General features: G+C 72.1%; 51 protein-coding genes and 2 pseudogenes (1 of these 53 cut by a window edge). 29 read left to right on the top strand and 24 right to left on the bottom strand.

What is annotated here, in order from left to right; translation table 11 throughout:
• Window positions 1-626 precede the first annotated feature (626 nt).
• The 3 genes from ACZ6RT_RS04945 to ACZ6RT_RS04935 all read left to right on the top strand — a co-directional run bounded on the left by ACZ6RT_RS04945 (window position 627) and on the right by ACZ6RT_RS04935 (window position 3,280).
• Window positions 627-1,034 carry a hypothetical protein gene (locus ACZ6RT_RS04945; protein ID WP_399185177.1) on the top strand — a complete coding sequence of 136 codons (408 nt, stop codon included), beginning with the start codon at window positions 627-629 and terminating at the stop codon, window positions 1,032-1,034.
• Window positions 1,035-1,165: 131 nt separating this feature from the next.
• Window positions 1,166-2,350, top strand: coding sequence for an acyltransferase family protein (locus ACZ6RT_RS04940; RefSeq protein ID WP_470152265.1), 1,185 nt, complete (start codon window positions 1,166-1,168; stop codon window positions 2,348-2,350).
• A gap of 108 nt (window positions 2,351-2,458) precedes the next feature.
• Window positions 2,459-3,280, top strand: a complete 822-nt coding sequence (locus tag ACZ6RT_RS04935) for an alpha/beta fold hydrolase (protein WP_470152264.1) — start codon at window positions 2,459-2,461, stop codon at window positions 3,278-3,280.
• On the opposite strand, the gene ACZ6RT_RS04930 is transcribed toward ACZ6RT_RS04935, so the two are convergent.
• Window positions 3,232-5,628 (bottom strand): DEAD/DEAH box helicase, encoded by a 2,397-nt coding sequence (locus ACZ6RT_RS04930; RefSeq protein WP_470152263.1) that lies wholly within the window; start codon window positions 5,626-5,628, stop codon window positions 3,232-3,234. The two genes, ACZ6RT_RS04935 and ACZ6RT_RS04930, sit on opposite strands and share 49 nt — an antisense overlap.
• A 216-nt stretch (window positions 5,629-5,844) precedes the next feature.
• On the opposite strand from ACZ6RT_RS04930, the gene ACZ6RT_RS04925 reads away from it, so the two are divergent.
• Both ACZ6RT_RS04925 and ACZ6RT_RS04920 read left to right on the top strand, forming a co-directional pair.
• Window positions 5,845-6,372, top strand: a complete 528-nt coding sequence (locus ACZ6RT_RS04925; RefSeq protein ID WP_399185181.1) for a GNAT family N-acetyltransferase — start codon at window positions 5,845-5,847, stop codon at window positions 6,370-6,372.
• A 158-nt stretch (window positions 6,373-6,530) separates the two neighbouring features.
• A complete protein-coding gene (locus ACZ6RT_RS04920; protein ID WP_470152262.1) occupies window positions 6,531-7,004 on the top strand; it encodes a hypothetical protein in 474 nt (157 codons plus the stop codon).
• Between the two features lie 174 nt (window positions 7,005-7,178).
• On the opposite strand, the gene ACZ6RT_RS04915 is transcribed toward ACZ6RT_RS04920, so the two are convergent.
• The gene (locus ACZ6RT_RS04915; protein ID WP_470152296.1) at window positions 7,179-8,132 is read right to left on the bottom strand and encodes an NAD(P)-dependent oxidoreductase; all 954 of its coding nucleotides are present in this window, start codon (window positions 8,130-8,132) and stop codon (window positions 7,179-7,181) included.
• Between the two features lie 160 nt (window positions 8,133-8,292).
• Here ACZ6RT_RS04915 and ACZ6RT_RS04910 point away from each other — a divergent pair, with 160 nt between their 5' ends.
• Window positions 8,293-8,646 carry a winged helix-turn-helix transcriptional regulator gene (locus ACZ6RT_RS04910; protein ID WP_470152261.1) on the top strand — a complete coding sequence of 118 codons (354 nt, stop codon included), beginning with the start codon at window positions 8,293-8,295 and terminating at the stop codon, window positions 8,644-8,646.
• A 10-nt stretch (window positions 8,647-8,656) separates the two neighbouring features.
• Here ACZ6RT_RS04910 and ACZ6RT_RS04905 read toward each other — a convergent pair whose 3' ends face one another.
• The gene (locus ACZ6RT_RS04905; protein WP_470152260.1) at window positions 8,657-11,995 is read right to left on the bottom strand and encodes an AfsR/SARP family transcriptional regulator; all 3,339 of its coding nucleotides are present in this window, start codon (window positions 11,993-11,995) and stop codon (window positions 8,657-8,659) included.
• Window positions 11,996-12,135: 140 nt separating this feature from the next.
• On the opposite strand from ACZ6RT_RS04905, the gene ACZ6RT_RS04900 reads away from it, so the two are divergent.
• Together ACZ6RT_RS04900 and ACZ6RT_RS04895 are read left to right on the top strand one after the other, a co-directional pair.
• On the top strand, window positions 12,136-12,732 hold the full coding sequence (locus ACZ6RT_RS04900) for an NADPH-dependent FMN reductase (protein ID WP_470152259.1): 597 nt from the start codon (window positions 12,136-12,138) through the stop codon (window positions 12,730-12,732).
• A 152-nt stretch (window positions 12,733-12,884) separates the two neighbouring features.
• A complete protein-coding gene (locus tag ACZ6RT_RS04895; protein WP_399185187.1) occupies window positions 12,885-13,460 on the top strand; it encodes a dihydrofolate reductase family protein in 576 nt (191 codons plus the stop codon).
• Between the two features lie 134 nt (window positions 13,461-13,594).
• On the opposite strand, the gene ACZ6RT_RS04890 is transcribed toward ACZ6RT_RS04895, so the two are convergent.
• Window positions 13,595-15,079: an MFS transporter gene (locus tag ACZ6RT_RS04890; RefSeq protein WP_399185188.1), complete on the bottom strand. Its 1,485-nt coding sequence runs from the start codon at window positions 15,077-15,079 to the stop codon at window positions 13,595-13,597.
• A gap of 106 nt (window positions 15,080-15,185) precedes the next feature.
• On the opposite strand from ACZ6RT_RS04890, the gene ACZ6RT_RS04885 reads away from it, so the two are divergent.
• Together ACZ6RT_RS04885 and ACZ6RT_RS04880 are read left to right on the top strand one after the other, a co-directional pair.
• Window positions 15,186-15,995 carry a winged helix-turn-helix transcriptional regulator gene (locus ACZ6RT_RS04885; RefSeq protein WP_470152258.1) on the top strand — a complete coding sequence of 270 codons (810 nt, stop codon included), beginning with the start codon at window positions 15,186-15,188 and terminating at the stop codon, window positions 15,993-15,995.
• Between the two features lie 197 nt (window positions 15,996-16,192).
• On the top strand, window positions 16,193-16,702 hold the full coding sequence (locus ACZ6RT_RS04880) for a hypothetical protein (protein WP_399185190.1): 510 nt from the start codon (window positions 16,193-16,195) through the stop codon (window positions 16,700-16,702).
• A 216-nt stretch (window positions 16,703-16,918) separates the two neighbouring features.
• On the opposite strand, the gene ACZ6RT_RS04875 is transcribed toward ACZ6RT_RS04880, so the two are convergent.
• The 6 genes and pseudogenes from ACZ6RT_RS04875 to ACZ6RT_RS04850 all read right to left on the bottom strand — a co-directional run bounded on the left by ACZ6RT_RS04875 (window position 16,919) and on the right by ACZ6RT_RS04850 (window position 23,063).
• Window positions 16,919-17,947 carry a LacI family DNA-binding transcriptional regulator gene (locus ACZ6RT_RS04875; RefSeq protein ID WP_470152295.1) on the bottom strand — a complete coding sequence of 343 codons (1,029 nt, stop codon included), beginning with the start codon at window positions 17,945-17,947 and terminating at the stop codon, window positions 16,919-16,921.
• A pseudogene (locus ACZ6RT_RS04870) lies at window positions 17,927-19,330 on the bottom strand (GH1 family beta-glucosidase); the annotation flags it as partial. The pseudogene ACZ6RT_RS04870 and the gene ACZ6RT_RS04875, both read right to left, overlap by 21 nt.
• A 358-nt stretch (window positions 19,331-19,688) precedes the next feature.
• The gene (locus ACZ6RT_RS04865; protein ID WP_470152257.1) at window positions 19,689-20,318 is read right to left on the bottom strand and encodes a TetR/AcrR family transcriptional regulator; all 630 of its coding nucleotides are present in this window, start codon (window positions 20,316-20,318) and stop codon (window positions 19,689-19,691) included.
• Between the two features lie 88 nt (window positions 20,319-20,406).
• Complete coding sequence (locus ACZ6RT_RS04860) at window positions 20,407-21,186, bottom strand: DUF4097 family beta strand repeat-containing protein (protein ID WP_470152256.1); 780 nt, start codon at window positions 21,184-21,186, stop codon at window positions 20,407-20,409.
• A 6-nt stretch (window positions 21,187-21,192) separates the two neighbouring features.
• Complete coding sequence (locus ACZ6RT_RS04855; RefSeq protein WP_399185193.1) at window positions 21,193-21,834, bottom strand: response regulator; 642 nt, start codon at window positions 21,832-21,834, stop codon at window positions 21,193-21,195.
• Window positions 21,825-23,063 (bottom strand): sensor histidine kinase, encoded by a 1,239-nt coding sequence (locus ACZ6RT_RS04850; protein WP_399185194.1) that lies wholly within the window; start codon window positions 23,061-23,063, stop codon window positions 21,825-21,827. The genes ACZ6RT_RS04855 and ACZ6RT_RS04850 overlap by 10 nt, the downstream gene beginning before the upstream one ends.
• Before the next feature lie 285 nt (window positions 23,064-23,348).
• Between ACZ6RT_RS04850 and ACZ6RT_RS04845 the strand changes: the two genes are divergently transcribed.
• On the top strand, window positions 23,349-24,314 hold the full coding sequence (locus ACZ6RT_RS04845; RefSeq protein WP_470152255.1) for a hypothetical protein: 966 nt from the start codon (window positions 23,349-23,351) through the stop codon (window positions 24,312-24,314).
• A gap of 139 nt (window positions 24,315-24,453) precedes the next feature.
• Window positions 24,454-25,425, top strand: a complete 972-nt coding sequence (locus tag ACZ6RT_RS04840; protein WP_470152254.1) for an asparaginase — start codon at window positions 24,454-24,456, stop codon at window positions 25,423-25,425.
• A gap of 156 nt (window positions 25,426-25,581) precedes the next feature.
• Here the strand turns inward: ACZ6RT_RS04840 and ACZ6RT_RS04835 are convergent, their stop codons facing one another.
• Window positions 25,582-26,091, bottom strand: coding sequence for a VOC family protein (locus tag ACZ6RT_RS04835; protein ID WP_470152253.1), 510 nt, complete (start codon window positions 26,089-26,091; stop codon window positions 25,582-25,584).
• 70 nt (window positions 26,092-26,161) lie between these two features.
• On the opposite strand from ACZ6RT_RS04835, the gene ACZ6RT_RS04830 reads away from it, so the two are divergent.
• Window positions 26,162-26,674 carry a MarR family winged helix-turn-helix transcriptional regulator gene (locus tag ACZ6RT_RS04830; protein ID WP_470152252.1) on the top strand — a complete coding sequence of 171 codons (513 nt, stop codon included), beginning with the start codon at window positions 26,162-26,164 and terminating at the stop codon, window positions 26,672-26,674.
• Window positions 26,675-26,734: 60 nt separating this feature from the next.
• Window positions 26,735-27,235, top strand: coding sequence for a GNAT family N-acetyltransferase (locus tag ACZ6RT_RS04825; protein WP_399186075.1), 501 nt, complete (start codon window positions 26,735-26,737; stop codon window positions 27,233-27,235).
• A gap of 144 nt (window positions 27,236-27,379) precedes the next feature.
• Here the strand turns inward: ACZ6RT_RS04825 and ACZ6RT_RS04820 are convergent, their stop codons facing one another.
• Entirely contained in the window at window positions 27,380-28,606 is a 1,227-nt protein-coding gene (locus ACZ6RT_RS04820) for an ROK family protein (RefSeq protein ID WP_470152251.1), read from the bottom strand.
• Window positions 28,607-28,685: 79 nt separating this feature from the next.
• Here ACZ6RT_RS04820 and xylA point away from each other — a divergent pair, with 79 nt between their 5' ends.
• The 6 genes from xylA (at window position 28,686) to ACZ6RT_RS04790 (ending at window position 35,654) form a co-directional block, all read left to right on the top strand.
• Window positions 28,686-29,837 (top strand): xylose isomerase, encoded by a 1,152-nt coding sequence (gene xylA / locus ACZ6RT_RS04815; protein ID WP_399185200.1) that lies wholly within the window; start codon window positions 28,686-28,688, stop codon window positions 29,835-29,837.
• Window positions 29,834-31,216, top strand: coding sequence for a xylulokinase (gene xylB, locus ACZ6RT_RS04810; protein ID WP_470152250.1), 1,383 nt, complete (start codon window positions 29,834-29,836; stop codon window positions 31,214-31,216). The genes xylA and xylB overlap by 4 nt, the downstream gene beginning before the upstream one ends.
• A gap of 395 nt (window positions 31,217-31,611) precedes the next feature.
• Entirely contained in the window at window positions 31,612-32,262 is a 651-nt protein-coding gene (locus ACZ6RT_RS04805) for a DUF998 domain-containing protein (RefSeq protein WP_470152249.1), read from the top strand.
• 141 nt (window positions 32,263-32,403) lie between these two features.
• Window positions 32,404-34,788 carry a sensor histidine kinase gene (locus ACZ6RT_RS04800; RefSeq protein ID WP_470152248.1) on the top strand — a complete coding sequence of 795 codons (2,385 nt, stop codon included), beginning with the start codon at window positions 32,404-32,406 and terminating at the stop codon, window positions 34,786-34,788.
• Between the two features lie 108 nt (window positions 34,789-34,896).
• Window positions 34,897-35,286: a roadblock/LC7 domain-containing protein gene (locus ACZ6RT_RS04795; protein WP_344891574.1), complete on the top strand. Its 390-nt coding sequence runs from the start codon at window positions 34,897-34,899 to the stop codon at window positions 35,284-35,286.
• Window positions 35,283-35,654, top strand: a complete 372-nt coding sequence (locus ACZ6RT_RS04790) for a DUF742 domain-containing protein (protein WP_470152247.1) — start codon at window positions 35,283-35,285, stop codon at window positions 35,652-35,654. Before ACZ6RT_RS04795 ends, ACZ6RT_RS04790 begins: the two co-directional genes overlap by 4 nt.
• A 129-nt stretch (window positions 35,655-35,783) precedes the next feature.
• On the opposite strand, the gene ACZ6RT_RS04785 is transcribed toward ACZ6RT_RS04790, so the two are convergent.
• From ACZ6RT_RS04785 to ACZ6RT_RS04770, 4 genes are all read right to left on the bottom strand, one after another.
• Window positions 35,784-36,359, bottom strand: a complete 576-nt coding sequence (locus ACZ6RT_RS04785) for a GTP-binding protein (protein WP_344891567.1) — start codon at window positions 36,357-36,359, stop codon at window positions 35,784-35,786.
• Window positions 36,340-36,687: a DUF742 domain-containing protein gene (locus tag ACZ6RT_RS04780; RefSeq protein WP_399185205.1), complete on the bottom strand. Its 348-nt coding sequence runs from the start codon at window positions 36,685-36,687 to the stop codon at window positions 36,340-36,342. Before ACZ6RT_RS04780 ends, ACZ6RT_RS04785 begins: the two co-directional genes overlap by 20 nt.
• 67 nt (window positions 36,688-36,754) lie before the next feature.
• Window positions 36,755-37,150 carry a roadblock/LC7 domain-containing protein gene (locus tag ACZ6RT_RS04775; protein WP_344891561.1) on the bottom strand — a complete coding sequence of 132 codons (396 nt, stop codon included), beginning with the start codon at window positions 37,148-37,150 and terminating at the stop codon, window positions 36,755-36,757.
• Window positions 37,147-39,855: a sensor histidine kinase gene (locus tag ACZ6RT_RS04770; protein ID WP_470152246.1), complete on the bottom strand. Its 2,709-nt coding sequence runs from the start codon at window positions 39,853-39,855 to the stop codon at window positions 37,147-37,149. Before ACZ6RT_RS04770 ends, ACZ6RT_RS04775 begins: the two co-directional genes overlap by 4 nt.
• 120 nt (window positions 39,856-39,975) lie before the next feature.
• Between ACZ6RT_RS04770 and ACZ6RT_RS04765 the strand changes: the two genes are divergently transcribed.
• The 5 genes from ACZ6RT_RS04765 (at window position 39,976) to ACZ6RT_RS04745 (ending at window position 44,264) form a co-directional block, all read left to right on the top strand.
• Complete coding sequence (locus ACZ6RT_RS04765; RefSeq protein ID WP_470152245.1) at window positions 39,976-40,782, top strand: SDR family NAD(P)-dependent oxidoreductase; 807 nt, start codon at window positions 39,976-39,978, stop codon at window positions 40,780-40,782.
• A gap of 276 nt (window positions 40,783-41,058) precedes the next feature.
• Entirely contained in the window at window positions 41,059-42,087 is a 1,029-nt protein-coding gene (locus ACZ6RT_RS04760) for an acyltransferase family protein (protein WP_470152244.1), read from the top strand.
• 48 nt (window positions 42,088-42,135) lie between these two features.
• On the top strand, window positions 42,136-42,405 hold the full coding sequence (locus ACZ6RT_RS04755; protein WP_470152243.1) for a hypothetical protein: 270 nt from the start codon (window positions 42,136-42,138) through the stop codon (window positions 42,403-42,405).
• Window positions 42,406-42,573: 168 nt separating this feature from the next.
• The gene (locus tag ACZ6RT_RS04750; RefSeq protein WP_399185211.1) at window positions 42,574-43,185 is read left to right on the top strand and encodes a SigE family RNA polymerase sigma factor; all 612 of its coding nucleotides are present in this window, start codon (window positions 42,574-42,576) and stop codon (window positions 43,183-43,185) included.
• Window positions 43,182-44,264 carry a hypothetical protein gene (locus ACZ6RT_RS04745; protein WP_470152242.1) on the top strand — a complete coding sequence of 361 codons (1,083 nt, stop codon included), beginning with the start codon at window positions 43,182-43,184 and terminating at the stop codon, window positions 44,262-44,264. Before ACZ6RT_RS04750 ends, ACZ6RT_RS04745 begins: the two co-directional genes overlap by 4 nt.
• Before the next feature lie 238 nt (window positions 44,265-44,502).
• Here ACZ6RT_RS04745 and ACZ6RT_RS04740 read toward each other — a convergent pair whose 3' ends face one another.
• The gene (locus ACZ6RT_RS04740) at window positions 44,503-46,467 is read right to left on the bottom strand and encodes an NAD(P)-binding protein (RefSeq protein WP_470152241.1); all 1,965 of its coding nucleotides are present in this window, start codon (window positions 46,465-46,467) and stop codon (window positions 44,503-44,505) included.
• Between the two features lie 442 nt (window positions 46,468-46,909).
• Between ACZ6RT_RS04740 and ACZ6RT_RS04735 the strand changes: the two genes are divergently transcribed.
• A complete protein-coding gene (locus ACZ6RT_RS04735; protein ID WP_399185214.1) occupies window positions 46,910-47,185 on the top strand; it encodes a GlsB/YeaQ/YmgE family stress response membrane protein in 276 nt (91 codons plus the stop codon).
• Between the two features lie 234 nt (window positions 47,186-47,419).
• On the opposite strand, the gene ACZ6RT_RS04730 is transcribed toward ACZ6RT_RS04735, so the two are convergent.
• From ACZ6RT_RS04730 to ACZ6RT_RS04705, 6 genes and pseudogenes are all read right to left on the bottom strand, one after another.
• The gene (locus ACZ6RT_RS04730) at window positions 47,420-48,112 is read right to left on the bottom strand and encodes a hypothetical protein (protein WP_470152240.1); all 693 of its coding nucleotides are present in this window, start codon (window positions 48,110-48,112) and stop codon (window positions 47,420-47,422) included.
• Window positions 48,109-48,783: an RNA polymerase sigma factor gene (locus ACZ6RT_RS04725; RefSeq protein ID WP_470152239.1), complete on the bottom strand. Its 675-nt coding sequence runs from the start codon at window positions 48,781-48,783 to the stop codon at window positions 48,109-48,111. The genes ACZ6RT_RS04730 and ACZ6RT_RS04725 overlap by 4 nt, the downstream gene beginning before the upstream one ends.
• 328 nt (window positions 48,784-49,111) lie before the next feature.
• Entirely contained in the window at window positions 49,112-50,614 is a 1,503-nt protein-coding gene (locus ACZ6RT_RS04720) for a hypothetical protein (protein WP_470152238.1), read from the bottom strand.
• A 157-nt stretch (window positions 50,615-50,771) separates the two neighbouring features.
• Window positions 50,772-51,440, bottom strand: a complete 669-nt coding sequence (locus tag ACZ6RT_RS04715; protein WP_470152237.1) for an O-methyltransferase — start codon at window positions 51,438-51,440, stop codon at window positions 50,772-50,774.
• An 88-nt stretch (window positions 51,441-51,528) separates the two neighbouring features.
• The gene (locus ACZ6RT_RS04710) at window positions 51,529-51,765 is read right to left on the bottom strand and encodes a DUF397 domain-containing protein (protein ID WP_470152236.1); all 237 of its coding nucleotides are present in this window, start codon (window positions 51,763-51,765) and stop codon (window positions 51,529-51,531) included.
• Between the two features lie 28 nt (window positions 51,766-51,793).
• Window positions 51,794-52,575 (bottom strand): annotated as a pseudogene (locus ACZ6RT_RS04705) (helix-turn-helix domain-containing protein).
• A gap of 869 nt (window positions 52,576-53,444) precedes the next feature.
• On the opposite strand from ACZ6RT_RS04705, the gene ACZ6RT_RS04700 reads away from it, so the two are divergent.
• The 3 genes from ACZ6RT_RS04700 to ACZ6RT_RS04690 all read left to right on the top strand — a co-directional run bounded on the left by ACZ6RT_RS04700 (window position 53,445) and on the right by ACZ6RT_RS04690 (window position 55,095).
• On the top strand, window positions 53,445-53,756 hold the full coding sequence (locus ACZ6RT_RS04700) for a type II toxin-antitoxin system HicB family antitoxin (RefSeq protein ID WP_399185221.1): 312 nt from the start codon (window positions 53,445-53,447) through the stop codon (window positions 53,754-53,756).
• A gap of 21 nt (window positions 53,757-53,777) precedes the next feature.
• On the top strand, window positions 53,778-54,212 hold the full coding sequence (locus ACZ6RT_RS04695) for a DUF6941 family protein (protein ID WP_470152235.1): 435 nt from the start codon (window positions 53,778-53,780) through the stop codon (window positions 54,210-54,212).
• A gap of 565 nt (window positions 54,213-54,777) precedes the next feature.
• A complete protein-coding gene (locus tag ACZ6RT_RS04690; RefSeq protein WP_399185223.1) occupies window positions 54,778-55,095 on the top strand; it encodes a helix-turn-helix domain-containing protein in 318 nt (105 codons plus the stop codon).
• Window positions 55,096-55,197: 102 nt separating this feature from the next.
• Here ACZ6RT_RS04690 and ACZ6RT_RS04685 read toward each other — a convergent pair whose 3' ends face one another.
• Window positions 55,198-55,444 carry the 3' portion of a glycosyltransferase family protein gene (locus ACZ6RT_RS04685; RefSeq protein WP_399185224.1) on the bottom strand. The gene runs 1,811 nt beyond the window's last position, so the window shows 247 of its 2,058 coding nt (coding positions 1,812-2,058); its start codon lies beyond the right edge, outside the window; its stop codon occupies window positions 55,198-55,200.

Here is a 55,444-nt window from a genome sequence, read left to right as displayed (position 1 = left end):
ACGGCTCACACCGGGACGGCCCGCGCGACGACGGCCCGCACCGGGACGGCCCGCGCGGGGGCGGCCCGCACGAGGAGGGTCTCCGCGGGGGCGGGTCCGTCTCCTCGCCGGGGACGGGTCCCGGTGACCGGCCCCGGAAAAGACGGGGAACCCGGGCCGTCGTCCTGACGACCCGGGTTCCCCTGCCCGCTCCGCGCGTCCGGGCATGCCCGGTTCCCCGTACGGCGCGGGTGTGACCCCCGGCGACGGATCCGCCCCGGACGCGGCCCCTGCGGCCGTCCCGATCGGAGATCGGGAACCACCGCGAGCGACGCTCCCCGGGCGACCCGTCATCGGCCTGTCAGCCTCCCATATGGACGGGGCGCGGTCCGGGGAAGGGCGGCCGCGGTGCCGGATAGGGCGGTCGCGGACCCGGACCCGGAGGGATCGGCGCCGCGTACGGAGGACGCCACCCCGGGTACGGCGGGCGCGGAGCCGGGTACGGCGGACGCCACGACGGGTACGGCGGGCGCCAGCCCGGGTACGGCGGACGCCACTGGGTCGGGTACGGCGGACGCCACGACGGGTAGGGCGGACGCCAGCCCGGGTACGGCGGGCGCCATCCCGGATAGGAGGGCCAGTAGCCCGTGTTCGGTATCGACGGGATCGGCACGCAGTCGTACTGCGGGCAGGGCGTGGTGAAGCAGTGCTTGGGCGAGGGCACGCAGATGCGTCCCGGACCGCAGTTGACCAGCGCGCAGGGCGATCCGGGGCTGCACGTGCCGGTCGACCGCCCGTCCGACACGGCGGCCGTCCGCACCTCCGCGGCGGTCCTCGTGCTCTCCCCCCACGCCGCGGTCACGGTGGCCGGTGACCCGGCGGCCGCAACCACGACCAGGGCCGGGATCAGTTTTCGGAGCATTTTTCCCCCAGTTATCATGATCGGTTCTAGCTCTCCGGCGATGCTCGCACCGGCCGTTCCTGCTAACGGCAAAACGACTCTCAGCAGGGAGGATGGCTTACCGAAAAGGCCGCGGGACGGTGCCGCCGATTAACGGAGAGAAGGCGAAATATCCCTTCATCGACCAGGGATGCCGCCTGCCGCGTCGCACGGCCCGGTGGTGCGGGCGACGGCCGGACGGGGGTTCACGCCCGGATGTCCGCGGGATCCCCTAAAGTCGGGCGAATGGCTCCGACCCCCTCGCGGCTGGCCTGGCTGGACGCGCTGCGCGGACCCGCCGCGCTGGCCGTCGCGCTGCACCACTCCGGCTGGACCTTCGTCCCGGGCCTGTGGGCCGAGGTGGACCGCAGGATCGACGTCGGGACCTGGGGCGTCTTCGTGTTCTTCCTGGTCAGCGGGTACATCATCCCCGCCTCCCTGGAACGGCGCGGTGACCTGCGGGCCTTCTGGATCGGCCGGGCCTTCAGGCTGCTGCCGCTGCTGCTGGCCGCGCTCGGCCTGGCGCTCCTGCTCGCCCGGGCCGGTGCTTTCGCGTTGCATCCCGGTACGGCGACGCGTCCGCTGCCGCTCGTCGCGCTGGGGAACCTGACGATGCTGCAGGAACTGCTCGGCGTGCCCGCCGTCATCGACGTGATGTGGACGCTCTCGTACGAGATGGCGTTCTACCTGATGGCGGTCGGGTTGTTCGCGACGGGGCGGGCGCACCGGTCGGCCGCCGTCGCGGCCGTGCTGGCGGTGGTGGCCGTACCGCTCGGGCTGCTGCTGCCGGGCCCGCTCATCCGCGGTCGTGCCGACCTGACCGCCGCGCTCCTCGCCGTCGCGGTCGTCGCGGTCGTCGTCGTGTCGGCGTGGGCGCGCGGCACGGCGCGCACGGCCGCCGCGGTGACCGGTGGCGTCCTCGGCCTGGCCCTGGTGATCCTGGGCAGCCGGATCGGGGCGTGGCAGGGGCTGACGATCCTGGCCCTGATGTTCGCGGGCACCGCCGTGTACCGGGCGGAGCAGGGCACGATCCGGTGGCGTACCGCCGTCGCCGCCGTGCTGACGGTGACGGCCTGCGGGCTCCTCGCCAAGGACGACCCCGGCTGGGCACCGGCGATCGTGCTGGCCGTGGGGTTCTTCGGGGGAGCGTTCGCGCTGCGGCACCGGCGGTTCCCCCGGCCGCTCGCCCACCTCGGGGTGATCAGCTTCTCCCTCTACCTGCTCCACCCGCTGCTGCTGCGGGTGAGCCCGAACCTGTGGACGTTCCTGCTCGTCCTGGTGCCGCTCTGTCACCTGACCCACCGCCTGGTCGAGGACCCGGGCCGGCGTCTCGGGAGGCGTCTCGTCCGGAGCCCGGCCGGGCGTCCCTCCGGGGACGGATCCGTGGAGGAGGACCCTCGCAAAGCGCCGGCCCGGGTCAAGAGCGGTTAAGTATGTGATCGGATTTCCGGTGATGGGGCCTTCCGGCCGATTGGGAGGGCTTCCGGCTGCCTACCGTCGAAGCATGTCCGGTTCGCCCAGCGCTTCGAGGTAGGCACCATGAGCTTCATCACCACCGACGACGGCACCCAGATCTTCTACAAGGACTGGGGCGCGGGCAGGCCGGTCGTCTTCAGCCACGGCTGGCCGCTCAACGCCGACACCTGGGACGACCAGATGATGCTGGTCGCGGAGCACGGCTTCCGCGCCGTCGCCCACGACCGCCGCGGGCACGGCCGCTCCGGGCAGCCCTGGCACGGCAACGACATGGACACCTACGCCGACGACCTCGCCAAGCTCGTCGAGACCCTCGACCTGCGGGACGCGATCCTGGTCGGCCACTCCACCGGCGGCGGCGAGGTGGCCCGCTACATCGGCCGGCACGGCACCTCCCGCGTGTCCAAGGCGGTCCTGCTGGGCGCGGTCCCGCCGATCATGGTCAGGACGGACGCCAACCCCGACGGCCTGCCGATCGACGTGTTCAACGGCATCCGCGCGGGTGTCGCGGCCGACCGCTCGCAGTTCTACCGGGACCTCAGCATGTCCTTCTTCGGATTCAACAGGCCCGGTGCACAGGTGTCGCAGGGCGCGCGCGACGCGTTCTGGATGTGGGGCATGCAGGTGGGCCTCAAGGGCGCGTACGACTGCGTCAAGCAGTTCTCCGAGACCGACTTCACCGAGGACCTCAAGCGCTTCGACGTCCCGACGCTGGTCGCGCACGGTGACGACGACCAGATCGTGCCCATCGGCGCCGCCGGCCTGAAGTCGGCGAAACTCATCAAGGACGCCACCCTGAAGGTCTACCCCGGCCGTCCGCACGGCCTGGTCGGCGCCTACAAGGACGAGTTCGGCACCGACCTGCTGGCCTTCGTCACGTCCTGAACGGCTCCCGCACCGCCGGCGGGACCCAGCGCGAGCCGCCGCTGCTCCTCCTCGACGATGTGGCGGGCCAGCGCCTGCTCGGAGATGTCGATCGCGTCGGGGGTGGACTCGGCCAGGGCGCTGCGGCGGGCGTACACGTCGAAGAGGCCGGCCTTGCCACGGAGGATGTCGAGCATGCGCTGGTCGACGCTGTCGGCCGTGAGCAGGCGGTGCACCTGGACCTTGCGGACCTGGCCCATGCGGTGCGCCCTGGCCACGGCCTGGCTCTCCATGGTCGGCTTGACCTGGGGCTCGCAGATGATCACGACGGACGCGGCCTGCAGGTTGACGCCGATCCCGCCCGCCTGGATCTGGCTGAGCAGCACGGCGTGGCCGGGGGCGGAGGTGAACGCGTCCACGATCCGCTGGCGCTCGACGGCGCCGACGTCCCCGGAGATCGGGCCGTGCGCGCGGTCGCCCAGGGCGTCGTGGACGGCGGCGATGACGTCGCGGAAGTAGGAGAAGACCACGACCTTGAGGTCGTTGCCCGCGGCCTCGTCCACCAGTTCCAGCAGCCGGTGCAGCTTGGCCGAGGTCCGCGGCACGGCGTAGGCGGCGCGGCGCATCGCCATGAAGTTCCCCTTCGCCACCGCCCTGCGGTAGGCGGCCAGGTCCGCCGCGCTGAACTCCTCCCACTCGTCCACGTGGACGAGGTCGGGCAGCTCGGTCAGCACGTCCTCCTGGTTGCGGCGCAGGTAGACCGGGGCCACGGCCCTGCGGAAGGCCCGCGCGCCCGCAGCCGCGTCACTGCCCCTGATGGAGGCGACCAGGTCGGGCCGCAGCAGGCCGACCAGGTTGCGGAACTCCTCGACGCGGTTCTCCATCGGGGTGCCGGTCAGGAAGAGCACCCGCTCGCTGCGGCCGCACCACGAGGCCACGGCCTTGGACCGGCGGGTCTCGGGGTTCTTGACGTAGTGCGCCTCGTCGACCACGAGCATCCCGAGCCTGAGGTCGGCGGGGATCTCCAGGCGGTGCAGCGTGTCCAGCGTGGTCACCGCGACGTCGCCCGCGCCGATCCAGCCGGTCAGCGCGGCGGCCCGGCCGGGGCCGTGCAGCGGGTGGGCGGCGAGCGTGCTGCGGGCCTCGATCTCGCGCACCCAGTTGAGCAGGACGCTGGCCGGGCAGGCCACCAGGAAGTGCCGCTCGCCCTCCGCCTTGAGGTGCGCGAACGCGGCGATGGCCTCGATGGTCTTGCCCAGGCCCATCTCGTCCCCCAGGATCACCCGGCGCTGGGCGAGGGCGAACCGGGCGCCGAACGACTGGTAGCCGCGCAGCGAGACCCGCCGGTGGGTGTCGTCGAGGTCCTGGGCCTTGACCCGCGCCGAGACGTCGTCGGGCAGGAAGCCCTCGGAGGCGACGCGGTCGGGCTTGAGGGCGGCCAGCTCGGCGAGCAGGTTGTAGTACTCGGACGCGCGGAGCTCGAAGTCGACCCACGCCTCGATGTCGGAGACCGGCGGGCGGAGCAGGTCCACCGACGCCTGGTCGAACAGCAGCGACGTGTCGGACGCGTTCGCCGTGTCGAGCACCTCCGCGATCCGCGCGACGGCCTCGCGGGCCCGCTCACGGCCCCTGCGGCCCGCGAGCAGCATCCGCAGCCGCCCGCCGGCCGGCTGCGCGGCGGGCAGCAGCGAGGACAGGCTCCGGTCGATCCCGGTGGCGGCGGCGCGGGCGCGCGGCAGGTCGGGCCCGGCGGTCACCAGCCGGTTCAGCGCGACCAGCAGGGCCGTGGTCTCGGCGTCCTGGGAGTCGACGTCGATCCGCAGGGTCACCGTCTCCTCCGCGGCCCGGGCGATCTGCCCGGCGGCGGCGTGCACCTGCCCCGCCGTCCGCGCGCCCACCCCGGGCAGCAGCTGGAGCGCGTACGGCGTGCTGTCCAGGACGTCGAGGACCGTCGCGTACCCGGCCTGCTCGAAGGTGCCGAGCCGCAGCCGTCCCCCGGTGACGTCCTTCAGCCGCGTCAGCGGGATCGAGGCCAGCTCGGCGCGGGCCAGGCGGGTACGGAGCGAGGAGAGCGCGTGCTGGACGTCGGCGTGGGCCCGCGCGTCGTCGGCGAGCAGCGCGCGTGCGTGGGCCAGCAGGCGGCCGGCCCGCTGGAACAGGGCTCTGGCCTGGCGGGGGGAGGGCGTCTCCCGGGACCCGGGCGCCGGTGCGGGCCCGGGCGTCCGCGGGGGCGGCTGCTCGGACGTAACCGTCCTGGCCGGCCAGGACGTCCCCTCCTCCGAGGGCGTCCTGCGGGACGCGGACGGTCTCCGGGGCGCCGGTGTCCTCCGGGGCGCGGGTGCCGCGCCCTTACGCCCGCTCTCGCCCACGCTCACCATCCCCTCCCGTCGCGGCCGGATCGCAGGCTTCACCGTTGCCAACGGCCGGGCGGGTTGTCAACGACCGGACCGCCGGGGACGGAGGCGCCGCCACAGCATTTGCCCATCGACGGACCATTTATAGGTATTTCGTCCGCCCGACTGTCGGTGGCCCCTGGCAGACTCGGCGCACTCGCGCAGGCGAACGGTCCACGGTGAGGGGAAGACATGCCGGAGCGGACGAACACCCCGGGGGTGCGGCTCGACCCGTGGTCGGAGGACGACCTCGACCTGTTGCGCCGGATCAACGCGCCGGAGATGACCGAACACCTGGGCGGCCCGGAGACCGAGGAGAAGCTCCTGGCGCGGCACCGGCGGTACGTCGAGATCACCGGGAAGGGGGCCGGCCGGATGTTCGCCGTCGTCCTGCTCCCGGAGCTGCGGAAGGCCGGCAGCATCGGCTACTGGGAACGCGTCTGGGGCGAGGAGGTCGTGTACGAGACCGGCTGGGGCGTCCTGCCGGAGTTCCAGGGCCGGGGCGTCGCGGCCGCAGCGGCCCGGGCCGTCGCCGTGGAGGCCGCCGCGGAGCGCAGGCACCGCCACCTCCACGCGTTCCCCTCCGTCGACCACCCCGCCTCGAACGCGGTCTGCCGCAAGGCCGGGTTCGTCCTCGTGGCGGAGTGCGACTTCGAGTATCCGCCGGGAACCGTCATGCGCTGCAACGACTGGCGTCTGGACCTCACCGGAGTGGTCTGAGGCGCCGTCCCGGCGCTCCGCTGCCGGGGCCCCGGAATGGGTAATAGGGCACGCTCGGGCAGATGTGTGCATTCCTGCGCAGAAGGATTCTTCGGATCTTCCTAGTGTTCGAGGTGTCCGAACGGCAAGACACCCGAACACCGCACAGGAGCAAGACGATGAGCACGATGCGCACCCTTCTCGCCGGAGCCGCCCTCGCCGGTTCGCTGGTCGCCGGTGTGGCCGCCGCCCCCGCGGCGACCGCCTCGACCGCCGGTACGGCGGCCACCGCCGCGAGCACGCAGCAGGCGTCGGGCAAGCACTTCTTCGGCCCCTACCACTCCGGCTTCGGCCGGGGCGAGAGCTTCGGCAAGCGCTCCTACTTCAAGGGCTACTGGACCAAGGACGGCGGCCGCTACTGGTTCTACGGCGACCTGTTCGACCGTGACCGCGACCGCGACCGCAGCTACGTGTGGTTCAAGTGGCACGACCGCTTCGGCTCGCACACCAAGGTCTTCAAGACCTCCGGCCGCTCGCACTTCCACAGGTTCGGCGGCTTCAAGAAGAGCAACGGCTTCGACGACTTCAAGATCCGGGTCTGCGAGGGCGACGACAAGTTCGACGACTGCGGCCGCTGGGGCGACGCCTTCTGAGCCGGGACGACGCCTTCTGAGAAGGCGACCGCCGACGACCGTCACCGATCGGCGCCCACCGGCTCCGCCGCGGTCCACGAGGCCGGCTCTCCCCCGAGGGAGCCGGCCTCGTGCCGTTGGGTCAGGGGCGGCGACCCGCGTGGCGGCCACCGGCAGGGGCGTGCCGGCAGGCGGTCATCGGGTCCGCGCGTCCCCGGCGGGACCGGTCCGCAGCAGGTCGACCACGGCGGAGACGTCACCGGCGCCCAGGCCGGCCGCGACCCCCCGGTCGAGGAGCGCCCCCATGGGCTCCAGCAGCCCGGTGTCGACCCCCTGGTCCCTGCTGGTGTCCAGCAGGTTGACGAAGCTGACCGCCTGCATCCGCAGGTTCGAGCCGGTGGAGGGGTGGTCGCCGGAGTCGATCGCCTCCGCCATCCCGGGAAAGGCGGTCGCCATGGCGTTGAGCCACGAGACCACCAGCGGGGTGAACTCCGTCGCCGGGACCCCCTCCGACCCGGCCAGGGCGACGGCGTGGAAGAACCCGCCGAACATCCCGTACATCGCGCTCAGCAACGCGATGTCGTACAGCGCGGCACGGCCGGGCTCGACGCCCAGGTACATCGCGCCGCCCAGCACCTCGAAGGTGCGCTCGTGGGCGCGGAAGGACTCCTGCGACCCGCTGTAGAGGACGAGCGACCCGGGGGTGCCGATCATCGGGGGCACCGCCATGATGCCGCCGTCCAGGTACTCGGCACCGTGCCCGGCCACCCACCGGGCCGTCTCGCGCGCCTGGGCGGGCGTGCCGTTGGTGAGGTTGACCAGCGTCCGGCCGGCCAGGACGCCGGTCCCGGAACCGGAGGCGCCCGGGGTGTCGAGGAGGTCCGTGCCGCCGAGGGCGGCGTCCAGGACGTTCCGTACGGAGGCGTGGTCGAGCACGCAGATCACCACGAGCGGGCTCGCGGCGATCGCCTCGGCGACGGTGGCGGCGGCGGTCGCGCCCCGCGCGGCGAGCTCCTCGCTCCTGGCGGCCGTGCGGTTCCACACGGTCGTGGGGTGACCGTTGTCCAGAAAGGCCTCGGCCAGCGCCCTTCCCATGGCGCCCAGGCCGATGACCGTCACGGGCGGACGGCTGTCGGTGGTCAATGTGATCCCCGGTTCGTTCGATGTCGGCAGGTGAGCACCCGGACCCGGGCCCGTCTCTCATGGCCCGGCCGGTGTGTTCACGATGCTGGTGCCATGCTTGAATTTCCTCAAGTACCTACTATTTTGTTGGGTACTTACCTTTTGGTATGTTGGGAAGGCGGGCGGGATGAAGAAGCGGACGTACTCGTGCGGGCTCGACGCCGCGGTCGACGTGGTCGGCGGCAAGTGGAAGGCGCTGGTGCTGTGGGCGCTCCACCACGGGCCCATGCGGTTCGGGGAGCTCAGGCGGTCGGTCTCGGGCATCAGCGAGAAGATGCTGATCCAGCAGCTGCGCGAGATGGAGGCCTACGGCCTGGTGCACCGCGAGGTGTACCACCAGGTCCCGCCGAAGGTGGAGTACTCGCTGACCGGGTTCGGCCGCTCGCTCAACGAGGCCCTGATCCCGCTCGGCGACTGGGGCGAGCGGCACATGGAGACCATCGAGGCCCTTCCCCGCGCCGAGAGCCCCGCCAAGGTCTGACCGGGCGGGGTCAGGCGACGACCGGCATGCCGGCGAGGGACTCGGCCTCGCCGGGGGTGAGGCCGCCACCGTGTTCGAGTCCGGCCGCCAGACCGTCCTCGCCCAGCGCGTCACGCACCCGCCCGGTGATCCGGTCCACGTCGTCCTGCTCGGCGGGTGCCGGTGGCATGCCCGTGGACCGGCGGGCCGTGGCGGCCGCCCCGAGCAGCATGGCGGCCCGGTCGTGACACCCGGCCAGGGAGAGCGCGCCGGCCAGGCCCTCCAGGGCCCGCGTCACGTCCCGGGAGGCGTCGAGCTCGCGCGCCACGACGAGGCCCTCCAGGTGCAGGGCGCGCGCGGCCTCGGCGTCGCCGAGCAGTTCGGCCGCGAACCCCAGCTCGGTCAGGACCATCGGCTCGTACACGGCGCGGTCCGTCCCGCCGTTCTGCCTCGGGGTCCACGCCAGCACGGCGCGCAGATGCGTCGTCGCGGCGTCGAACCTGCCCTCCCTGCGGGCGGTGTACCCGAGCACCATCCCGGCGAAGATCTGCATGCTCCGGTGGCACTGCTCGGCGGCCAGCCGCGCCGCCCGCTCGCCGTAGGCGCGGGCACGGGCGTGGTCGCCGCGCTGCAGGGCGATCCAGCCGAGCCAGCCCAGCCGGCCGGCCACCTCGGGCCAGAGCTCCAGCTCCTCGGCCATGCGCAGCCCCTCGCGGTGCAGCCGGTCGGCCCGTTCGTGGTCACCGGTCATCTCCGCCAGCCCGCCGAGCCACTCGGTCGCCTGCAACCGGCCCCAGCGGTCGCCCAGCTCGTCGAAGAGCTCCGCGCCCCGCTCGCTGTCGCGTTCGAGCGCGGCCAGGTCACCCCGCAGGTGCGCGTACTGGGCCCGGGTGACCAGGGCCGCGGCCGTCCCCCACCGGTCGCCGAGGGCGTCGAAGGCCGTCAGGGCCCGGTCGAGGAGTTCCTCGCAGAGCGCGACCTCACCGGCTCCCATCCCGCAGAAGGCCAGGAACCACAGGGCGCGGGCACGCTCGGCCGGGTCGACGACGTCCTCGTACAGCCGCAGGGCGGCGGCCCGGTCGGCGGTCTCGCCGCGTAGCAGGGCGATTCCCGCCCGCCAGGCCAGGACGCGGGGACGGAGCGCGGCGACCCGGCCCGCGGGCGTGTCGCCGGGAGGCACGGGCGTGTCACCGGCGACGGCGGGCGTCCCGGTGGGAGCCGCGGGAGTCTCGGCGGGAACGGGAACCGCGGGCGTCCCGGCGGGGACGGCCAGCGCCGCGGACAGGGAGCGTCCCGCCTCGGCCGTCCGGCCGCGCAGGAACCAGTACCAGGCCAGCGCGTTCACCAGCCGCAGGCCCTGCTCGGCGTCCCCGGCGGCGACCGCGCCGTCGAGTGCCGCCCGCAGGTTGGCGCTCTCCGCGTCCAGGCGGCGCAGCCACCGCTGCTGGTCGTGCCCGTACAGCAGGGGCGCGGCCCGCTCGGCGAGGGCGGTGTAGTGGCGTCGGTGGCGCTCGCGCGACCGCGCGGTCTCGCCCGCCTCGTGCAGGCGCAGCTGGCAGTAGGCGGCCACCGACTCCAGCAGGCGGTAGCGGGGGCCGTCGGCGCCGTGCACGACGGTGACGAGCGAGCGGTCCACCAGGCGCGCCAGCAGGTCGACCACGTCCGCGGCGGGAAGGTCGTCCCCGCCGCAGACGGCCTCGGCGCCGTCCAGGGAGCACCCGTCGGCGTGTACGGCCAGCCGGCGCAGGACCAGCCGCTCGGGGTCGCCCAGCAGGTCCCAGCTCCAGTCGATCATCGCCTGGAGGGTCCGCTGGCGGGGCGGGGCGCCCCGGTGCCCGGTGGCCAGCAGCCGGAAGCGGTCGTCCAGGCGTTCGGCCAGACCGGCGACGCCCAGCGAGCGGACCCGGGTCGCGGCCAGCTCCAGGGCCAGCGGGATGCCGTCGAGGCGGCGGCAGAGCGTGGCGACCGCAGGGGCGGTCGCGGCGTCGAGGACGAACCCGCGGTCCGCCGCGCGGGCACGGGCGACGAAGAGCCGTACCGAACCGAGCCGCTCCAGCGAGGCCGGGTCACCGGCGGCACCGGCACCGGGCGTCTCCAGCGGCGGGACGTTCCAGACCGTCTCGCCGGTCACCGCGAGGGGCTCCTGGCTGGTCGCCAGGACGCGCAGGTCCGGGGCGGCGCGCAGCAGGAGCTCCACCAGTTCCGCGACGGGCTCGACGAGGTGCTCGCAGTTGTCCAGCACCAGCAGCAACCGCCGGGGACGCAGCGTGCCGGCCAGGCGGTCCCGGGGCGTTCCCGCGGCGACGGTGTCGTGCACGCCCAGCACCCGCATGATCTCGTCGGCCGCCGAGTCCGCGGTGTCCCCCGCGCCCGGACGGCCGAGCGCGGCCAGCTCGACCAGCCACACCCCGTCGGGGAGGTCACCGGCCCGCAGCCGCGCGGCCTCGACGGCGAGGCGGGTCTTGCCCACCCCGCCCGGACCGGTGAGGGTGACCAGACGTCCGGCGCGCAGCAGGTCGCCGATCTCGGCCGTGGCCTCGTCCCTGCCGATCAGCGGGCCGAGCGGCGCGGGCAGGTTCGTGGCGGGCCCGTCCGCAGGGGCCGGCGGTACGGCGGGCGGGTCGAGCGCGGGGTCCCGGACGAGGATCGCCCGGTGCAGGGCAACCAGATCGGCGCCCGGGTCCAGGCCGAGCTCGTCGGCCAGGTGGACGCGCAGTTCCTCGTAGCCGTCGAGCGCCTCGCTCTGCCGTCCGGACCGGTACAGGGCGGTCATGTACGCGGCCCGCAGCCTCTCCCGCAGCGGGTACCGGCCGACCAGCTCGCCCAGCCCGGCGACGATGCCGTGGTGCTCGCCGAGGGCCAGGCGGGCCTCGACGAGATCCTCCTGGGCGGTGAGCCACCGCTCGTGCAGCTGGGTGACCACGGACCGGGCGAACGGCTCGTCGGCGAAGTCGGCCAGCGCGGGGCCGCGCCACAGGGCGAGCGCGTCGGTGAGCAGCGCCGCGCGCGATCGCGGGTCACCGGCCCGGGCGGCCTCGTCGGCCAGGGACCGGAAGCGGTGGGCGTCCACGGCGTCGGCGCCGGTGCGCAGCACGTACCCGGGCGGGGGTGACACCACCGTCTCCCGGGCGCCCGGCTCGGCGTCCTCCAGGACCCGGCGCAACTGCGAGACCTTGGCCGACAGCGCCCCGGCCGGGTTGCCGGGCGGGGCGTCGCCCCACAGGTCGTCGATCAGCCGGTCGGCCGGGACCGGGCGTCCCTCGTGCAGGAGCAGGACGGCCAGGAGGGCGCGGACCTTCACCCCGGGGACGGTCACGGGCGTGCCGTCCGCCGTCCACACCGCCAGCGGACCCAGCACCCCGAAACGCATGAACGCACCATACGGGACCGACCGGTACGAGACACAGGAGAGCGCCGTAAGCCCACCGGCGGCCGACCGTAAACATGTCGTAAACACCCTCCGGCATGGTGGAACACATCAGCCGGGCACGAGAACGAGGGAGGTGGCAGATGTCCGAAAAACAGAGCGGGGAGCGGCTGCGGGTGGCGGTGATCGTCGGCAGCACCCGAGCCGGCCGGTTCGGCCCCACGGTGGCGGACTGGTTCGTGGCGCGGGCGCGCAGGCGGGCCGAGCTGGAGATCGACCTGATCGACCTGGCCGAGGCCGCGCTTCCGCAGACGCTCACGGACACCGACGAGCCGCCTCCCGCCCCGGTGGCGGCACTGGCACCGCGCCTGGCCGGGGCCGACGCGTTCGTGGTGGTGACCCCCGAGTACAACCGGAGCTTCCCGGCCCCGCTGAAGAGCGCGGTGGACTGGTTCTACCGGGAGTGGCAGGCCAAGCCGGTGGCGTTCGTCTCCTACGGCAACGACTCCGGCGGCCTGTTCGCCGCCGCGCAGCTACGGCAGGTCTTCACCGAGGTGCACGCGGTGGCCGTCCACGCGGGGGTGACGCTGCCCCGGTACTGGGAGCAGTTCGCCGCCGACGGCGGCTGGCCCCGGGCCGGCACCGAGTACGACACCGCGGCGACGACCACGCTGGACCAGCTGACCTGGTGGGCCCGCGCGCTGCGCGACGCCAGAGCCGGGCACCCCTACCCCTGCTGACCACGCGGAAGCCCTTCCCGCGGTACGAGCCGACACGGGTCTGACGAACCACCACGGGAAAGCATGAAGACCCCTGGACCGGCAACGAACCCCGGGCCGGGCCACGACATCACGAACCTCCCCATCGAACACGCGAACCAACGGAGATCCCCATGCGTAAGATCATTTCCTCGACCTACGTGTCCCTCGACGGCTACATCGGCGACCCCGGCACCTGGGCCATGCCCTACTTCGACGAGGACGCGGGCCGGTTCGCCCGCGAGCAGCTCTTCGCCTGCGACGCCCTGCTGATGGGCCGTCTCACCTACGAGGGCTTCGCCGAGGCCTGGCCCGCCATGACCGACGAGGACGGTTTCGCCGACCGGATGAACTCCATGTCCAAGTACGTCGCCTCCCGCACCCTGGAGAAGGCCGAGTGGAACAACTCGACCGTCATCGGGGGCGACCTCGTCGAGGAGATCACCGCCCTCAAGGGGCAGCCCGGCCAGGACATCCTGATGTACGGCTACGGGCCGGTCGCGCTCACCCTGCTGGAGCACGGCCTCCTCGACGAGCTCCGCCTCTGGGTGCACCCGATCATCGTGGGCGACGGCGACCCCGGGGACCTGCTGTTCAAGAAGACCGGCAGGTTCCCCTTCGAGCTCGCCGGGACGACCACGTTCGGCAGCGGCGTGGTCGTCCTCTCCTACCGGGCAGCGGCCCGGACGGCGGAGACGGACGCGGGGTGACGGACGCGGGGTGACGAGCACCGGATGGCGGGCACCGGGCGCTCGTCACCCGATGGCCCGGCACCCGGTGACCGAGCACCGAGCACCGGCGCCGGCCGGTGATCGCCCGGTGACGAACCCGCCCCGCGGCCCGGCTACCGGGTCTCGGCGGCGGGACTCCCGGGACGGGCCCCGACGGCCGTGCCGCCGCGTCCGCGCAGGCCCGAGGCCATGACGACCGCCCCGGTGACGGCCATCACGACCGGGACGAACAGGGCCGTGCGGAAGCCGCCGAGCGCGGCCTCCGGTGATCCACCGGCCCCGGTGGCGGCGACGTACACGGCGGTCGCCGCCGACAGGCCGAGTGCCGCGCCGAACTGGAACGAGGTGTAGAGCAACCCGCCCGCGAGCCCCTGCTCGTCCTCGGACACCCCGTCGGTCCCGGCGATGGTGAACGGCCCGTACGCCAGCGAGAAGGCGAGACCGAGAATGATCATGGTGGGGAACATCGCCGCGTAGGTCCAGTCCAGGCCGACCGGCAGGAACAGCAGGTAGGCCACGGCGGCCAGGCAGAGGCCGCCCAGGATCACCCGGACGTTGCCGAAGCGGTTCACCAGCCGGGGGGTGAGGGTCGGCGCGAGCACGGCGTCGATGCTGATGACCAGCAGGGCCAGGGCCGCCTGCAGCGACGACCATCCGCGCAGCTCCTGCAGGTAGAGGACCACGAGGAACTGGAATCCGAAGAACGACCCGGAGAACAGCAGGAAGCCGAGGTTGGCCCGCACCAGCGGGCCCGAGCGCAGGATCCCCAGGCGCACCAGGGGCGCCGCCGAGCGCCGCTCGATCATCGGGAAGGCGGCGAGCAGCGCGAACCCGGCGACGAACGCGCCGGCCGTCCAGCCCCATCCGACGGACGGGGCCTCCAGCCGGACGACCCCGAACACGAGCGCGAGCATCGCGCAGGTCACGGTGACCGTACCGGCCAGGTCGAAGCCCCGGACGGACCCGCGCGGGCGGCCGTCGTCCGGGATCAGGACCAGGGCGGCGACGAGGATCACGGAGGCCAGGATCACCGGCGCGAAGAACACCCAGCGCCAGCTGATCGCGGACAGCAGGCCGCCGACGACCAGGCCGAGGGAGAAACCGGCCGACGCCGTCCCCGCGTAGACCAGCAGGGCGCGGTTGCGCTGGGGACCCTCGGCGAAGCCGGTGGTGATGATGGAGAGGCCGGCGGGCGCCATGAACGCGGAGGCCACCCCCGTCACGAAACGCGCGAGGATGAGGACCCACTCCTCGGTCGCGAACCCGCCCAGCCCGGAGAAGACGACGAACACGCCGAGCCAGAGCAGGAACATCCGCCGCCGGCCGAGCAGGTCGGCGGCCCGGCCGCCCAGCAGCATGAAACCGCCGTAACCGAGCACGTAGGAGCTCATCACCCAGCTCAGCGAACCGGTGCTCAGCCCCAGGTCGGTACGGATCGAGGGCAGGGCGACGTTCAGCATCGCCACGTCGATGCCCTCCAGGAAGATCGCGCCGCACAGCACGAACAGCACCCCCCAGGCCCGGCCGTTCATGCGGTCCGGGCGGCCGGGGCGGTCTGGGGGCGCCGGAGAGATCGACGGGGACGACGGTGTGGACACGGGACGACTCCTTGGGCACGGGGAGACCGCCGGGACCGCGGCCACTCTGCCGCGATCGACGGTTCCCTCTTGTAAGTAATCGCATCCTGAGGCAGCATCGGTGGGCATGGAAGAAGGCACTTCGAAGTCACCGAGTCGCTGCGCGGATACCGGTGACGCCTACGTCGACGCCAGGCAGTGGGACACCCGGGAGGACTGCGAGGTCCGCCAGATCCTGGACCGCGTCGCGGACAAGTGGTCGCTGCTCGTCATCGCGCTCCTGGATCGGCGCTCCCTGCGGTTCACCGAGCTGAGCCGCGAGATCGACGGGGTCAGCCAGCGCATGCTCACCGTCACCCTGCGCCACCTGGAGCGGGACGGCCTGGTGCGCCGTACCGTGCACCCCGTCGTGCCGCCGAGGGTCGACTACGAGCTCACCCCCCTTGGCGTGACCCTGCACGACACCATCCAGTCGCTCGTCACCTGGACCGAGCGGCACCAGAACGAGATCGCCGCGGCCCGTGCGGACTACGACACCCGCGCGGAGACCGCACCCGTCACGCCCGCGGTGACCGCCATGCCCACGGCGTCCGCAGCGTCCGCAGTGCCCACCCGGCCGGTCACGCCGGCCGCGCCGGTCACCCGGACCCCGTCCCGTAACGAAACCCGGGCCACACCACCGGTTCGTAACGAAACCCTGATCCCTTCCTCGCCTCGTAACGAAACCCGGGTCATGTCGTCCTCCCGCGACGAACCCCGGGCCGCCTCCCTGCTCCGGGACGAGGGGACGGGCGGTGCCGGTACCTCGCGGTGCGAGATGTGCGGTGCCCCGATCCACGGGGCGCGCACGGGACGTCCCGCCCGGTTCTGCGGTACGGCATGCCGCCAGAGGGCGCATCGTCACCGCTCCCGCGCCACCTCCCGCCCTTCCGGCTGAACCGCTCCCGCGCCACTCTTGCTCGTCCGGCCGAACCGCTCCCGCGCCGGCCGGGTCACGGTCCGAGGACCGGCGCGGGGGCGGTGCTGCAAAGGAGGGCAAAGGCCTGTCCAAAGGCTCCGTGTCGTGGCCCCGCACCGGCTCCGCAGCGTGTCTGCTGAGCAGCGGTAATGGCACCGCTCACTGGAGGGTCGGAGATGAGGAAGTTGCTTCGTGCCGGCGTGCTCGCGCTCGGCGTGTTCACGGCCGGATGCGGCGGCGCCGACGACGGGAGCACGACCGAACCGATGGTCGCGGACCAGGTCAAGGCGTCACCCACCTCGCCCGCGGACCCCTCGGCGACGACCCGGGCCAGGGTCGAGCTGGGCGAGACGAGGATCGGCAGGGTCCTGGTCGGGGAGGGGGGCCGCACGCTCTACCTCTTCGAGAAGGACAGGAACGGGAAGTCGTCGTGTTCGGACGCCTGCGCGCGGGCCTGGCCGCCGTACGTCACGGACGGCGAGCCGGAGGCCGGCAAGGGCGTCAAAGCGGACCTGCTGGGCACCACCGAGCGGGACGACGGCACGACGCAGGTGACCTACGACCGCCACCCGCTCTACTACTTCGCCAAGGACACCGCGGCCGGGGAGATCAAGGGACACGACGCCGACGGCTTCGGCGCCGACTGGTACGCGTTGAACGCCGACGGCAAGCAGGCCCGCGACTGAGCCCCGGGCCGTCGTCGCCGGCCGATCTCGTCCGAGGGGGGATTGCGACCGGATCCACCGGGCATGGACAGGAGTGATCCCGTCCGGTGGGGCCCCTCCACCCGGAGCGCGGAACGTGAAGGGTCCGTCGTCACCGCGGCGGACCCTTCCACCGTTTTCACCCGGCAAAGCCGTCGACCACCCGGCAAAGCCGTCGACCACCCGGGATCGGCGGGATCAGGTGGACTCGCGGATCACCAGCTCCGTGGGCAGGATCACCGACGAGGCCGGGCCGCCGTCGAGGTGGCGGAGGAGCAGGCGGGCCGCGGTGCGGGCCTGCTCCGCTTCCGGGGTGCACACGGTGGTGAGCGCGGGCACGGTGTGGGAGGCGGCCGGGATGTCGCCGAAACCCACGATCGCGACGTCCTCCGGCACCCGCCTCCCGGATCGGATCAGCACCCCCAGGGCCCCGATCGCCATCGGGTCACCGGCCACGAACACCGCGTCGAGCGCGGGGTCGTCCCGCAGGAGCTGGCGCATCGCGTCCGCGCCCGAGGCGAGGGTGAGGTCGCCGATGGCGATGATCGACCGGTGCCCGGTGTCGCGCAGACCCTCGCGGTACCCTCCCAGCCTGGCCTGTGAGGCCGTCGAGTCCGGGGGGCCGGAGACGGCGGCGATCCGCCGTCGTCCCCGGGCCAGCAGGTGCGCCACCGCGGCCGCGGCCCCGCCCGCGTCGTCGACGGCGGCGTACGGCATGTGCGCCGCCACCCCGGGCCTGCCCAGCAGGACGACCGGGACGCCCGTGCGGGCCAGCGCCGCGGGAAGCGGGTCGGCGCCGTGGGAGGACACGAGCACGACCCCGTCCACGTACCCGGAGGCGGCGTAGCGCTCCACCCGCAGGCGGCCGTCCGCCGAGTCGGCGAGCATCAGGGTGACCCGCTTGCCCGCCTCCTCCAGCTCCCGGGTGACCGAGCGGAGGACGGCCGAGAAGGCCGGGTCGTCGGCACCCGCGACCGCGGGCGGGCCGGACACGACCAGCGCGATCGAGTCGGTGCGCCGCGTCACCAGGCTGCGGGCCGCCGAGTTGGGGACGTACCCCAGTTCGTTGACGGCGTTCATGACGATCGCGCGGAACTCATCGCTGACCGTGCCCTCGCCGTTGATCACCCTGGAGACGGTGGACCTGGACACCCCGGCGCGGGCGGCGACCGCCTCCAAGGTGGGCCGCCTGGCGCGCTCGCGGTGCAGCCCGTTGTGCCGGATCACCTCGCGGTACCACAGCGCGCTGTCCTTGGGCAGCCGCCGCTGGGTCTCGAAGTCGACGTGCACGATCCCGAAGCGCTTGTGGTAGCCCTCGGCCCACTCGAAGTTGTCCAGCAGCGACCAGACCAGGAAGCCGCGCAGGTCCGCCCCGGCCTCGATCGCGGCGTGCGCGGCCCGCAGGTGCCCCTCGAAGAAGGCCGTCCTGTCGGTGTCGTGCACGCGGTCACCGGTCACCACGTCGTCGAACGCGGCGCCGTTCTCGGTGACCAGCAGGCCGACCTCGGGGTAGTCGCGCGAGAGCCGGGTGAGCACCTGGGTCAGGCCGGTGGGTACGATCGCCCAGCCCATCGCGGTCGTCGGGGCGTGGGCCCCGCTGAAGAGGATGTCCTCGGTGCCGGGATAGGCGGCGTTGGCCGGTTCGCCCGGCTCGGACCGCACGACGCAGGGGGTGTAGTAGTTGATCCCCAGCAGGTCGACGGGCTGGTTGATGGTCTTCAGGTCGCCGTCGCGGATGTGGCCCAGGCCGCCGTGCCTGTCCATGATCGCGAGCACCGGTGCGGGGTACTCCCCGCGCAGGGTGGGGTCGAGGAACTGGCGGTTGATGAGGCAGTCGACCCGGTCCACCGCCTCGGCGTCCTCCGCGGACAGCGTGAGCTCCGGGTCGTTGAGCCGGCCGGGCGTCAGGACGGGGGCCAGGTTCAGGGTGAGGGCGATCTCGCGGGCGCCTCCCTCGCGCAGCACCCGGGCGCCCAGCCCGTGGGCGAGCAGGAGGTGGTGGGAGGCGCGGAACGCCTCGGCGGCCGACGCGCGGCCCGGCGCGTGCACGCCGATGCCGTACCCCAGCACGGCGGCCACCCAGGGTTCGTTGACCGTCATCCACGTCCCGACCCGGTCGCCGAGCCGGTCGTGCACGGCCCGCGTGTAGTCGGCGAAACGGTAGGCCGTGTCGCGGTCGGTCCACCCGCCGCGATCCTCCAGCGCCTGCGGGAGGTCCCAGTGGTACAGCGTCGCGTACGGCGTGATGTCGGCCGCCAGCAGCTCGTCCACCAGCCGTTCGTAGAAGTCCAGCCCCGCGGTGTTGGCCGGGCCGGACCCGTCCGGCTGGATCCGCGGCCAGGCGACCGAGAACCGGTAGGCCCTCAGGCCCAGCTCCGCCATCAGCCGGACGTCGTCGGCGTGACGGTGGTAGTGGTCGCACGCCACGTCCCCGGTGTGGCCGTCGGCGGTCCTGCCCGGCGTGTGGGAGAAGGTGTCCCAGACGGACGGGCCTCGCCCGCCCTCCCGCACCCCGCCCTCGATCTGGTACGCGGCGGTGGCCGCCCCCCAGACGAAGCCGGGGGGAAAGGCCAGGGTCTCGCCCCGGGACGAGACGGTCGTTGCGGTCATGCTCCGAAAACCCCCGTTGGTTCTCGCGACTGCCGAGATGCACGGGCGGTGGCGGGTCGCCACCGTCCCGGCCGGTGGAAGCACCTCACCGGCATCATGGGGGCGGTGTGCCCGGAATGTCGAGAGGACCGCCGGGCCCCGCGTGGGTGCGCTTCCCGCTCATCGCGCCCATGATCGGCGACACAGTAACCGATTACACCGACAAAACGGATGAGAGGGGCACCGGGAACGCCGAGGCGGTCCGGCGGGCCTTCGCCGGACGCGAGGACGTGTCCGGCCGGGGACCCCTCCCTCAGGGAGACCTCCTTCCTCGGGGAGACCCCCTCTCGCACGGGGGCCTCCCGGGCGCGGAGGACCCTCAGACGCGCGGCAGTCTCAGCATGCGGTCGAGCAGCTGGCGGTGATGGGCGAGGAAGCGATGCCGCGCCTGCGGGTCGGCGGAGACCGACCGGCCCGCCTCGGCGATCATCTCGCCGTGCAGGAACCCGTACACGCTCCACACCAGCGTCCGTACCATCAGGTCCGCGTCCACCTCGCCGTCGACGAACCCGGCTCTCGCGGCCGAGCGGAGCGCGTCGGCGGTGAAGTTCATGAGCGGGATCGAGTGGGTCCGCTCCACCTCGGGGATGTCCGCGGCGTCGCCCAGCCAGCGGTGCAGCCACAGCGCGGGGATCTGCGGGTTGGCGACGCAGAAGTCCAGGTAATGCTCGGACAGGCCGTACAGGGTGGTGGCGACCTGCTCGGCGTCGGCGGCCGGGAGCGCGGCGAGCGCGTCCTGGACGACGGTCCGCTCCATCCTGCCGGCGAGGTCGATGACGGCGAGGTAAAGGTCGCGCTTCTCGCCGAACCGCTCCTGGATCCACGCCGGGTCCTCGCCCGTGGCCTCGGCCACGGCCTGCAGCGAGGTGCCGTCGTAGCCCAGCGCGGAGAACAGCCGCATCGCGATGGTGATGACCGCCTGGCTCCGCGGGTCGTCGTGGGGAGTCATGCCTCCGATTCAAGTCCCCGGCGCGTTCGCGGGTGGCCGGGTGCCGGTCTCGACCCGGTCAAACCTGTGTTCGCAATACCCCCGTGGCTCAGAAGGGCAGGACGCGCAGCTCGCCCGCCGGGGTCAGGGCGGTGATCCGGCGCGGCGAGTCGGGGTCGAGCCGCACCTCGACGGTCGCGTCACCGGAGTCGGTCCGTACGTTGTACCCCGGCCCGCCCTCGTCCGGCACCCTGACCTCGACGTTCCCCCTGGTCCTCACCACGGCCCTGACGTCGCCGGGCGGGGCCGTGAACCCCAGGACGACGTCTCCGTCACCGGTCTCGGCGTCGGTCTCGGCGGACCTGAGGTCGTCGCCGATCACGTCCCCCTGGCGCACCCGCGCCCGCAGAGCGCCCAGCGAACCGGTCACGACCACGTCACCGGTGTCGGCCGACAGGCGCAGGTCGCCCCGGACGCCGTTCACCGACACGGTCCCGACACGGCTCGACGCCTCGACGCCGGTGGCCGCGGGCAGGGTCAGGACGTAGTGCGTCCGGCAGACGGGGACGCCGGGGCAGCGGGCGTCGACGGTGAGCGTCCGGCCGTCCCACCGCTCGGTGACCACGGGCCTGTCGCGGACCCACACGAGTTCCTGGGAGATGTCCAGCCGCTTCGCGGGGCCGGCGACGACCGAGAGGTCGACGTGACCCGTGGCCCGCACCACGACCTCCGGCGAGGTGAGCGGGTGGGACCTGGACGTGACCTGGACGGTCCGGTCGGGCTCGTTGATCTCCGCCAGCGCCGCCATCGTGGTGAAGGCCACCGCGAGCGCGGTGAGCGTCCCGCCCGTGGCGAGCCAGGCGATCCGGAGCTTGTTTCGTGTGGGCATGTTCTCTCAGACCTTGAGGAAGCGCAGGACGGCGAGTACCCGGCGGTGGTCCTTGTCGGCGCCGGAGAGGTCGAGCTTGGCGAAGATGTTGTTGATGTGCTTGCCCACGGCGCTCTCGGACACCACCAGGGCCTCGGCGATCCCGGTGTTGGACCGGCCCTCCGCGATGAGCGACAGCACCTCGTACTCCCTGCGGGTCAGCCGGTCCAGCGGGTCGCTGCGCCCGCGCAGCAGCAGCTGGGCGACCACCTCGGGGTCCAGGGCGGTGCCGCCCGCGGCGATCCGGCGTACCGCGTCGAGGAACTCCTCGACGTCGGCCACCCGGTCCTTGAGCAGGTACCCGATCCCCCCGGTCGCGGTGGACAGCAGCCGGGTGGCGTAGCGCTCCTCGACGTACTGGGAGAGCACGAGGATCGCCAGCGCGGGCCGCTGGCGGCGCAGCACGAGCGCGGCGCGCAGTCCCTCGTCGGTGTGCGAGGGCGGCATCCGCACGTCGGTCACGACGAGGTCGGGCTCGTGCTCGTCCACGGCGCGGAGCAGCCCGTCGGCGTCGGCCACGGAGGCCACCACCTCGATGCCCGCCGAGCCGAGCAGGCGGACCAGCCCCTCGCGCAGCAGTACGGAATCCTCGGCGAGCACTACGCGCACGGCAGCTCCACTCTGATCGTCGTCGGCCCGCCGGGCGGGCTGTCGACGTCCAGGATGCCGTCCACCGACGCCACCCGCCCCGCCAGGCCGCGCAGCCCGCTCCCCAGGTCCGGATCCGCCCCGCCGACGCCGTCGTCGTGCACGGACAGGTGAAGGCGGTCGCCGTCGAGGCCGACGACGACCTCGGCGCCGGACGCCCGCGCGTGCTTGGCGATGTTGGTCAGCGCCTCGGAGACGACGAAGAAGGCCACCGCCTCGACCGTGGGGGCGGCCCGGCCGGGCAGGTCGGCCCGCAGCCGTACCGGGAAGGGGGCCCGCGCGGCCAGACCGGACAGGGCAGCGTCCAGGCCCTGCTCGTCCAGCACCGCGGGGTGCAGCCCGCGGACGACGTCGCGCAGCTCCCGCAGGGCGAGCTTGGCCTCCTCGTGCGCCTGCACGATCACCTCGCGCGCGGGCTCCGGCAGGTCGGTGAGGGTGGCGCGGGCCATCCCGAGGTTCATCGCCAGCGACACCAGCCGCTGCTGGGTGCCGTCGTGCAGGTCCCGCTCGATACGGCGGCGCTCGGCGTCGGCCGCGTCCACCATCCCGGCGCGGCTCTCCCGCAGCGTCTCCACCCGCAGCACGAGCTGGTCGCTGAGGCTGGGGCCGAGCAGGGCCTCGGCGGCGATCACGTCCAGCGTGGTGAACCCGCGGGCCACCCACGGCGCGGCGGCGAACAGCGTCCCGGAGACGAAGACGAACATCACGCTCTGCCAGGTCTCCTCCCGCGCCCAGTGCTGCACGGCGAGCACGGCGGTGATCATGGCGCTCGACCACGCCCCGACGACCGAGAGGGCACCGAACCCGTTGATCAGCGCGGTCAGCAGGTGGTACCCGAGCCGGCGCCAGGTGCTCCAGGTCCGCGTCTCCTGGAGCAGCCGCCGCAGCGGGTTCCTGCTCAGCGGGCGGCGCGGGACCGGCGCGATGTCGACGTCCAGGAAGGCGGCGAACCGGGAGCGCTGCACCAGGGTGAGCAACCGGACGACCACGAAGAACAGCAGCAACGCCGCCACCGGTACGACCACCGTCCACACCAGCAGCACCGCGGCCGCCACCAGCGTCGCGAGCGCCACGACACCGGCCACGGCCAGCGCCGCACCCGAGACCAGGTGGGCGGTACGCAGCCAGGTCCGCGACGACCAGTGAGCGCTGATCCTCGTCCAGGGAGTGGGCATCTCGATGGCGGTCATGAGACCACGGTAGGGATTCCGGTGCCCCGGGCACATGGGCGAGGGTTCCGGGAAAAAGGTGAGGCAGGCACCACCGTTCCCGCGCGTGCCCGGCGCCCGGACGGGTCGGCGTGATGTGGGCCGTTCCCGTGTGCCCGGCGCCCGGACGGGCCGGTCTGATGTAGGCCGGTCCGAGGTGGGCCGCTCCCGCGCGTGCCCGGGCGCCCGCGACGGTGTTCCCGGCCCCGCCTACCCTTGGGGGATGGGTGCCGAGCGCGTGACGACCGTCCCCATCCGGGAGCGCCGATGAAGCGGCCCTCTCCCGGCCGGGGAGTCCTGCCCGGCCTGCCGGGCTCCACCGCCCCCGCCGAAGACTCCGCCGAAGACCCCGCCGAGAACCCCTCCGACGGCTTCCTCGAAGGCCTCCCCGGTCTCTTCGCCGACGACCCGATGTCCGCCCCGCTGACCTACCCCGGGCGCCTTGCCCCGGCGGCCGGGCTGCTGGTGGACGACCGTTTCCTGCCGATGACGGAGCCGCCCGGCGCCCTGGCCGACCGGCGGGTCCGGTCCGGCGACCGGACCGCGAGGCTCGCCGACCACCTGGCCGCCCTCGGCGCGGCACCCCCGGAGGCGCGCCACCCGGTGATCGCGGTGGGCTCCAACGCCGCCCCCGGTCAGTTGCGCCGCAAGTTCACCGCGGCCGGGATCCGCCCCGTCGTCCCGCTGACCCCGGCCGCCGTGCACGGCGTCGCCCCCGGGGTCTCGGCGCACATCAGCCGGTACGCCTACCTGCCCGCCACGCCCATCGGGGCACGGGGGGCCTCGCTGCTGTTCGTGGTCTGGGTGGACGACCCCCAGCTCGCGGTGCTGGACGCGACCGAGCCGAACTACCGCCGGGTGCCGCTGCCCGCGGGCTCCTTCCCGGTCACCCTGGCCTCGGGGGAGACGCTCCCGCCGTGCCACGTCTACGTGAGCAGGCACGGATGCCTGGTGGACGAGGAGGGCGGCCCGCTGCCGCTGGCCCCCCAGCGCGAGCTGATCGGGCACCTACTGGGACGGTCGGCGGCGCTGCGGCGGCTGTGCGGGCGCACCCCCGAGGAGTTCGTGCTCAGCGCGCGGGACGACGGCACCCGGGAGGCGGCCCGCGCGCTGTTCGTGAGCGACGGTCTCGCCGACCCCGCCCCGCCCGGACTCCACCACCCTCGAACCGCAGGATCACCCGCTGTACGGCTCCACGAACATAACCCCAATAGGGGTAGTGATGGGTTATAAATAGGGGACCGTGTCCGGACCTCCTGTCGGCAGAGTGACCACCTGTCGGCAGGGTGACCACGGAGCCCCGGGAACCATGGTCCCGCCCCGTGCTCGCCCCCGGACCGGAGGTGACATCGGCCATCGAAAGGTTCCGTCCGTGAAGCGTGTGCTGCTGCTGGCGACCGGTGACACCATCGCCCACTCCTACGCCCCCGGCCGGCCGGGGGTGGCGTCCGGGGCGGAACTGCTGGGAGCCCTCCCGCCCGGCGCGATCACGGCGGACGTGGTGGCCGAGGACGTGATGGCGGAGCCCGGCTGGGACATGTCGCCCTCGACCATGCTGGAGCTGGCCCGCAGGGCGCGCTCGGCCCTGCTGGAACGCGGGTTCGACGGTGTGGTGATCACTCACGGCGCCGACACGCTGGAGGAGACCGCCTACCTCACCGACCTGATGGCGGGCCGGGCGGCGGAGTGCGGCACCGTCGTGCTGACCTGCGCCGTCCGCTCCAGGGACGAACCGTCCGCGGACGGGCCGCGCAACCTCGTCTCCTCCTTCGCCGCCGCCACGGACGAGGCGCTGCGCGGTGCCGGGGCGGTCGTGTGCGTCAACGACGAGATCCACGCCGCCCGCTGGGTGAGCATGACCGACGCCACGAGCGTCGCGGGGTTCTCCTCGGCGCCCTTCCCGCCGCTGGGCCGCGTGTCGGGCGGGCGGGTGGAGACGCAGGCCCCGCCCCCGCCCCGGCCACCGGCGTTCGGAGGGGATCCGGCCTCGGACGTCGCCCTGATCAAGACCTACCCGGGGATCGAGCCCGGCCTGCTCAGCGCGGCCGTGGACGCCGGGGCCCAGGGCGTCGTGCTGGAGGGGACCGGGACGGGCAACGTGCCGGTCGGTCTCCTCTCGGCGATCGCGGAGCTGACGGAGTGGGGGATCCCGGTGGTCGTCGCGTCGCGCTGCCGTACCGGCCGGGGCGCGCTGGGCGAGGCCGGTCCCCTGCAGGGGCTCGCCGCCACGGTTGGGGCGATCGGCGCCCGCGGGCTGGCGCCCCAGAAGGCGCGATGCGCGCTGATGGTCGCCCTCGGAGCCGGGGGTGTCGACGCGGTACGCGAGTGGTTCGACCGGCTTTGACACCGGCGGCCGGATTATGGATAGGTAAAAAATACGGGGACCGCGAGTATCTCCCATCTGGCTGGGCACGTCGGAAGAGTCCGTGATCCGGCGGAGGGCTGGGGAGGCCTCCGCCGGGTCACCTCATTTCCGGACGTTTCGGTCCAGGCGCACTGCTCAGGCGGGGATCGAGACGCCGACGCCGCCACGGGTCCGGGCGCCGTAGCGCTCCTTCTCCCGGGCGATGTCCAGGGGCCTGACGGTGGCGCGTCCGTTCAGCGCCTCCTCGGTCAGCAGGTCGGCGGGGACCAGCCAGGAGACCTCGAACTCCAGCCCGTCGGGGTCCTTGGCGTACAGCGCCTTGGTGGTGGAGTGGTCGGAGGCTCCGACGAGGGCGTCGAGCTCGCCGAGTCTGAGGGCGATCCGCTCCAGCTCCTCCAGGGTGTCCACCTCCCAGGCGAGGTGGTAGAGCCCGACGGTCGAGCGCCCCGCGCCCGAGGGGCCGGCCTGCGCGCCCACCTCGAACAGGCCGAGGTCGTGGTCGTTGGTGGATCCCGACGCCTGCAGGAACGCGGCCCGTGGCGTGCCCATGACCACCGTGAAGCCGAGGGCGTCCCGGTAGAAGGCGACGCTCCGTTCCACGTCGCGGACGAACAGGACGGCGTGGTTGAGCCGCTGGACCGGCATGGTTCCTCCTGAAACTTGAACTCTCAAGTATCGTACCCCACTTTGTTGAGAGCTCAAGTAAGCTGTGGGCGTGACGCGATGGCTGGACGATGACGAGCAACGTGCCTGGCGTACGTTCCTGACCGCCTCGCAGCTCGTCCAGGAGGAGCTGGACCGGCAGCTGCAACGCGACTCCGGCATGCCGCACGCCTACTACGCGGTGCTGGTGAAGCTGTCGGAGGCGCCCGGCCGCACGATGCGGATGAGCGAGCTGGCCACGGAGGTCAACGCCTCCCAGAGCCGCCTGTCACACGCGGTGAAACGGCTGGAGGAACGCGGCTGGGTCCGCCGCGAACCCTGCGCGGCCGACAGGCGCGTCAGCTGGGCCGTCCTCACGGACGAGGGGTTCGCGGCCCTCGCCACCGCCGCCCCCGGCCACGTCGAGGCGGTACGGCAGACCTTCCTCGACCGCCTCGACCCCGAGCAGCTCCGCCACCTCACCACCCTCTGCGCCGCCCTCCTTCCCGGCCCCGCCCCCGACGCCCTCAATGCCCCCGACACCCCCGACACCGCCCCCGGCCACCCCGGCCACGGCCGCCCCTGACGCCTCCCTCACCGCGACCCCCTCCCTCCCAGGGCGTCCTCCCCGTAGCCTGGTCAGGTGATGATCCGTGACGGCGGGCCCCGCGACGTCGAAGCCGTGCTCGCGATGTTCGACAGCGCGGTGGCGTTCCTGGTCAGCCGGGGTCGCACCGGGCAGTGGGGCAGCCTGCCGTTCAGCGGCGACCCCCAGCGGATCGAGCAGGTCCGGCAGTGGGCGGCGGGCGACGGGATGCGCATCGCCGAGCTCGACGACGAGCCCGCGGGCTGCGTCGTGGTGGGGCCGCCGAACCCGTACGTCGCGCCGGTGCCCGAGCCCGAGCTGTACGTGCGGGCGCTGGTGATCGACCAGCGCTTCTCCGGCCGCGGGGTGGGACGGGCCCTGCTCGACTGGTCGGCCGAAGAGGCCGTCCGGCGCGGAGTGAGGCTTCTGCGCGTCGACTGCTACGCCGGTGACGACGGCCGCCTGGTCACCTACTACGAGCGGTGCGGCTTCACCCGGTCGATGCCGTTCTTCGTGGGCGCCTGGCCCGGCATGGTCCTGCAACGCCGCCTGACCCCCTGACCCCGCCCCAGCACCTTGCCACCGGGCCCCTCATGCCTCGTCCCCCTTCCCAGGGACTCTCGTGAGGCCGCGCCGGCGACTGGACCGAGGAGCGAAGGAGCGAAGCGGATGAGCGACGAGGGAAGGAGCCGGATCCAAGCGGCCTCACCGCGACGCGAAGCGTCGCCATAGGTACGGATCGGCGATCACCCGGTGAATCACCCGCCCCGCCGCCCCCAGTGTCGCCGCGTCGCCGCCCAGGCGTGAGACGGTCAGCTCGGGGACGGTGTGCCGCATGGTGGACAGCCGGGCGGTCATCGTCCGGCGCGCCGGTTCCGCGATCCACTCGAACAGCGGGGCGAAGACCCCGCCCAGCACGATGGTCCCGGGGTCCATCAGGTGCACCGCGGAGGTCAGGGCGACGCCGAGTGCCTGGCCGGCACGTTCACAGGCCTCCAGCGGGCGCGGCTCGCCCGCGCGCAGGCGCTCCAGCAGTTCCGGCACCCCGCCCGGCACCCCGCCCGGCACCCCGCCCGGCACCCCGCCCGGCACCCCGCCCGGCACCCCGTCGGGCGCCCCGCCGAGCCCGGCGGCCCGCAGCAGCGCGTCCTGTCCGGCGTACTGCTCCAGGCAGCCCCGGCCGCCGCAGCGGCAGGCGGGTCCGTCGGGGGTGACGACCACGTGTCCCAGTTCCCCGGCCAGGCCGCGGGCGCCGCGGAACAGGGCCCCGTCGACGACCAGGCCCGCGCCGATGCCGATCTCCCCGGACACGTGCAGGAAGTCCTCGGGGGCCGAGCCGAACCAGAGCTCGCCCAGGGCGGCGAGGTTGGCCTCGTTGTCCACCTCGGCGGGAAGGTCCAGCAGGTCGGGGACGCGGACGTCGTGCCAGCCGAGGTTGGGGGCGGCGTGGACCAGGCCGCCGTCCACGGGACCGGGGACGGCGATGGTCGTACCGGCGATGAAGAGCCCCTGCGCCTGAGCTTCGTCCACAGCTTTCTGGGCAAGTTTCTGCAGGTGAGACATGGTTTCCACAGGGGAGGCGGTGCGGTTGTCCACAGCCTGTGCACATCTCGTCCGCACCCTGAGCGTCAAGTCGACGACGCAGGCCGACAGGTAGTCGACGTTGATCTCCAGGCCGAGCGCGGCGACCCGCTCACCGCTGAGCTCGACGGCGGTGCCGGGCCGTCCCCGCTCGCCGTCCCTGACCGCGCCGGACTCGGTGACCATGCCCGCCGCGATCAGGTCGCCGACCATCTTCGAGACCGTCGTCTTGGTCAGTCCGGTGATCTCGGCGAGCGCCGCGCGGCTGATGGGGCCGCTTTTCCGGACCTCGCCGAGGACCACGCCGAGGTTGCGGGCGCGCATCGAGTCGTGGCGCAGGGCCTGTGTCATGGAACAACCACCTCTTGACGATGCCACCACCTCGATACATATTAAGTCCATAACGTGGATTAATTCGGAGGAAACACAGATGAGCGCCTATACCCCCACGCCCGAGGACCGCTTCACCTTCGGGCTGTGGACCGTCGGCTGGCAGGCCCGCGACCAGTTCGGCGACGCCTCCCGGGCGGCGCTGGACCCGGTGGAGACCGTCCACCGCCTCGCCGAGCTCGGCGCCTACGGCGTCACCTTCCACGACGACGACCTGCTCGCCGTCGAGCCCGACCGGGACAAGGCGATCGCCGCCTTCAAGAAGGCGCTGGCCGAGACCGGGATGAAGGTCCCGATGGCCACCACGAACCTGTTCACCCACCCGGTCTTCAAGGACGGCGGGTTCACCAGCAACGACCGCGAGGTCCGCCGGTACGCGCTGCGCAAGGTCATCCGCAACATCGACCTCGCCGCCGAGCTCGGCGCGACCACCTACGTCTGCTGGGGCGGGCGCGAGGGCTCGGAGTCCGGGGCCGCCAAGGACGTCCGCGCCGCGCTCAGCCGCTACAAGGAGGGCATGGACGCGCTCACCTCGTACGTGATCGAGAAGGGTTACGACATCCGGTTCGCGCTGGAGCCCAAGCCGAACGAGCCCCGGGGCGACATCCTGCTCCCGACCGTCGGCCACGCCCTGGCGTTCATCAACGAGCTGGAGCACCCCGAGCGCGTCGGCCTCAACCCCGAGGTGGGCCACGAGGAGATGGCCGGGCTCAACTTCGCGCACGGCATCGCCCAGGCCCTGTGGCACGGCAAGCTCTTCCACATCGACCTCAACGGCCAGCACGGCCCCAAGTTCGACCAGGACCTGATCTTCGGCCACGGTGACATCAAGAACTCCTTCTTCCTGGTGGACCTGCTGGAGAACGGCGGCTACGACGGCCCCCGGCACTTCGACTACAAGCCGCTGCGCACCGAGGACGCCGAGGACGTCTGGGTCTCGGCCGCGGCCAACATGCGCACGTACCTGATCCTCAAGGAGAAGGTGAAGGCGTTCCGCGCGGACCCCGAGGTCGCCGAGGCGCTGGCCGCGAGCAAGGTCGCCGAGCTGTCCGAGCCCACGCTCGCCCCCGGTGAGACGCTCGCGGACCTGGAGCGCGACGACTTCGACCTGGAGGCGGTGGCCGCGCGCGGCTTCCACTTCAGCCGCCTGAACCAGCTCGCCATCGAGCACCTCCTCGGGGTCCGCGGATGACGCTGGTGGCCGGGGTCGACTCCTCGACCCAGAGCTGCAAGGTGGTGATCAGGGACGCCCGTACCGGCGCCCTGGTCCGGCAGGGACGCGCGGCCCATCCCGACGGCACCGAGGTGGACCCGGCCGCCTGGTGGGAGGCGCTGCGGGAGGCGCTGGAGCGGGCGGGCGGGCTGGAGGGCGTCGAGGCGATGAGCATCGGGGCCCAGCAGCACGGCATGGTCTGCCTGGACGCCGACGGCCAGGTGGTCAGGAAGGCGCTGCTGTGGAACGACACCCGTTCCGCAGGGGCCGCCACCGACCTGATCGACGAGCTGGGCGGTCCGCAGCGGTGGGCCGAGGCGGTGGGCAGCGTGCCTGTCGCCTCGTTCACCGTGACCAAGCTCCGCTGGCTGGCCGAGCACGAGCCGGACTCGGCCCGACGCACCGAGCGCGTCTGCCTGCCGCACGACTGGCTCACCTGGCGGCTGAGCGGCGAGTTCGTCACCGACAGGGGGGACGCCTCGGGCACGGGCTACTGGTCGCCCGCGACCGGCGACTACCGGACGGACCTGCTCCGGACGGCCTTCGGCGCGACGCCCGGGCTCCCGGCCGTGCTGGGCCCCCGCGAGTCCGCGGGACAGGTGCGGCCCGCCTCGGGGATACCGGCCGGCGGAACGGTGCGGCTCGCCCCGGGGACGGGCGACAACATGGCCGCGGCGCTCGGGGTCGGCGCGCTCCCCGGCGACGTGGTGGTCTCGATCGGCACCTCCGGGACGGCCTTCGCGGTCGCCGAGAGCCCGAGCGCGGACCCGAGCGGTTCGGTGGCCGGGTTCGCGGACGCCACCGGCCGGTTCCTGCCGCTGGTGGCCACGCTCAACGCGGCCAGGGTCCTCGACGCCACCGCGCGGATGCTCGGGGTCGGCCTGGACGCCCTGGACCGGCTGGCCCTGTCGGCGCCGCCGGGCGCGGGCGGTCTGGTGTACGTGCCGTACCTGGAGGGCGAGCGCACCCCGAACCTGCCCACCGCCACCGGCTCGCTGCACGGCCTGACGCTGGCCACCTCCACCCCGGAACACCTCGCCAGGGCGGCGGTCGAGGGCCTGCTCTGCCACCTCGCCGACGCCTTCGACGCCCTCGGGCTGGACCCGGCGAGGGTGCTGCTCATCGGTGGCGGCGCCCGGTCGGAGGCGGTACGGCGGATCGCCCCGGCCGTCTTCGGGCGACCGGTGGTCGTCCCCGAACCCGGGGAGTACGTGGCCGACGGCGCGGCACGGCAGGCCGCCTGGCTGCTCGGCGGGGACGAGCCCCCGGCGTGGGAGGCGGGTGGGGCCGAGCACTACGAGGCCGATCCCGTCCCGCAGGTCCGGGCCCGCTACGCCGAGGCCCGCGCCCTGCGCTGAACGGGGCGCGCCCCCGGCGACGGACCCGCACACCACCCCCACCCCCGAACCCCGACCCACCCTGAACCCCGACCCACCCCGAATCCGGATCCGGATCCACCCGAACCCGGATCCACCCTGAACCCCGATCCACCCGAATCCCGTCCGCCCCGAACCCCCGCCCGCTCCGGACCCTCCGCGCCCGCCGGACCCCGGAGCGGGCACCCCTCCCCGGCGAACGGAACAGAGCCCCGAACGGGACGATCCGCCACGATGAATCCCTCGGTGGCCGGAACCTCCCACTCGGAGGCACCACATCGAACCGGCCGATCCCGGGCCGCCTCAGGGGTGGCTCAGGGTCGCGTCAGGGACGCCGCCGGATGTCTGAGACCCCCTCGGGCGGACAGTCTTGGTCCATGCTCGCGTCGAAGAGGCTCTACCCCCTGATCGCATGCGCCGGACTGGTGATGGCCGCCGCGGCCGCCGTCGTGGCGCAGATCTCCCCAGTCCCGTACGCCGGCCCGCTGGACCTGACGGTCAGCCGGTACGTCGCGCTGGACAGTGGCGGGGCGACGGGGTTCGCGCTGGTGTCGCTCGGGATCGCCGCCCTCGCCGTGGTGGCCGGTCTGCGGGCGGCGAAGGCGCAGGTGGGCCTGCTCGCCGAGCGGCTGACGCTGGTCTGGGGCGCGGGCCTGGTCGTCGTCGCGGCGCTGCCCGCCGTCCTGCCCGCGACCGCCATGGAGGGCATCGCCGACGCGCACCACCTCGTGGCGGTCGCCGCGTTCGTCGCGATGCCCGCCGCGGGCGGCCTGATGGCGGCGCGGTTCAACGCCGACGAGCGGTGGCGGCCGGTGGCCAGGGTGGTGGAGTGGCTGGCACTGGCCGGTGGATTCGGCCTGCTGGCCCTCACCTACGTGGCGCTTCCCGGTCACGGGGTGCTCATCGGCCTCGTCGAGTGGAGCCTCGTCGGGACCGGGGCCGCGCTGACCGGCGTGCAGGCCGTCACGCTGGCCCGGCTGAGCCTGGTGCGGAACACCGCCCCGGCGTCGCACGCCGTCCTGAGCTGACTTTTCCCCCTCCCGTACCTATTTCATGACATGTCACAAATGGGCTACAAATAGGAGAAGCCGCCAGTGCTATTCTCGTCGGCGATCTAGAGACCGACCGGGGCCCACCCCGGCGATCCGAGAGCGAGCCGCTGAGGTGACATGGCATCGAGCACATCCATCCGGTTCAAGATCTCGGTGTTGCTGGTCATCCCGCTGACCTCGCTGGTGGCGATCTGGAGCTTCGCGACGATCACCACGGTCGGCGACTCGGTGAGCCTGCTCTCGGTCGGGACGCTGTACGAGTCCGTCGGCAAGCCCGCCGGTGAGCTGGGCACCGCGGTCCAGCGCGAGCACATCCTGTCGGCCGAGTTCCTGGCCACCCGCTCCGACGCCGACCACGCCACCATGGTGGGACAGCGCGCCGTCACCGACCAGGCGCGGGACCGCTTCCGGCGCGAGACCGCCGGGGAGGCGGCACGCTCGAAGATGTCCGAGGAGATGCGGACGCGCCACGCCGAGCTGATGAGGCAGGTGGAGGCGATCGACGCGGTCCGCGCCAGGATCGACGACGGGCGGATCGGCCCGGTGGGGCTCTCCGAGGAGTTCGCCCGCCTGCCGGACGCGCTGCGCAGGCTCTTCAACACCCTGAGCCTCAACAACGACCTCCCGCTCTACCGCCAGTCCCGCGGCGTCACGATGATGACCCAGGCCATGGACCTGCTCAGCCGCGAGCGGGCACTGGCGGCCGGTGCGATGGCGCTCAAGGGGCCGATGACGGAGACCGAGGCCCGGCTGTTCAACCGGCTCGCCGCCAACCGGGTCTTCCTGATGGAACAGGCGATGCCGGAGCTCGACCCCGCGCTGCGCGCCCCCTTCTCGGACATGGTCGCCTCCTCTACGTACGCCCGCTTCACCGCCCTGGAGAACCGGCTGCTGTCCGGCGCCCGCGTGCCGTCCGCCGACTGGCGCCTCGCCGGTGACGCGCTGGACGCCGCCTACCAGCGGTCCCTGGCGGCCGTGGCCCCCGAGCTCGTCGAGCGGGCCGCGCCCGCGGCCGCGGGCGTCTTCGTCCGCGCCGGAGTGGTGGGGCTGATCGGCCTCGCCGCGGTCGTCGCGTCGCTCCTGGTCTCCTACCGGATCGGCAGCGGCGTCACCCGGGAGCTGGCCGCCGTGCGCCGGGCCGCCGCGGAACTGGCCGGGATCCGGCTCCCCCGGGTGATGAGCGGGCTGCGCCGCGGCGAGAAGGTGGACGTGGCCGCCGAGGCGCCGCCGCTGAGACCGGTGGGCAGCACCTCCGAGATCCACGACGTCGCCGCCGCGTTCGACAGCGTCCAGCGCAGCGCGGTCGAGGCCGCGGTGGAACAGGCCAGGCTGCGCGAGGGCGTCTCCCAGGCGTTCCGCAACCTGGCCCGGCGGAGCCAGTCGCTGCTGCAGCGCCAGCTCAAGCTGCTCGACGGCATGCAGCAGCGGGCCGAGGACCCCGAGGCGCTGGAGAACCTCTTCCGGCTCGACCACCTCACCACCCGGATGCGCCGCCACGCCGAGGGCCTGGTGATCCTGTCCGGAGGGGCGGCGGGCCGCAGGTGGCGCTCGCCGGTGCCGATGGAGGACGTGCTGCGCGGGTCGGCCGCCCAGGTCGAGGACTACACCCGGGTACGGATCTACCCCATGGGCGGCACCACCCTGGTCGGCAACGCCGTCGCCGACATGATGCATCTGTTCGCCGAGATCCTGGAGAACGCCACGGTCTTCTCCCCGCCGGAGAGCCAGGTCTCGGTCCGCGGCGAGCCCGTGGGCCAGGGCTTCGCCGTCGAGATCGAGGACAGGGGACTCGGGCTGACCGCGGGCGAACGCGACGCGATCAACGAGCGTCTGGCCAGCCCGCCGGAGTTCGACCCGGCCCAGACCGACCGGCTGGGTTTCGCCGTGGTCGGGTTGCTGGCCGCCAGGTACGGCGTCGAGGTGAGGCTGCGCGCCTCGCCGTACGGCGGGACCGGGGCGGTCGTCCTGCTCCCCGCCGAGCTGCTCGGCGACCCCGAGCCCGTCGATCCGCCGCTGGAGCCGCCGCTGCTCACCGTCCTGCCCACCCGCACCGGCCCGGTGGAGCCCGTGAGCTCCGCCCGGGGAACGGAACCGGCGGAGCTCACGAGACGGCCCGTCCGGGCGGCGGACCCCATGGACCCCACGGACTCCCCGGACTTCCCGGACTTCCCGGAGCGCTCGAAGCTCGCGGAGTCCGCGGAGCTCGCGGAGTCCGCGCGGACCGGCGAACCGGACCGGACGGACGCGCCCGCGGACGCCGGGGAGCCCGCGGTGCCGATCCCCGCGGACCTGTGGAGGCCGGCGCGGCGCACCGACGGGGACCTGCCCCGCAGGGTGCGGCGGGCGAACCTGCCGCCCCGGCCCGACCCCGGCGGCCCGTCCGGGGCCGGGGCCGAGGAGCAGCAGCGCTCCCCGGAGGAGGCCCGGGCGCTGATGAGCGCCCTGCAGTCCGGCTGGCGGCGTGGCCGGGCCGAGGAGGAGGACACGGGTGGCACGCGGTGAGCCGGGACCACGCGGGTGACCGCGAGGACGGGCCGGCGGGACCGGGGTCATCGGGCCGGTGGGGGCCGGCGGTCAACGAGATCATCACAGGGGAAGGGGTTCGATCACGTGCCGGGTGAGCTGTATTGGCTTCTGGACGACTTCGTCACGAGCGTCGCGGACGTCTCGCACGCGCTGATCCTGTCCAACGACGGGCTGATGATGGCCTCGTCCCGAGGGCTGTCCAAGGAGGACGCCGACCACCTGTCGGCGGTGGCCTCCGGGTTCCAGAGCCTCGCCAAGGGCACCAGCCTGCAGTTCGGCGGCGGGACGGTACGGCAGACGATGGTGGAGATGGACTCCGCCTTCCTCTTCGTCACCCCGGCCGGGCAGGGGAGCTGCCTGTCGGTCATGACCACCGGCGCCGCCGACGTGGGCCTCATCGCGTACGAGATGGCACGCCTGGTCACCCGTGTCGGCCAGCACCTGGCCACCGGACCCCGGGTGGCAGGGCAGTGACCGACGACGTGGAGTGGATCGACGAGGAGGCCGGTCCCGTCGTCCGTCCCTACGCGATGACCGGGGGACGCACCAGGACGTCCTCCTCCTCGCTCGACCTGCTCTCGATGGCGGTGGCGACCGGGGCGCCGATCCCGGCCGCGGCGAACCTGGGACTGCAGCACCGCAGGCTGCTCGGCCTGGTCAGGCGGGCCCGGCCGATCGTGGAGGTCGCCTCGGACGCGGGACTGCCGATCGGCGTGGTCAAGGTCCTGCTGGGCGACCTGCTCGACCAGGGACTCATCCTGGTACGGTCGCCGATCCCGGCCGCCTCGGTGCCCGCGGACAGCCTGCTGAAGGAGCTGATCAGCGGCCTGCGGGCGCTGTGACCCCAGCGGGCCCCGGTGACGACCGCCGGTTCCGGGGCCCGCCCCGGCCCCGGCGCCGCGGGCCCCGGCCGTCCACCGGCGGACCCGGCTGCCCGACGGCCCCTCCGGCCATCTCGGCTCCGGCCCGCCTCAGCTCTGGCTGGCCGTCAGCACCTTCAGCGAGTGCTCCACCAGCGTCACCAGGACCGTCTTCGCCGAGACCCGGCGCCGCACGTCGCACAAAAGCACCGGCACGTCCGCGTCGAGGTCCAGGGCGACCCGGACGTCCTCGGCCTCGTGCCGGTCGGCACCGTCGAAGCAGTTGACGGCCACGATGAACGGCGTGCCACGCTGCTCGAAGTAGTCGATGGACGGGAAGCAGTCGGTCAGCCGCCGGGTGTCCGCCAGCACCACGGCGCCCAGCGCGCCGTAGGAGAGCTCGTCCCACATGAACCAGAACCGCTCCTGGCCGGGCGTGCCGAACAGGTAGACGACCAGGCCCTCCCTGATCGTGATGCGGCCGAAGTCCATCGCGACCGTGGTGGTGGTCTTGCCCTCGACGCCGTCGACGTCGTCGATGCCGATGCCGCGGTCGGAGAGCACCTCCTCGGTGCGCAACGGGCGGATCTCACTGATGGCGCCCACGAGCGTGGTCTTGCCCACCCCGAAGCCACCCGCGATGAGAATCTTGAGGGCGACGGGTTCGTCAGAGGGCCCGAAGTCCATTGATCACTTCCTTGAGAATGCGCTCGCTCGCGGAGGCGCGCCCGATCGAGATGAGCTTGTGGTCCTTCAGGTCGCCGAGGAGGACCTTGACCACGCCGAGCGGCAGGTTCAGGTCGGAGGCGACGTCGGCGACCGAGGTGGGGGTGGTGACCATGGCGAGAATGCGTTCCTGTTCCGGCCCGGGGACGAATCCCCCGGACGGAGGGGTGCGGGTCGAGCTGACCATCGCGACCAGGTCCAGAGTGTCGCCGGAGGAGCGGGTGCGACCCCCGATGAGCGCGTACGGCCGGACGACGGGTCCGGCCTCCTCGTCCATCCAGTGCGTCATCCGGGCCTCCGGCATCGACAGGAGGGGACCAGCGGTCCGCGGGGGGCGCGCCCGCAGGATCTGACGCTCACGACAGACCCTGGCGTGGATTGGCGGAGATGTGCTGGCCGACCCGCTTGACCAGCATCGCCATCTCGTAGGCGACGTGGCCGACGTCGGCGTCGGAGCTGCTCAGCACGGCCAGGCAGGTGCCCTTACCGGCGGCGGTGACGAACAGGAACGCCGACTCCATCTCCACGATGGTCTGGCGTACCTCGCCGCCGCCGAAGTGGCGTCCCGCCCCGCGCGCCAGGCTCTGGAACCCGGCGGCGACCGCGGACAGATGCTCGGCGTCCTCGCGGCTGAGCCCCTTCGAGAAGCCGACGGCCAGGCCGTCGGTGGAGAGGATCACCGCCTGGCGCACCGCGCCCACCCTGCCGATCAGGTCGTCGAGGAGCCAGTTCAACTCGCCGGTGTTGGTCAATTTTCCCCCTTGTCACCTGTCGTGTGATCTGGCGATTCATTGTTCCGCTCCTCGCGACCGCGCCGGGCGCCCGCCTGGAAGGCGGAGAAGATCGCGCGGATCTCCTCGGGCGAACGTTCCTCGCCCGGTTCCGCCCTCGGCTCCGGCTCGGCGGGCGCCTCGCCCTCCTGGCGGAGCTGGGGTGCCAGGTTCGCCTGGCGTACCCGGCGGGGCAGACCGCCCGGCCCGGCGGGGGGCCGCACGGCCGACGGGTTCGCCGCCGGGCAGCCCTTCGCACCGGTGGCGTGCGGCCGTGCCTCGGGCGACGCCGCCGGGGGAGCCTGCCGCGTCCCCGAGGACGTCCCCGAAGACGTCCCCGAAGACGTTTCCGGGGGCGCCGCCCCGGCGAGGAGCGCGTCGGCGGTGGAGGGCGCCCGGTGGGAGGGGGCGTGCGAGGGGGCGGCCGGGGACGGCGTGCGGTGGGAGGGGGCGGCTGGAGCGGAGGGCGTCCCCCAGACCGTCTCGCGTCCGGCGTCCGGGCCGCGCCGTTGCTGGAGGTCCGGGGACGGGGGACGGTGCGGCAGGTCGCTGACGACGCTCAGGGAGGGGGCCGCCGCCGGCTGGGCCGCCGGGGCGTTCCGCGCCCTGCGCGGAAGACCGGTACCGTCCGGCTGCCCGTTGCCGTGGGGCCGGCCGTTACCGTTGCCGTTCGGCAGGCCGTTGCCGTTGGGCAGACCGCCCGGCAGGGCCGGGAGAGCCTCCCGCGAGGCGGGCTCGAACGATCCCCCCGGGCGCCCGGTCACGTGCTCGGCGGTGTAGGAGGTCCGCTGCGCGGTGAGGGTGAGCGGCGTGTCCTGCTGGGCCATCACGGCCCGGGGGATGAGCACGATCGCCGTGGTGCCGCCGAACGGCGAGCCGCGCAGGATGACCTGGACGCCGTGCCGGGAGGCGAGCTGGCCCACCACGAACAGGCCCAGCCGGTCGCTGTCGGCCAGGTCGAACTCCGGCGGGTCGGCCAGCCGTTGGTTGATCGCCTCGTACTCGGCGGAGGTGAGACCCAGGCCGCGGTCCTCCACCTCGACGGCGAACCCGTTGGCCACCACGTCGCCGCGGACGGTCACCGTGGTCTGCGGCGGCGAGTAGATCGTGGCGTTCTCGATCAGCTCGGCCACCAGGTGGGTGATGTCGGCGACCGCGGTGCCGTCGAGCGAGACGTCGGCCACCGGCAGCACGTTGACCCGGGTGTAGTCCTCGACCTCGGCGATCGCGGCCCGCAGCACGTCGATCACCGGCACCGGCCTGCGCCACGACCGGCCGGGCGCCGCGCCGGATAGGATGATAAGGCTTTCGGCGTGCCGCCGCATGCGGGTGGTCAGGTGGTCCAGGCGGAACAGGTCGTGCAGGCTGTCGGGGTCGGTCGCCCGGCGCTGCATGCTGTCGAGCAGGGTGAGCTGGCGGTGGAGCAGGCTCTGCTTGCGCCGGGCCAGGTTCACGAAGACCTGGCTGACGCCGCGTCGCAGGTTGGCCTGGCCGACCGCGGCCTCGACGGCGGTGTGCTGCACCGAGCCGAAGGCGTGGGCCACGTCGCGCACCTCGGTCGAGCCGCCCGCCTGGATCGGCGGCGCCTCGGCCCGCACGTCGACCTCCTCGCCGCGGCGCAGGCGCTCCACGACCCGGGGGAGCCGCACGTCCGCCAGGTCCAGGGCGGCCGAGCGGAGCCCGGCCAGCTCGGAGGCCAGGCGGCGGCCGAACCGGACCGAGATGATGATCGACGCGACCACCGCGATCAGGCCGACGCCACCGGCGATCACGATCCGGATCAGGATGTCGGTGGCCACCCCCTGCGCGCGTTCCGCCAGCAGCTTGGCGGAGGCGAGGTTGACCCGGTCGAGCCAGGTCGAGACCTCGTTCGTGGTCGCCTTCCAGGTGGCGGCCTCCGGGGCCAGCCGGTCGCCGGTCGCCCCGGCGATGGCCCTCTCCAGGTCGGCGAACCTGTCGAAGGCCGAGGAGCGGAACGTGTCGCGGTAGGCCTTGCCCAGCTCGGGGTCGAGCGAGGCGACCCCGCGGTTGTGCAGGAAGCGCCGGGTGTTGACGTACTCGGCGAAGGCCTTGCGCTCCTCCTGCGTCATCCGGTAGTCGATCAGTGCCCCGCTGACCAGGGCGTTCTCCCGGGCGATCATCTCGCGGGCGTTGCCCATCCCGTGCATGGCCGAGGCCTGCTGGAAGATCGACAGGTCGGGCACCGCGGTCATCTGGTGGTACACCAGGAAGACCGAGTCGAGGATCTGGTTGTAGTTCGACAGCACGTTCAGCCGCGAGTGCTGGCCGCTGTCGACGCCGGAGCGGATGCTCGGCAACCTGTCGAGCTGGCGGAGCAGCTCGTTCAGCGAGCTGCGCAGTTCCGGGCTGTCGGAATCATCGGTGACCGCGGCCTTCCTGAACGCCTCCACCGAGCTGTCGGTACGGGCGCGCTGCTCGCCCATCCCGCTGGTGAGGACCCGGGAGCTGATCGCCACCGACGACTGCGTCCGCTCGGCCTGCAGCTGGAGGCCGAGGTCGGTCGAGGTGAGGCCCACCGTCTGGTAGAGGCTGTTGGCCCTCAGCAGGGAGATGCCGTCACCGATGGTCAGGTTGAGGGCGAATCCCCACAGCGCGCTCAGCGAGAGCAACGGCAGGAGCAGCAGCAGGAAAATCTTGAACCGAATCGAGCGGTTTCTTGAGCCCATGTCCACTCGTCCCAACCTCTGAGCGTGTGGAGGCTCGTGCCGCTTTAGGGATGGATACGCCTCCGGAAGATCGCACAGGAGACTAGCACCGAATAAGGTTTCTGCGCAGGGGAGGATCTGATGATTAGTGTGATTACAGGGGCTAGTGCCGGAATCGGTGAGGCGGCCGCGGTCGAGCTCGCCAGGCGGGGGCAGCGGGTCGTTCTGGTCGGCCGTAATCCCGGCAAGACGGCTCGGGTGGCGGAGAGGGTGCGGGCGGCCTGCGGGGCGGCCCCGGACACCTTCACCTGTGATCACACCCGCCTGGACGACGTGCGCGAGCTGGCCGCGAAGCTGCGCTCCCGCTACGAGCGGATCGACGTCCTGGTCAACAACGCGGGCGTGATGACCACCGAGCGCACCCGCACCGCGGACGGTCACGAGACGATGATGCAGGTCAACCACCTGGCCCCGTTCCTGCTGACGAACCTGCTGCTCGACCGCATCGGGAGCCGGGTGATCACCACCACCTCCCGGGCCGCCAAGACCGGGCGGCTGGACCCCTCCGACCTGAACCGCGACCGGCGCCACTGGAGCGGCTGGCTCCAGTACGGCGACTCCAAGCAGGCCGGTGCCCTCTTCACGGTCGAGCTGGCCCGGCGCCTGGAGGGCACCGGGGTCACCGCGACCTGCTTCCACCCCGGAGTGATCAAGACGGAGTTCGCCCCGGCGACGTTCATGATGTGGATGGTGAAGAACGTGCCCGGCATGGGGCAGAGCGTGGAGGAGGGGGCGAGCACCATGGTGCATCTCGCCACCCACCCGGACGGCGCCGCCCACCCGGGACGGTACTTCGCCAAGAGCGCCCCGGCCACCGTCCCCCGCGGGATGCGCGACCCCGAGCTGGCCCGCGCCCTGTGGGAGGTCAGCGCCGCCGCCGTGGCCTGACGCCACCTGACCACGACCGGCCACCTGACCACGACCGGCCACCTGACCACGACCGGCCACCTGACCACGACCGGCCACCTGACCACGACCGGCCACCTGACCACGACCGGCCGGGGGACCGCGACCGACGCCCCTGACCACGACCGGTCCGAGAACCGCAACCGGCCGCCCCTGACCGCCACCGTCCGGACGACCACCGCCGGTCGGACGGCCGCCGCCCGGAGGTCACCGGCCGTTCGCCGGGTGTTGGGGGGCCGCGACTACGGTCCGAGGGTTGTGAGCGTCGCAACCCCGCTGCGGATCGTCCTCCCGCCCGCCGCGGGCAGGGACCCCTTCTTCGACAACGCCAAGTTCCTGGCGATCACCCTCGTCGTCTCGGGCCACCTGATCGAGGACCTGCGGGACGTGCCGGTCGCGCACGCGGCCTACTTCTACGTCTACACGTTCCACATGCCGCTGTTCATCGTGCTCAGCGGCTACCTGTCGCGGAACTTCACCTTCTCGTCGGGCAAGGCGCGCAAGCTGATCAGCACGCTCGCCGTGCCGTACGTGATCTTCGAGCTGCTGTACTCGCTGCCCCGCCTCGTCCTGTACGGCAAGCTCGACATCAGCCTTCTGGACCCGTACTACCTGACCTGGTTCCTGATGTCGCTGTTCCTGTGGCGGCTGTCGACCCCGGTCTGGCAGCAGCTCCGGTGGCCGCTCGTGGTGGCGGTCGGGCTGTCGCTGCTGTCGGGCATGAGCAGGCTCCCCGACGAGCTGTCGATGAACCGCACCCTCGGCCTGCTCCCGTTCTACGTGCTCGGGCTCATGCTGCGTCCCGAGCACTTCGAGTGGCTGCGGCGCCGGTGGGTGCGGGTCGCCGGAGCGGTCACGCTCACCGCCGGGGCGGCGCTGGCGTTCGTCCTGCACACCCACGTGAAGACCGAGTGGATCCGCTGGCGGCACGCCAACGACGCGATCGGCGTCGACGACCTCACCGGCAGCCTGATCCGCCTCGGCATCCTGGCCGCGGGCGCGCTCCTCGTCGCCGCCTTCCTGGCGGTCACCCCGGCCCGGCGCACCCTGTACACGGGCCTCGGAGCGGCCACCATGTACGCCTATCTCCTGCACGGCCTGGTGGTGAAGGTCGCCGAGCGGTTCTACGGGGACTGGGCCCAGACCGTGCCGGGGGTGACGGCCGTGGCGCTCTTCGGGGTCGGGCTCGCCGCCCTGCTGTGCACGGCACCGGTACGGCGCGCCACCCACTGGGCGGTCGAGCCCGACATGAGCTGGGCGTTCACCCGCCTGAGACGACCCGCCTGAGAAGCCGGTCCGAGAAGCCGGTCAGGCCCGGACCGGCTGCCAGTGGCGGTGCCTTCCCATGACCTGCCGCCGCACACCGCGGTGTACTCCTACTTCGCCGCCTGGCGCGACGACGGCACCGATCAGACCATCCATGACCTGCTGCGCTGCCAGGTCCGGGAGAAGGCCGGGCGGCGCGAGGACCCCGCCGCGGTGGTCTCGGACACCCGGGCCGTGCACGCGTCGGTCGGCGCACCGGCCACCACGACCGGGTCGGACGCGGGCAAGAAGAGCCGGGCCGCAAGCGGGGCATCGCCGTCGACGTGGCCGGACTGGTGATCGCGGGGGTCGCCTCGGCCCGGGCGCGCGGGCGCGCGGACGCGCGGGCGCACCACCATCCACCGCCGGCTCGATCCCGACAAGCCGGTCTCGGCATGGGAGGAGTACGGGGCCGCCCTCGATCGCCTGCCGCAGCGGTGGGCCAAGCTCGCCGACCGGATCGCCGTCATGCTGCCCGAGCGCACCCACTCGATCGCCGGCGTGACGCAACCTCCTGGGGGGCTTGTGCATGTAGATGATATGAAATCCGAGACTGTCCATCCGCCACCCGGTTCCCCGGGCGGCGAGGCCTCGGCCGACACGGTCGTGACCGAGTTGTTCCTCGTCCACCGCCTTGCGCTTGTGCGCCTGGCGTTCCTGTTGGTAGGCGATCAGGAGAGCGCCGAGGACGTGGTTCAGGACGCGTTCGCCGCGGTGTATCGCAGGTGGGGCCGATTGGCCGACCGCGGGCAGGTGCTGCCCTACCTGCGCACGGCCGTGGTCAACGGGTGCCGGATGATCCTGCGGCGCAGGGTGATCATCGGGCGGTTCCGCGGTCACCGCGAGGTTCCCTTCTGGTCGGCGGAGGCGGCGGCGCTGCTGGGGGAGACCCGGCGGCAGGTGTTCTCGGCCGTGCGTGCTCTGCCGCGACGCCAGCGTGAGGTGTTGGTGCTGCGGTTCTACCTCGACCTGTCAGAAGCGGAGATCGCCCAGGTGATGGGGGTCAGCCACGGAACGGTCAAATCAACGGCATCCCGGGCGCTGAAGGTGCTCGCCGCGAAACTGCAGGAGGAGCGATGACCCGAAACGTTGAAGACCGACTCCGCGACGCTTTCACCGCCGGTGCGGAACTCGTGTCCCCGGAGAGCCTGAAAGCTGTCGCCGCTCCTGTCGCCGTCCGGCCGCGCAGGGGTTTTCGGGGGCTGCCGGTGTTGGCGGCCGCCGCCGTCGCGGTGGTGCTCGGCACGGTCGCGACCGTCCCTTCGCTGTTGCGCCCTTCGGCGGCTCCGGCGGGGTTCACCGCTGTCGTGGACGCGTTGGCGCGGCGAGCCGAGCAACCGCGTGAATACTGGCGTAGCGAATTGGAGACGCTGGTGTGGGGTCGGCCTCTCAGACAGAGGTACAACATCGAGGACAGCGTCCACCGGGTCTACTGGGCGACTCCCCGCGGCCCTGCCGTGGAGACGACGCCGCTCTACACCCGGCCCTCCACGACCGCCGACGAACGGAAATGGCGTGAGACGGGTGCGCCCGCACTGTGCGGTTTCGCGGTGGGCTGCAAAGGTGTGCAGGGCCGGCGTGGCCGGACGTCCCATCACTTCCCGGAGCGCTTCGAGCTCACCGGGGGGGTGTCGCTGACCCGTTCCCAACTCCTCGCGCTACCACAGGACCCGCAGCGGCTGAGAGCAGAGTTGTTGCTGCGGCTGCGGGACGTACAGCGCCAGGAACCTGCCACTACGAGCCGTTCCTATGTCGAGCGGCCCTCGGATCAGGACATGCTGTGGGGGTTGGGCGAGGGATTACTCGTGTACGCGCCCACCCCTCCTGCGGTGCGGGCGGCCGTCCTGCGCATGATGGCCGCGTCGCCGGGCGCGCGGACCGTGGACGAGGCCAGGGATGCCGAAGGGCGAAGCGGCATGGCCATCGTACGCAGAGTCGATCACGATCCGCTGGAACGGCGGCTGTTGATCGATCGGTCCAGCGGCGACGTGCTCGGGACGACGACTCTGGTGGCCGGGCCACTGCCTGAGACCACCGGCCTGGACATCGGCGACATGGCCGATGCGATGGTGGTCAGAAAACTCGGCTGGACCGGCGAGGGACCCCGGCTGCCCGAAGGGTGCACCTGGCAGGTCGGGAAAACCTGTGACGGCTCCTAGCGTGTCGTCACGTGCGCCACGAGCGTGGAAGGCGAGGTCGGCCGGAGATCGGCCACGTCATGTCGAGGGCATGTGCGCCACGCTCAAACGCCTGGCCGGCCGCGACGTCCTCACCGAGCCGGAACCTGGCCTGTTCGCGATGAACAGGAACAAAAGCTAACGAAACTCCCTCTGAGAAGGCCGACCGGAGAAGACCGGCGGGAGAAACCGGACCCCGTCCCGCACCTTGTCCCGCACCTCAGCGCTGAAGCTCCGCGACCGCGCGGTAGGCGGCCGTGATGGCCGCGTCCGCGCGGGCGGTGGGGACGGAGTCGGAGTTGGCGATCGCGATCCGGCCGTGCGTCCGGCGGGCGGTGGCCGCGGGCGGGTGCCCGTCGGGGTAGAAGGCCAGGTCCCACGGGGTGGCGTACTCGGGCGCGTAGCCCTGGCCCCACCGGTCGACGGTGATCGCCTGGATGTCGCGGGCCGGGTCGAACCCCGCGGGGCCGAGCAGCCGGGCGAGCTGGTCGCGGATGCCGTACTCCAGGTACCGGTACGGCGTCCCCATCAGGGCGTACCGCCCCGAGATCGAGCCCCGCGCGGGCGACACGCCGGGGGTGACCAGGGCCGCGGCCATGTGCACGGTGACCGGGTCGTCCGGCCCGTCCGCGAGCCGGTGGCCGCCGGTCCGGGCCGGAGGGGCGAGCCCGGCCGCGCACCAGTAGGCCCCGGTGAAACGGGCGTGCCCGATCCCGAGCTCCTTCCAGGGCCGCCGGTGGCGGAGCCGGACCGTCGCGCGCAGCAGGGGCACCTTCACGGCCCGGTGCAGCGCGGCCCGTTGCGCGGGCGGCAGGTCGCCGACCAGGTGGGGGATCACGGAGTTCCAGCAGGCCATGATCACGTTTTGGGCCCGGACGGTCCTCACCCGCGGGCCGTCGACGTAGCCGACCGTGGCCGAGGCGGCCGTACCGGCGGGGCCGTCGTTGGCCGCCGAGACGACCGGGCTGGACAGGCGCACGCGCACCCGGTTCCCCGGCCGGTCGAGCGCGGTGCGGTCGAAGGTCGCGGTGGTGATGCCCTCCGCGCCGGTGGCGGTGGCGAAACCCGGGACCATCCGTGCGAGCATCGTCCGGATGATCGCCTGGTTGCCGCCGGGGAAGTGGCAGGAGCGCGACCTCTCCGTCCCCCATTCCTTGATCATGGTGGGGGAGTTGTACCGGGACGGTGCGGACCTGTCGAGCCCCAGCCCGGCGAACCCGGGGTAGCGGTACTCGTCGGCGTCCCCCCAGGCGTCGATCGCGCCCAGGGCGTCGGACCCGTACCCCCACCGCTCGCCCGGCATGGTCGCGACGAACGTCAGCACGTCCGGATGGACCCCGCAGACGTCCCTGAGGAAACCCGCGTAGGTCAGTCGGGCCAGCCGTTCCTGCTTCTCCTCGGCGGACAGCCCGGGAAACCAGTCGGGCGGGTCGAGGTAGAGCATCAGCAGGTCCCTGCGGGCCTGCGCGGAGACGGGGAGCTCGGTGATCCACCGCCCGGCCCGCTCACCGGGGGCGAGCACGACCAGCCTCTCGGAGGGGAACGTCTCCCGGTCGCAGTAGACGGCGTCGTGCATCGGCGCGTCCGGGGACGAGGCCGGTGCGGCGTGCCTGCCGGGCCTGCGGGAACGGATGTCCAGCCTGCCGAGAAGCTCCCTGCCCTCGGGGGTCCAGGCAGGCGGCCTCTCGGCGGACCGCACCCCGCCGTACGCGCCCGCGGGTCCCTTCCCGCCGCCCGGACGGGGCCCACCGTGCAGGGCGTGCCCGCCGACGTCGTCGTGGTCGTCCAGGATCAGGATCCGCGCGGCCGGAGCGCGATCCAGCCACCGGTACGCCGCGCTGACGCCGCTGACCCCGGCTCCGACCACGACCAGGTCGTAGTGCTCGCCGGTGGGCTCCGACGTGCCCGCGGACGGCCGGAACCGAGGGTCGCGCAGGACGTGCGACAGGCTCGGTGGCCGCGCGGTCTCGTCGCACGGGTCCGCGGGGGAGAGCGGGTGGCGGCCGTCGGCGCCCTCCGGCCCGCGAACGCGCGCGGGAACGTCCCCGTTCCTGAAGCGGGGCGAGGGGAGCGCCGCGATCCCGTCCGGGACGACGACCCCGTCGAAGAAGTCCTGGCGGGGGATGTGCCGGTCCATGCCGAGTTCCAGAGCCTTACTCGGATTGATCTCGTGAGGATCGGTCATGAGGCGATCCTCCTGATCTGGAGGGGTCACGCCGGTCGCCGCGCTGCACTTTTCGAGAATCTTTACCCACCCGATCAATGCTCTTCTACGACATATCTCCCATAAGCACAATTACACAGTAAAACTCCTACAAAAGGTGCAAGTCGCCTGCATCGCCCGCCCTTCCCGGCCGCGCCACGCCTCCGGCGGCCGAGCCCGCGCGGCCGGTGCCCCTCACTCTCCGCCTCCCCTCGCCTACCGGCACTTCGCACCCGTATCCAGCGGCCGTATCGCGCCCTGACGTCGGCGGTCACCCCCCGGAGCCACGCCGATGTGAAGACGGAATGGACGACCCCGTGACGTTTCCGTGACCGGCCGCTACCGATTGAGATCACTCCGTGATGTGTTGTTCCTCTTTCCCAGGGCATACGCCTGGCAGCTGAGCAGACAGGGAGCGTGGAACATGACAGTCACCGGCATCATCACCGCCATCGTCATCGGTGCCATCATCGGTTTCCTGGGTCGGCTCGTCGTGCCCGGCAAGCAGGGCATCCCGATCTGGCTGACCATCGTGATCGGTATCGTCGCGGCCCTCATCGGCACCGCGATCGCCAGGGCCCTCGGGGTCTCCAGCACGTCGGGAATCGACTGGATCGAGATCCTCATCCAGATCGCTCTCGCGGCCATCGGCGTCATCCTGGCGGTGAGCCTGTACGGCAGGCGGGGTAGCGTCCGCTAATCCGTGACCGGGGGCGGCCGGTTCCCCAGGGGAGATCCCGAGGGAATCCGGAGACCACCGCCCCCGGCACCGCGACGCCCCCGCCCGGAGTCATCCGGGCGGGGGCGTCGTCGCATGCCGTACCTCCGCGCGATCACGGCCCGTCCACGACACGGACGCGGTACGCCACCTGGAACCCTGGGTCACCCGCGAGAGCCGCAGGGGTTCACGGCGATGCCGAGGGCCATCCCCGGCCTACCCGGCCGGCGTGCCGGGCACCTCGGAGGGGCCGACGGGGTACCCGGTGGTGTCGGCCATGACGCACGGCCTCACCGGCCCGTTCGCGATCCGCGCCCATATGTGCACGGTGGGATCGCCGATGTTGAACTCCAGCACCGCCGTCTGTCCCTCCTCCAGGGCCGCGGGGTTGAAGATGAAGCCCTTCTCCGACACCCCGCCCCTGTCGATGATGACCAGCGGGTTGTCGGCGGCGCGTCCGTAGGACCTCTCGGACGGCAGCAGGTCGTCACCACGCGGATCCTCGCACTGCTTTCCCTGGGGCACGTAATCCACGACCGCCTTGAAGCCCAGGGCGTTCAGATCGGCCTCCAGCTTCTTGGCATCCCTGATCTCGTTGATCCGCACCGAGATCGTGCCGTCGGGATTCCGCGCCACGGCGTAGGCCGGGGCTCCCCCGGAGACGAGAACCGGCACGGCCACCGCCAGCGCCACGGCGGCGGCCAGGACGGGGGCGAGGAACGCCGGACGCCGTAGCGCGTGACGGCGTACCCGCTCCCCGGACCGGGTGTCCCGTTGGATCTCCTGCATCATGAACTCCTTGAGCGGCCGGCGGCGGTCCACCGGAAGGTCCCGCTCCACCGGGACCGGCAGCAGCCGGGCCAGCTCCTCGATCCGACCGGGATCAGGCTGGGGCGTGGCGGTATTCACAGGGTCTTCTCCCGAACGAACCGGACCGCGTTCTCGCGGTCACCGTTTACCTGTCTGGACCGGGCTCCCGGTTCCCATGTCCCTCCCGTCCCCGTCCCCGTCTCCGTCTCCGTCCGTGCTCCCGCTCCGCCTCCCGGCCTCGCCACCGCATTCACGGCGAGCTTCCGTAACCGCCTCCTCGCCCGCGAGAGCCGGGATCGGACCGTGCCCACCGGCACTCCCAGGGCTTCGGCCGCCTCGGCGTACCCGAGACCGGCCCACACGCACAGCGCGATCACTTCCCGCTCCGGGCGGCGCAGCGCGTCCAGGGCCACCCGGACCGATGCCAGCAACTCGTCGTCGTCGACGCGACTCGCCACCTCCTCGGCGATGTCCGGGACCGCCCCGCCCGGAGGCAGCCGGGCCAGCGCCCCCTCGTGCCGCCGGGCTGCACGGTTGACGTTGCGCGCGACGTTGGTCGCGACGCCGAGCAGCCAGGGTCGTAACGAGCCGCCGCCCACGTCGACCCTGCCGCGCAGACGCCACGCCTCCAGGAAGGTAACGGAGACCACGTCCTCGGCGGTCGACCAGTCACCGGTCAGCCGGAAGGCATGGTTGTAGACCGAGCGCGCGTAGTCGTCGAACAGCCGGGCGAAAGCGTCCGGATCTCCGGCGCGCACCCGGGCACGCATAGTCGTTTCCACACACATGTACTGTCCGCCCGAATCCGCCGGTTCCCATGATCACGGTGGTCGCGAACATCACGACCCTCGCTCGACCCCGCACCGCACGACCCGGGTCAGCGCTCATGGTCCTTTCCGGAAGATCCGCCGCAGCCGGCGACTCAGGCCCGGTGACCGATGCCATCGACGGGGTTCACCGATGCCGAACTCCGGGGCCTCTCCAGCCCCTCCGCAGGGCCACGGGTCGTCCCGGAGTCGCGACGTCGTGAGTAGACCACAAGCAGCCCGCGGGCGAGGGACCGAGGTTCGAAGGGCCGGACCCGTCCGGCCCTTTCCCCTACCGTTCCGGTTCCCGAAGCCGCTCCACGATCGCCGTCAGCGCCATCGCCCGGCTCTTGTCCTCGGTGACGGACCGGGCGGCCCGCAGGGCCTCCTCCAGGCGGGCGGGATCCCGCAGCCGCTTCACCACCGCGACCAGCGCCGTCGCCCGGCCCCACTGGTGCGTGATGGACGCGGCGATCCCCAACGCCCGCTCGAGGTGGTCCGCGTCCTCCAGGTACTCGGCCGCCGCGGTGAGCATATTGAGCTGGTACCACTCGTTGTCGGGGGACGCGACGAAATCCAGGACCTGCCCCAGCGCCCGCCGGCGGAGCTCGCTCCCGCTCTCGCTCCGCCACGCCAGCATCGTCAGCACCTTGGCGTGGCCCTTCTGGTCGAGAAGGGCGGTGAGGGCGACCCACCAGACCCTGTCCAGGTGGGCGGGATCGTCCAGGTGCTCCGCGACCGCGGCGAGCGCCTTCCCCCTGGCCGCCGTGTTGACGATGACCCGGGTGGTGTTCAGGGCCTCCTCCAGGATCTCCTCCCGGACGGCGCCCTCGGTGTTCCGTACCAGCGCCGCCAGCGCCTCGGCCCGGCTCACCCGATCGGTGACGGCAGGGCCGACCCGCCCGGCGAGGTCCGCCCGGACGGGGACGTCCAGCCTCCTGGTCACCACGAACAGCGCATACGACCGGTCCTCGTCGTCGGCGACGGCCAGCGCGGCCTCCAGCGCCCGCTCCATCGTCTCGCGCCGGGCGGACCCGTCCGACCTCTCGGCGACCGAGAGCAGCGCGTAGGCCCGCTCCTTGTCGTCCGTGACGGCCAGGGCGGCCCCCAACGCTTCCTCCGTCACCTCGTCCCGGACGGTCCCCTCCAACCCTCCGACCACCGCGACCAGCGCGTACGCCCTGCTCCCCGCGTCGTCGAGGCACCGCGCGGCCCGCAGCGCGCTGTCCAGGAGCTCCTGCCGGGTGGCGCCCTCGGTGTGCTCGGCGATCATCGCCAGCACCCGCGCCCGGGAGCCTCCGTCGGTGATGGTCTCGGCGATCCGTACGGCCTCCTCCCGCCGGGAGGGATCGTCGAGCCGGCCGGCCACCGACTCCAGCGACCGCGCCCGCCGATCCTCGTCGGTCGTGTCCCGGGCCGCCCGCAGCACCCGCTCCACGGCCTCGCGCCGGGCGGACCCGGTGAGGTGCTCGGTCATGTCCGCCAGCAGGGACAACCGGAGCCCCTCGTCGGTGAGGGTCTCGACGATCCGCAGGGACTCCTCCAGCCCGGCGGTGTCCAGCCACCCGGCCGCCATCCTCAGCGCGAACGACCGGTTCACCTCGTCGGCGATGGCCCGGACGGTCCGCAGGATCTCCTCCATCAGCTCCCCGCGGGCCGTGCCCTCCACGTGCGGTACCAGTGCCGTCAGGCGGCACGCCCTCAGCCAGTCGTCGGCGACGGTCCGGGCGGCCTGCAACGCCTCCTCCAGCACCTCCTGCCAGGCGAGGTCGGCCGCGTACTCCGGGTTGCTCATGGCCACGTCACTCCCGAGGGGAAATCCGGGCGACGACCTCGCGGACAAGGACCGGCGAACCCGCCCCGGCCGCGCCTCGTTCCCGTCCGCGTGGCCCGTCGCCCGCCTGCCAACGATCACGTCGGGGGAAATCTAGGCGAACACGACGCGGGAAACATCAGCCCCGAGGGGGATGGCGATCACCCCTGCGGACCACCCGCTCCGGGATCGGGCCGTCGCCGGACGCGTCGGGGAAACGACGGGTGGCCACGAGCGTGGCCAGGTCGGGTGCGAGTCTGAGCTCGGCCGCGTCCAGCCCGGGGTGGTCGAGCCAGTGCATCCGGGCCCGGTCGACGACGTCGCCGAACCGCGGTGGCCAGTGCCGGGCCGGGGTCAGGTCGTCGACGACCAGCGTCCCTCCCGGCCTGAGCAGCAGGTGCGGATCGGCCGGGGGCTCACCCCCCTTGCCCTGCCCGCCACCGTCGAGCACGAGCAGGTCGTACGGCCCGTCCCGGTGGATCTCCCGCCAGTCACCGTGAAGAACCACCACCCGCGGGTGATCGTGGAAGATCCGGGCAGCCGTCGCCGCCCACCGCGCGTCCCGCTCGACACTCACCACCCGCGTCCCCGGCCGGGCACCCGAGACCAGCCAGGCCAGCCCCACCCCGCACCCGGTCCCGGTCTCCCCGATCACCTCGGCACCGGCCGCCGGCGCGTGCAGCAGCCGCCCCTGCTCGGGACGACAGGACGGCCCGAATCCCGCCTCCCGCGCGACCTCGACCGCCCGCCTCACCAGCGGCGGCACTCCCGCCAGCCCGTCGTACGCCGCCGTACCGCCGATCGACATCCACCCAGGCTAGAACGACCGGCCCTCATGGAACGGGGGCATTCGGCTCCCCTCCACGCCCGACGGCGGCTTCGGACCGGCTCCCCGGTCAGGGACGTGTGCCGAAATCTCCGGCCTTGAGACGACCGAGGAAGGCGGTCCAGCCACCCGACGAGAAGACGAGCACGGAGCCACCGGAATCCTTGGAGTCACGGACGGCCACCAGACCAGGGACGGAGGCGACCTCGACGCAGTCGGCTCCACCGTTGCCGCTGAGGCTGCTCTTGCGCCAGGAGGCCTGAGACAGGTCGGCGAGAGCTCGCGGCTCACGCTCTTCTGCGGTCATGAAGTCATCTCCTCTATGACCGAACTCATCAGCGCAGCGGACTTGCCGGGCGGTAGGGCAGCCGCGCGAATATGGTCAAAAAAAGTCTATACCTGCGCACTTCCTCTGGCTTTTCCAAATACATGGAGCCCATCAGATACTCGACATAAGCGACATGAGTATCAGATGGTCGGGGGAACTCCAGGAGGTGGAAAGGGCCGAGCATCCCGGGATGGGCGCCTCCGGCGAAAGGCAGTATCTGGAGAGTGACGCCTGCGAGGTGTCGCGCGTCGTAGAGCCTGAGCAGTTGCTCCCGCATGATCGCGGAGCTGCCGACGACGTGTCGCAGGACCGCTTCGCTCATCACCGCCCACAGCTCCGGCGGGTTCGACCGAGTAAGAAGTTTCTGCCGTGCCATGCGTAGGTCGACGAGCCTGTCGATCTCCTGAGGGGAGTGCCGGGCCTGTCGGCTTCGATGACGGCACGGGCATACGCCTCGGTCTGAAGAATGCCGGGAACCAATTGGGGTTGATAAGTCTGTATCGACGCGGCTTCGGCTTCGAGCCCGATGAAGATCTCGAACCAGGGCGGTACCGCGTCCCCGTGGGCATGCCACCATCCACGTTTACCGGCCTCACGTGCGAGATCGAGCACGGCTTGAGCCTCGCCGCCGGTCGCGTTGTACAGATCGAGAAGTTGCACGAGGACCTTCTGGCGGATGGTCACCCTGCCGGTCTCGAAGCGACTGATCGTCGAGTCGGATCGACCGATGCGCTCGCCCGCCTCGATGGCGGACACGTTCGCGCGCTCTCGTAGCCGACGTAGTTCCATCCCGAGTTGGCGTCGACGAACGGTCGGACTCTGCACGTCGGTCATGCGCCCGCCTTCGTCATCTTGGTGATGATCTGGCTGACCTTCGCGCTGAGCTCTCCTCGTTTGCCGCTGTAGTGCATATGCATATGGGGCTGCACAGATTGCATGCTCTGTGCATACGGGTGATCACACACGGTGAACATCGGAGTTTCCGGAACCGCGCTGAGCAGCCGAAAGGCGGCTTTGTGAACCTTCCGTATCTTTTAGAAAAAAAGTGCTGTTCTCGCAGAGAGGCCAAGCCGCTTTCACATTTAGGTTCGTGAGTATGGAATTTCGACCGGCCCGAAATTTGTGAGGTAGGCCCAGCGCAATCCTGACCGGCATGCTCCCGACGATCATTGTTGATTGGGCCGCGACGTAGTGACCCCGTCGAGATCGACGAGGAGATCCTCGCCCGGGTTCAGCAGAACCGCTCTGAACAAGTCCGCCGTCCATCGTCGAAGACCCCGCCCCCCTCGCCGGCGTGATCCTCTCGTCCTTCGTCAAGAAGGGCTACGTGCGAGATCCTGCTCATTAATTCAGTGATGAACAGTGCTTGAGAACGGGGCGAGATCGGTCCAACGTGTGGAATCATCGACTGCCATGGCGAAGTTCCCCTCGATGAAGGCAAGCAGGTTCCTTGCCGTCCTGATGCGGGAACCTTTGGGTTACGAAGTCGCCCGCCAAAACGGGTCCCATCGGACCCTCAAGGCAATCGGTCTTCCTCCTCTACTTTTCTCATTCCATGACGGGGCCACTGTTCCGCCGGGCATCATTCGCAAGTACCTTGTAGTCGAGGTCGGCTTGTCCGAGGCAGAGGCCTTGGACCTCCTGGGGTAGGTGATCTGATGCGCAAAGTGACCGTCGTCTACCACCACGAGGACGACGTCTGGTGGGCGGAATCGACCGAACCCGATCTTCAAACGTTCGCAGCGGTCGGTGACACCCTCGACGAGGTAAGGGAACTCACCAGGGAAGGCGTCGCCTTCTATCTTGACGAGGCCATAGATCTTGACGAGCGCTACGACCAGGCGCGGCCGGTAGTGGTGCATTTCCTCATGGAGTCAGCCGCAGGGATCGCCGATGCCCTCACCGTCTCGGTGGGTGGTCGGCGAGCCAACGACATCGTCGTAACCCATCCACCCCTCCTGGCCTGCTGAGCAGGTCTACCCTTGGACGGCATGAAGGTCACGCTGCTACTTGCAGATCATGCGCAGGTCGCCGACGGCAAGTTGTTCATCTCAGGTGCCAGCTGGGACTTTGCCAGCATAGGGCGGCTCGCCTGCGGCGTCGGAGTGATCTTCCATGTGCCATGGGACGACAGCGGTAGGCGGATCAAGTTCACGATTCGACTCGTGGATGCGGGCGGAGAGCCTGTGATGCGGGGGGAGTCCGGTGCGGACACCCCCATCGAGGTGTCAGGCGAGTTCGAGGTCGGACGCCCAGCGCATGGCGAGCCTGGAGACGATCTGCATATGCCCGTAGCGTTCAACGCGCAACTGCAGCTCAAGCCAGGTTTGTACACGTGGCAGGTTGAAATCGACGGCCAGGTCGCGGACGATTGGCGCTGGTCGTTTCGTGTGTGCGGGACAACGCCCTCGAGTACTGACATCTGACTGGGGCGTTGCGGGGCCCCGTCGGAGACGGGGCCTCTTTGTTGTGCGGCTCCGCTCCCACCTGAGGGCGGAACCGCCTTTCTGCGCGCCGGTCGCCACCGTCTTCCAAGAAACCCCCGAGCCAGGCCGAGCGATGTCGGGTACGACGAGACGCGACGGTCACGGCGAGCATCCTGCGCTCCTTCCCGCACGGACGCGTCAGCTACGGCGACGGGCCCTGGGCGACCGTACGGATCGCTTCAGCGTCACAGAGCCCGATGGGCGGTCCGTCAGAGAGCTACTACGGCCCGCAGGTGTACGGCGAGGGAAGGCGTGCGCGGAGGTGGGCGGGTGCTCCGGGCGGCTTGTAAGAATCCGTGACCGGCGCGCCCGCCAGGCCGGAGGCCTGAACCCACCGGACCGCCACCGACGACGGCCGCCCGGAGCACCCGCCCACCGGAGCGCGAACACACCTCAAGGCGCTGCTGCCCTCAACGTAGGCGTCGGCGGATAGATGCCAGTCTTTCCGGACGCCGAGGTATACCTGTAGCTATTTGAAAGAACGCGCCCAACAGGAGGATGGCAGATGAGCGGATACGTGCGCTGGAAGGACATCCGGTCTGAACATGTCCAGCGGGCCGGTGGCGAGGAAGCCGTTCAGGCTGGCAAGCGGGAACTTCTGGCCGAGGTCCAAGGACACCGGCTGGCGGAGATCCGCCGCGGGCGCGGTCTGACCCAGCAACAGGTAGCCGATCGCATGGGAGTCACCAAGGGACGCGTCTCTCAGATCGAGCAGGGCAAGATCTCCGGACAGGACATCCTGGCTCGCTATGCCGCTGCCCTCGGTGGTCGGCTCCACCAGTCGATCTACTTCGACGACGGTGACATCGCCGCCATCGCCTGACGATCCCTGCACAAGGTCGGCTCACACACCACTTCGCTGGATGCGTGTCCTGGCCGTCCGGAGCATTCGGCCGCGGGAGCGGGGACACACCCCGGAGCGAGGTCAGATCATCACGTGGTCGTCGGGACGCCCCGCGAAGGAGAACTGGGCGTTGCGGGTGAGCTTGATGTCGTCGGCCTGCCAGGTGTGCATGCCCGCGTCGCCGCTGCGCCAGTAGACGAAGTTGAACCGGTCGGCGGAGTAGATCTTGACCCGGTCCTCCTTCAACCGGCGCACCAGCCGGGTGTCCTCGCCCCGGGTGACGTCCTCGAACCCGTAGTGGCGGAACATGTCCGCCTTGCCGAGGAAG

This window comes from Streptosporangium sp. NPDC050148 (assembly GCF_055586505.1).
Note: the sequence above shows the minus strand (reverse complement) of the source record. Positions and strands in the feature narration are given on the sequence as shown.

Bases quoted from the DNA above. Each gene is read 5' to 3' on its own strand.
- ACZ6RT_RS04800 (WP_470152248.1), top strand. From the start codon at position 32,404: ATGGCATCGAGCACATCCATCCGGTTCAAGATCTCGGTGTTGCTGGTC.
- ACZ6RT_RS04695 (WP_470152235.1), top strand. From the start codon at position 53,778: ATGAAGGTCACGCTGCTACTTGCAGATCATGCGCAGGTCGCCGACGGC.
- ACZ6RT_RS04820 (WP_470152251.1), bottom strand. From the start codon at position 28,606: ATGACACAGGCCCTGCGCCACGACTCGATGCGCGCCCGCAACCTCGGC.
- xylA (WP_399185200.1), top strand. From the start codon at position 28,686: ATGAGCGCCTATACCCCCACGCCCGAGGACCGCTTCACCTTCGGGCTG.
- ACZ6RT_RS04770 (WP_470152246.1), bottom strand. From the start codon at position 39,855: ATGGGCTCAAGAAACCGCTCGATTCGGTTCAAGATTTTCCTGCTGCTG.
- ACZ6RT_RS04825 (WP_399186075.1), top strand. From the start codon at position 26,735: ATGATCCGTGACGGCGGGCCCCGCGACGTCGAAGCCGTGCTCGCGATG.
- ACZ6RT_RS04690 (WP_399185223.1), top strand. From the start codon at position 54,778: ATGAGCGGATACGTGCGCTGGAAGGACATCCGGTCTGAACATGTCCAG.
- ACZ6RT_RS04940 (WP_470152265.1), top strand. From the start codon at position 1,166: ATGGCTCCGACCCCCTCGCGGCTGGCCTGGCTGGACGCGCTGCGCGGA.
- ACZ6RT_RS04895 (WP_399185187.1), top strand. From the start codon at position 12,885: ATGCGTAAGATCATTTCCTCGACCTACGTGTCCCTCGACGGCTACATC.
- ACZ6RT_RS04885 (WP_470152258.1), top strand. From the start codon at position 15,186: ATGGAAGAAGGCACTTCGAAGTCACCGAGTCGCTGCGCGGATACCGGT.
- ACZ6RT_RS04925 (WP_399185181.1), top strand. From the start codon at position 5,845: ATGCCGGAGCGGACGAACACCCCGGGGGTGCGGCTCGACCCGTGGTCG.
- xylB (WP_470152250.1), top strand. From the start codon at position 29,834: ATGACGCTGGTGGCCGGGGTCGACTCCTCGACCCAGAGCTGCAAGGTG.
- ACZ6RT_RS04880 (WP_399185190.1), top strand. From the start codon at position 16,193: ATGAGGAAGTTGCTTCGTGCCGGCGTGCTCGCGCTCGGCGTGTTCACG.
- ACZ6RT_RS04850 (WP_399185194.1), bottom strand. From the start codon at position 23,063: ATGACCGCCATCGAGATGCCCACTCCCTGGACGAGGATCAGCGCTCAC.
- ACZ6RT_RS04845 (WP_470152255.1), top strand. From the start codon at position 23,349: ATGAAGCGGCCCTCTCCCGGCCGGGGAGTCCTGCCCGGCCTGCCGGGC.
- ACZ6RT_RS04905 (WP_470152260.1), bottom strand. From the start codon at position 11,995: ATGCGTTTCGGGGTGCTGGGTCCGCTGGCGGTGTGGACGGCGGACGGC.
- ACZ6RT_RS04735 (WP_399185214.1), top strand. From the start codon at position 46,910: ATGACAGTCACCGGCATCATCACCGCCATCGTCATCGGTGCCATCATC.
- ACZ6RT_RS04805 (WP_470152249.1), top strand. From the start codon at position 31,612: ATGCTCGCGTCGAAGAGGCTCTACCCCCTGATCGCATGCGCCGGACTG.
- ACZ6RT_RS04745 (WP_470152242.1), top strand. From the start codon at position 43,182: ATGACCCGAAACGTTGAAGACCGACTCCGCGACGCTTTCACCGCCGGT.
- ACZ6RT_RS04835 (WP_470152253.1), bottom strand. From the start codon at position 26,091: ATGCCGGTCCAGCGGCTCAACCACGCCGTCCTGTTCGTCCGCGACGTG.
- ACZ6RT_RS04720 (WP_470152238.1), bottom strand. From the start codon at position 50,614: ATGAGCAACCCGGAGTACGCGGCCGACCTCGCCTGGCAGGAGGTGCTG.
- ACZ6RT_RS04860 (WP_470152256.1), bottom strand. From the start codon at position 21,186: ATGCCCACACGAAACAAGCTCCGGATCGCCTGGCTCGCCACGGGCGGG.
- ACZ6RT_RS04785 (WP_344891567.1), bottom strand. From the start codon at position 36,359: ATGGACTTCGGGCCCTCTGACGAACCCGTCGCCCTCAAGATTCTCATC.
- ACZ6RT_RS04920 (WP_470152262.1), top strand. From the start codon at position 6,531: ATGAGCACGATGCGCACCCTTCTCGCCGGAGCCGCCCTCGCCGGTTCG.
- ACZ6RT_RS04710 (WP_470152236.1), bottom strand. From the start codon at position 51,765: ATGACCGCAGAAGAGCGTGAGCCGCGAGCTCTCGCCGACCTGTCTCAG.
- ACZ6RT_RS04935 (WP_470152264.1), top strand. From the start codon at position 2,459: ATGAGCTTCATCACCACCGACGACGGCACCCAGATCTTCTACAAGGAC.
- ACZ6RT_RS04910 (WP_470152261.1), top strand. From the start codon at position 8,293: ATGAAGAAGCGGACGTACTCGTGCGGGCTCGACGCCGCGGTCGACGTG.
- ACZ6RT_RS04740 (WP_470152241.1), bottom strand. From the start codon at position 46,467: ATGACCGATCCTCACGAGATCAATCCGAGTAAGGCTCTGGAACTCGGC.
- ACZ6RT_RS04865 (WP_470152257.1), bottom strand. From the start codon at position 20,318: ATGACTCCCCACGACGACCCGCGGAGCCAGGCGGTCATCACCATCGCG.
- ACZ6RT_RS04715 (WP_470152237.1), bottom strand. From the start codon at position 51,440: ATGTCGATCGGCGGTACGGCGGCGTACGACGGGCTGGCGGGAGTGCCG.
- ACZ6RT_RS04765 (WP_470152245.1), top strand. From the start codon at position 39,976: ATGATTAGTGTGATTACAGGGGCTAGTGCCGGAATCGGTGAGGCGGCC.
- ACZ6RT_RS04900 (WP_470152259.1), top strand. From the start codon at position 12,136: ATGTCCGAAAAACAGAGCGGGGAGCGGCTGCGGGTGGCGGTGATCGTC.
- ACZ6RT_RS04725 (WP_470152239.1), bottom strand. From the start codon at position 48,783: ATGCGTGCCCGGGTGCGCGCCGGAGATCCGGACGCTTTCGCCCGGCTG.
- ACZ6RT_RS04700 (WP_399185221.1), top strand. From the start codon at position 53,445: ATGCGCAAAGTGACCGTCGTCTACCACCACGAGGACGACGTCTGGTGG.
- ACZ6RT_RS04780 (WP_399185205.1), bottom strand. From the start codon at position 36,687: ATGACGCACTGGATGGACGAGGAGGCCGGACCCGTCGTCCGGCCGTAC.
- ACZ6RT_RS04750 (WP_399185211.1), top strand. From the start codon at position 42,574: ATGCTGCCCGAGCGCACCCACTCGATCGCCGGCGTGACGCAACCTCCT.